Source organism: Pseudomonas sp. PAMC25584, assembly GCF_058135675.1.
The window spans coordinates 692,060-745,000 of sequence record NZ_CM176870.1; the positions used below are offsets into that span (position 1 = coordinate 692,060).

Here is a 52,941-nt window from a genome sequence, read left to right on the forward strand (position 1 = left end):
TGACTCCCGCCATTGGGGCGAGAATCAAGCCATTGTGCAATGTGTATGGGCCGATGCGTACCGCCGACATAGGACTTCCCTGTTGTGGGGCCGGATCATTAGAGTTCGAAAAAGGGTTGGCATGATACCCGCTCTCGATGACTGGATAAAGGCTGAATTGGATAAAATCTGAACAGTTATTTCTTTATCGCTGCTGGTTTGGTTGCCGGCGGTCCGGTCAATAATCTGCCGTCAAACCTCGGTGACCGAGCCGATTCACTCGGGCGAGTGGAAGCTCAGGCTGTAATTCACGGCTTTGTTGCCGGGGTCGAGGATGTCGAGGGAGATATGGATCGGCGTCTGCGACGGCATTTCGCTGACCCCGGCCAACTCACCGCTCAGGTATTCGGCGGGCTTGAAGCGACGACTGGCGATCAGGCTGCCGTTCAGGTCGGCAAACCGCAGTTCCAGCAGCGGAAACGGCTGGGAGAACGTCGCACGGTTATAGATGATGGCATCCACCACCAGCGCGCCGGCGAATTCCGGGTGGCTGCGCACCACCAGGTTGCTGCTCTTGATGTGCGCGATATCGACCCGTGATGGCACCGTGCAGCCCAGTGTCGGGCACAGTTGCTGGAACCACGGGCGATAGGCGTCCTGGCGCGCCAGGTCGTCGAATTGGTAGGCAATGTACTGGCCAGCGAGGCCGGCGGCGGCGATCAGCACCAGCAGCAGCCAGATCAGGCGACGGCCCCAGCTCGACGGGCGTTTGCCTGAGTACAAGTGCAGCGGGTCATCTTCGAGATCCTGCAGCAGGTCGTCGTGGGCGCTGGCGGCAGTGCGCGAGCGCTTGCGGCCGGACAGCGGGCGCTCGTCGGGTTCAGGTTCGTCGGCTTCGTCGCTGACAGCGCTCACGGGCGGGTCGAGTTGCTCGTGCTCATCGGCGGGCGTGGCGCGCAGTGGTGGCTCATCGTCGATGTCGTCGGTGTCGAGTGACATTGACGGCTCGGTGCGCTGTTTGGTCGCAGAGGGATTTGCCGGTTCAGGTTCGTCTTCGGGCGCCTTGGCGCGTTCTTCAGGCGGTTCGCTGAACAGGCTGGCGGCCCATTTTTCTTCCTCGGCCTTGATCGTGTCGCGGCTGGCGCTGAGGGCATCTTCCTTTTTGCGCCGGTCGGCGCCTTGACGGCGTTCCGCACCCTGCGGCTGGGTGTGCTGAATCTCGCGGCGTTCCAGCTTGGCCAGCTCTTCGTCCAGGTCCAGGTTGTCCAGGTCCAGCTCTTGGGCTGTCCACTGCTTCTGGCTGATTGCCCGGGGCGCCTCGGCGGCGTGTTCCGCTGTGGCCGGCTGTTCAGGCTTCGGCGCTTGCGCGTGGGCGCGCTGCTCCAGCAACTGGCGCGCAGCGTTGAACACTTGCAGGCACGAGCCGCAGCGCACGACACCGCGTGCCACGTTCAACTGAGCATGGCTGACGCGAAAGCGCGTTTGGCAATGTGGGCACTGGGTGACGAAACTGTCGGTCATGCGGCCATCCGATTCAGGCAAGCGCTCATTCTAGCGCCGACGCCCGCTGATGCGTACCCAGCCATCACGATTGGCGATCGGGTCGAGCTCGAAATCCTGTGCATAGGCGGCGGCAACGTCGTCACCCTGTTCGGCGAGGATGCCCGACAGTGCCAGACGGCCCCCCGGCTTGACCAGGCTCGACAACTGCGGCGCCAGGGCCACCAGCGGACCGGCGAGGATATTGGCCACCAGCACATCCGCCTGCACCTGGGGCAATTGCTCCGGCAGGTACAGTGGGAATTTGCTTTCAGCAATGTGGTTGCGCCCGGCGTTATCGCGGGAGGCTTCCAGGGCTTGTACGTCGATATCGGTGCCGACGGCTTCCTTGGCGCCCAGCAATAGGGCAGCAATCGCCAGAATCCCCGAGCCGCAGCCGAAGTCCAGCACGTGGCAATCGTTCAGGTCCTGGCCGTCCAGCCATTCCAGGCACAGCGCGGTGGTCGGGTGTGTGCCGGTGCCGAACGCCAGGCCCGGGTCCAGCAGCAGGTTCACCGCCTCTGGTTCAGGCGCGGCATGCCAGCTCGGGACGATCCACAGGCGCTGGCCGAAACGCATCGGCTGGAAATTGTCCATCCAGCTGCGTTCCCAGTCCTGGTCTTCGATGATTTCGCTGTGGTGCTCGGGCAGCGGGCCGCCGGTGAGCAGTTCCATATGGGCCAGGACGGCGGCGGCATCGGTGCCGTCTTCGAACAGGGCCAGCAAGTGGGTGTGGGACCACAGTGGGGTGGTGTTGAGTTCCGGCTCAAAGATCGGCTGGTCTTCGGCGTCCATGAAGGTCACCGAGACGGCGCCCACTTCAAGGAACGCGTCTTCGTAGGTTTCGGCTTGTTCTGGGCTGATGGCGAGACGGACTTGCAGCCAAGGCATGGCGGGCACCTTTGAAAAAATGAGTGTGCAGCGGGGAGGGGCTGCGAAAGCGCGCAAGTTTACGCGAGCGGCGGGCAGAAGACGACTGTGCTGACTGTACGCCGGTCAAATGTGGGAGGGGGCTTGCCCCCGATAGCGGTGGTTCAGTCTCAGATAAGTTGACTGACACACTGCTATCGGGAGCAAGCCCCCTCCCACATTTGGACTGTGTGCATCTTCAAAATAGAGCGCACAGAAACAACAAAGCCGCCCGAAGGCGGCTTTGTTGGGTGGAGCACTTACTGGTTGGCCAGCTTGTGTTCCAGGTAGTGAATGTTCACACCACCTTTGCAGAAGCCTTCATCACGGACCAGATCCCGATGCAGCGGGATGTTGGTATTGATGCCGTCGACCACGATTTCGTCCAGGGCGTTACGCATGCGGGCCATGGCCTCGTCACGGGTGGCGCCCCAGGTGATCAGCTTGCCGATCAGCGAGTCGTAGTTGGACGGAACCTTGTAGCCGCTGTACAGGTGCGAATCGACGCGAACGCCGTTGCCGCCTGGAGCATGGAAATGCTTGACCAGGCCTGGACTCGGGATAAAGGTTTTCGGGTCTTCGGCGTTGATCCGGCACTCCAGGGAGTGGCCGTGGATCTTCACGTCGTCCTGGGTGAAGGACAGCTCGTTACCGGCGGCGATGCTCAGCATCTCCTTGACGATATCGATACCGGTGACCATCTCCGAAACCGGGTGTTCTACCTGTACGCGAGTGTTCATCTCGATGAAGTAGAAACGACCGTTCTCGTAGAGGAACTCGAAGGTACCGGCGCCACGGTAGTTGATGTCGATGCATGCCTTGACGCAACGCGCGAGCACTTCCTCACGGGCTTTCTCGTCCAGGCCCGGTGCCGGTGCTTCTTCCAATACCTTCTGGTGACGACGTTGCAGCGAGCAATCGCGGTCGCCCAGGTGGATGGCGTGGCCCTGGCCGTCGGACAGCACCTGCACTTCCACGTGACGTGGGTTGGTCAGGTACTTTTCCAGGTAGACCATCGGGTTGCCGAACCAGGCAGCCGCTTCGGAGCGAGTCTGCTTGGCCGCTTCGATCAGGTCTTCTTCTTTATGCACCACGCGCATGCCGCGACCACCGCCGCCGCCTGCGGCCTTGATGATCACCGGGTAACCGACTTCGCGACCAATGCGCAGAGCGGTTGTCTCGTCTTCAGGCAGCGGGCCGTCGGAGCCGGGAACGGTTGGCACGCCGGCTTCGATCATGGCGTCCTTGGCCGAGACCTTGTCGCCCATCAGGCGAATGGTCTCGGCTTTCGGGCCGATGAAGGCAAACCCGGACTTTTCCACCTGTTCGGCGAAATCGGCGTTTTCCGCGAGGAAGCCGTAGCCCGGGTGAATGCCATCAGCGCCGGTCACTTCTGCGGCGGCGATGATGTTCGCGACTTTCAGGTACGAGTTCGCGGCCAGTGGCGGGCCGATGCAGATGCTTTCGTCCGCCAGTTTTACGTGCATCAGTTCGGTATCGGCCGTCGAGTAAACAGCGACGGTCTTGATGCCCTCTTCCTTACAGGCGCGCAGGATACGCAGCGCGATCTCGCCGCGGTTGGCGATCAGGACTTTTTGCAGTTTCTTCGCAGGTTTCAACATCGAAGGCGCTCCGCGGTTCAAACGATGGTGAACAGCGGCTGGTCGTATTCAACCGGCTGACCGTTTTCTACCAGGATGGATTCGATGACGCCGGCTTTTTCGGCCGTGATGTGGTTCATCATTTTCATCGCTTCCACGATGCAAATGGTGTCGCCCACTTTCACGGTCTTGCCGACTTCAACGAAGGCTGGCGAGGTCGGTGCCGGGGTGCGGTAGAACGTACCGACCATTGGCGACTTGACCACGAAGCCATTCAGCACAGGCGCGGCCGGGGCGGCAGGCGCGGCGGCAGCAGGTGCGGCAGCCGGAGCAGCGGGTGCCGGGGCTTGCATCTGTGGCGCGTAGAACTGCTGGGCCGGAGTCTTGCTGTGACGGCTGATCCGGACGGACTCTTCGCCTTCCTTGATTTCCAGCTCGTCGATACCGGACTCTTCCAGCAGTTCGATCAGTTTCTTAACTTTACGGATATCCATGAATCATCAACTCCCAAGGGTCGGTCAGGGGCGCTTGGCCGGTTGTTCAAGTTGTTCCAGGGCGGCCTCCAGGGCCAGTCGGTAACCGCTGGCGCCAAGGCCGCAGATCACTCCTACCGCAACGTCGGAGAAGTAAGAGTGATGGCGGAAAGGTTCGCGTTTGTACACGTTCGACAAATGCACTTCGATGAATGGGATGCTCACCGCCAGCAGCGCGTCACGTAATGCAACACTTGTGTGCGTAAAAGCGGCGGGATTGATCAGGATAAAGTCCACGCCTTCGCCGCGCGCGGCGTGGATGCGATCAATCAATTCGTACTCGGCGTTGCTTTGCAGGTACAGCAGATGGTGGCCGGCTTCACGAGCCCGTCGCTCCAGATCGAGGTTGATCTGTTCCAGGGTCACAGCCCCGTAGACGCCCGGTTCGCGGGTGCCGAGCAGGTTCAGGTTGGGTCCGTGAAGAACCAGTAAGGTCGCCATCGGCTGTTCCTTGTTATTGATGTGGGTACGGCAGAACCCGGCGACTATGCCGCAAAGTCTTTATGACTGTCCAGTTCTATGCAGTAGGCTGCACGATTAGCGAGGATTGCGCAAAATTTGTGACCAAGTTGCCCGGCCTGGTCATTGGCAACACGATTTTGAAAACACAGGAGGTCAAATGTGGGAGGGGGCTTGCCCCCGATAGCGGTGGATCAGTTACAGATATTGAGACTGGCACACCGCTATCGGGGGCAAGCCCCCTCCCACATTGGTTCTTCGCATGGCGCTAGATCGGGTCAGACGCGGAAGGCTTGGACGGCAGTGTTGAGTTGGCCGCCCAGCACCAACAGGTGTTCACCCTGGCTGCGGCCCTGGCCGATGCGTAGCAGGTTGTCCTCACCCAGCTGATGAATCCGTTCGCTGTTATCGCGGATCTCACTCACGGCACCGCTCTGCTGCGCGGTCACATCGGCGATGCGCACGGCGGTGTCGGAAATGGTCTGTATCGCTCCGACAATTTCATCCAGCGCGCCGTCGGCCGCTTGTGCTTGCTGGGCGGTGGCTTCGGCGTGTTCGACCTGCGCGCGCATGCCTTCCACCGACTGGCGGGCAGCGGTTTGCAGGCCGGCGATCAGGCCCTGGATTTCGGCGGTGGCGCCTGCGGTGCGTTGGGCCAGGGAGCGCACTTCGTCGGCGACCACGGCGAAACCGCGCCCGGCTTCCCCGGCGCGGGCGGCTTCAATGGCCGCGTTGAGCGCCAGCAGGTTGGTCTGGTCGGCTATCGAGCGAATCACCGTCAACACGCCGCCGATGGTCGCGGACTCTTCGGCGAGTTTCTCGATCATCTGTGCGTTTTGCTGCACTTCGCCGACCAGCGCATGCAGCCCGGTCAGGCTCAGGCCGATCACCCGCTGGCCTTGTTCCACCGCCTGGCCCGCGCTGCGGCTGGCGCCGGCGGCCTGGCTGGCGTCGCCGGCCACCTGCTGGATGGTTGCTTCGAGTTCGCCCAGCGAGTCGCGGATCTGCGCGGTGTCCCCGGCCTGACGCTCGGCGCCGTCGTGTAGGCCGCTGCTCAACTCGGCCAGGGCGCGACTGCTGCCCGCCACTTCCTCGGCATTGCCGCGAATGGTGCCCACCAAGTCCACCAGATAGGCGCGCAGGCGGTTGAGGGAGGCTTCGATGTCGCGCAGTTCGCGGTTGGTCTTGCCCAGGGCAATCGGCTGGCTGAAGTCGCCTTCGGCCCAGGTCGACAGGGCCGGTGCCAGGTTGGTCAGCACCCGCGCCAGGCGCCGTTGCAGGGTATCGATCAGCAGCGCGATCAGCAGGATCAGGCCGATCATCACCCCTTGCATCAGGCGCACTTCGCCCTGGATCGCGGCGTGTTGCCCACGCACGACCGGCTCCAGGCCCGCGATCGCCTGTTGCACGGCGGCGATTTTCAGTTGGGTGCTGGCGGCCAGGTTGGCGCGCTGCTGGATTTGCTCGCGGGTACGCTTGAGTTCGGCCGGGTAGCGGGTCAGCAGGCTGTTGAGTTCGCGCTTGAGGTCGACGCCGGTGTCTTGTGTTTCGGCTTTTTCGCTGTTTTCCAGGCCCATCAGTGCCGAAAAGTCATCGGTGTTCGAGCCGGCGCTGGCCTTGACCCCGAGTAAGGGCAGTTGCTCCAGCAGGTCGGCCTGGCCACGGATATTGCCGACTTCGCGCTCCACATCATCCGCCAGTTCCGCCCGCCCGCTACTCACCAGCTTGTCGCGGGCCAGGGACAGCTTGCCCAGGTGCTGCGAGGCCGCCAGCAGCGGCGGCAGGTAGCGCGCCGCGTCGGGCGAATTGGCCCCGCTGGCGTACTGGCTCAGTTGCTCCAGGTTCGCGCCCAATTCGCGCTCGGCTTGCAGCAGCAGCGCTTGCGGGTCGCCGGCCAGTTTGCCGGCGGCGAGCAGGTCGGTTTTGCTGAAGGTATCGAGTTCCATCAGACTGGGGCGCAGGCTTTGCGCGAGGTCGGCAGGCAATTCATCCAAGTGCTGCAGCAGGCTTTCCAGGCTTTGGCTGGCGCTGCTCAGGCGCAGGGCGTCGCCGCTGGCCAGGTAGTCGTCGATATTGCGTGCGGCCTGGTTCTGGAAGGTCTGCGACAACCCCAGGTAGCGTTCCATCAGCAAGTAAGGCCGTTCCAGCGCGCGTTGCGACCACCAGAGCGTCGCCCCGAGTGCCAAGCACACGGCCACTAGAAGGAGGGTGTTGAGATTGGTCAGCAGCTTCAGGCGCATGCGTGGTTTCAACCGACAGCAAAAGTTAAGTGCCTGAAGTTATTGCGTTTCCGTTACAAAGTTATGACGGAATCACTGGATTCCGGTGAAAAGATGGCACTTTGCTTTGATGTGCGCGCGGCTTGAACGCGATTGCGTCCGGCATCCTTGGCGCGGTACAGCGCTTCGTCGGCTAGGGTGGCCATCATCAGGCTGTCGGAGTCGTCGCACAACTCCACCAGCCCGGCGCTGAAGGTACACCACAGGTCATGCGGTTGGGCCGGGTAGTGAATTTCGGCAAAGCGCCCACGAATCTCATCCAGCACCTTGCAGGCCGATTCCAGGTCGGTATCGGGCATCACAATCGCAAACTCTTCACCGCCGTAGCGGCCGATGTAGTCGGTCTTGCGCAAGCGCTGTTTGAGAAACAGCGCCAGGCTCTTGATCACCCGGTCGCCCATGGGGTGGCCGTGGCTGTCGTTGACCCGCTTGAAGTGGTCGATGTCGAGCATGGCAAAGCTCAACGGCTTGTTCTCGCGGCGTGCGCGGAAGCTGCAGTCTTCGAGCAGTTGCAGGATATGGGTGTGGTTGTACAGGCCGGTCAGGCTGTCGCGCACCATCCGCGCCTTGAGGTTGCGCGCACGGGCCGCGCGGTTGCGCACGGTGGTGATCAGGTGGCGCGGCTTGATCGGCTTGGTGAGGAAGTCGTCGCCGCCTTCGCTCATGGCGTCCAGCTGTTTATCCAGGTCGTCCTCGGCCGACAGGTAGATGATCGGCACGCTGACGTAACGGTCGTTGTGACGAATCACCTTGGCCAGTTCGGTGCCGGTACAGGCGGGCATGTACATGTCGAGGATGATCAGGTCGGGCTGGAAATCCGCCAGCTCGGCCATGGCCTTGATCGGCTCGATCAGCGTGCGGGTGATGATGCCGGCACTGTTGAGCAGGCGCTCGGTGTGCAGCGCCTGCGCCCGTGAGTCGTCGATGATCAGCACTTTATAGGGGTCGTACTGCGCAACGCAGGTCAGCACTTCGATCTTTTCCAGCAGGCTCGAGGCTTCCAGCGTGCCGGTCAGGAACTCTTCGCCGCCGGCGCGCACGGCGGCGAGGCGGGTCGGGGTGTCGGTTTCATGCAGGCTGAAAAACAGCAACGGCAGCTTTTGCTCCAGGCCTTCCTGGGCCTCGGCGGCCAGTTGGAGGCCCAGACCCGGGCCGCAGAAGTCCACGTCCATCACAATCGCCGACGGCAGGCGCTCGGCCATCGCCACACGATACGCCGCCACGCTGTCCAGGGACTGGGCGCTCAAGCCAAAGAATTCCAGTTGCTTGGCCAGGCGCTCGGCGCGATCGTGATCGGCCAGCATCACGTAGATCGGCTTGCGCATCGGCGGCAGGAAGGTTTGCTCAAGCTGGTCGCCCTGGCGCAGGCCGGTGCGGGACAGGCGTTGCATCAGGCGGTTGATTTCGGTGATCAGTTGGCTGCTCAGGCGGCCGCGATTGGCGTCCACCGCTTTGAGCGACTCGCCGATATGCTGGGCCAACTGGTGGTGCTCGGGCTGTTCGAAGCGTTCGGCGAAGCGCAGCAGTCGCAGGTTGGCTTCGCTGAGTTCGGAGAAGTCGACGTCGGACCATTCGCTGCGCTGCAGGCGCTGCCAGATCTCAAGAATTTGACGTGCCTGATGAATTACCCGCTGGGCAAAGTGCTGCTTGAGACGCTCACGGCTGGGGTCTTCTGGCTCGGTCATATCTTGACTACTAGTGAAGGTGCGTACTGAGGTCGACTAATGGCTCTATGCTAGCACCTCTTTTCGGTTCGATGAGTGTCATACGTCAATTAACTGCGTATCCCTGGCATTCAGTTGCTGACTCATTGGTCGCACAGCGAAAAAAACCTGCATCCTTTATAGTCGGATGCCCCCAGGTACGCCCATTGGATGACGGCTGTGCGATGAAAAGCCCCGCATTGACGGGCACGATGGGGTAGGGTTGCTGTCGGAGTGTTTGAACGCACGCCGTCGATTGAAGTGCATGAACTCAAGTGATTGAAAGGATATCGCCATGCTGGACTGGAAAAACCGTGCAGGCAGTGCCAAAGGCCCCGCCCCTGAACCCAAGTCGGGCAACCGCAGCTATTTGCGTAGCATGCTGATGAGCCGAGCGGTGCTCAGCGTACTTGGCTTGTATCTGTTGGTTACCGGTGCTTTGGGTTGGTACTGGAGCGAAGAGCCGGCGCTGTTCCCGGTCCAGCAGAACGCCCAGCTTGCCGCCGAAAAGGAAGGCAAGCAGATGGTGGTGGGTTACACCACCGTGGAAACCCTCAAGACCGTGGCCGGCACCTTGCTGAACAAGCCCGGTGGCTATATTTCCAACGACCGTTTCCCGCCTGGCCTGTGGATGGACAACATGCCGAGCTGGGAATACGGCGTGCTGGTGCAGGTGCGCGACCTGACCCGTGCCTTGCGTAAGGATTTCGCCCGCTCCCAGTCGCAGTCGGCGGAAGACACCGACCTCGCCAAGGCTGAGCCGCGTTTCAACTTTGACAACAAGAGCTGGGTGCTGCCTTCCAGCGAGTCGGAGTACCAGGAAGGCATCAACTCCCTGAGCCGCTATGAAGCGCGCCTGTCCGACCCGAACCAGCGCGGCGCGTTGTTCTATGCGCGCGCCGACAACCTCAACAACTGGCTGGGCGATGTCGCCACGCGCCTGGGTTCGTTGTCGCAACGTCTGTCGGCGAGTGTCGGCCGGGTCAAGCTGAACACCTCACTGAAAACCGAAGCGCTGGCGCCGGGTCAAGTGCCGCAGCTCGATGAAGAAGTGGTGGAAACCCCATGGATGCAGATCGACAACGTGTTCTACGAAGCCCGTGGCCAGGCCTGGGCCTTGTCCCACTTGTTGCGCGCTATCGAAGTCGACTTTGCCGACGTGCTGGCCAAGAAAAACGCTACGGTCAGCGTGCGCCAGATCATTCGTGAGCTGGAGGCTTCGCAAGAGCCGGTCTGGAGCCCGATGATCCTCAACGGCAGCGGCTTTGGCATACTGGCCAACCACTCATTGGTGATGGCCAACTACATTTCCCGGGCCAACGCGGCCGTGATCGACTTGCGTCAACTCCTTAACCAAGGGTAATGATGGACGTGACTCAAAATGAGGCCGCGCACCGCGCGGCCTCCGATGCGGAACTGATCTGCTGGGTCGACGAGCACGACAACCTGCTCGGCGCCCTGGTCCGGTCCGACCTTCGCCAGCGCGGCCTGATCGGCCGTTGCACCTTTATCTTCCTGTTCAACTCGGCAGGTGAACTGTGCGTGCATCGCCGCACCCTGAGCAAAGCCCTGTACCCCGGATTCTGGGACACGGCCGCGGGCGGGATGGTGGCGGACGGCGAGAGTTATGCCGATTCGGCCGCCCGGGAGCTTGAAGAAGAACTCGGCGTAGGCGGGGTGGAACTGGTTGAACACGACCATTTCTACTTCGAGGACGGCGACAGCCGGCTCTGGTGCAAGTCCTACGCAGCCGTATGGGATGGCGCGCTGAGCCTGCAGCCTGAAGAAGTCATGGAAGCGCGCTTTTTACCCCTTGAAATAGTCCTACAGGAAGCTGAACAAAAGCCCTACTGCCCGGACGCGCAAGAGGGCTTGCGCCGCTATCTGGCCTCACGTCGCTAAAGTTGTATAAATTGGCGCCATTTGGCCCTTAGCAAGTGGGCCTTTTGTGGTTACACTGCGCGACTTTTCACCCGAACCGCCTTGGCGGGTCGGTAGCGCTGCCCCTGCCTGAGTGGGGCTTCGCGGTCGGCAACCTCCTGAGCGTGTGCCGATCAGTCTTTGTCCTCACAAGAGGATTGCCGGTGGCCAAAAAAGCCGCATCCTTCGCCGCCCTCGGCGGCCTGGTATTTTCCACCGACGCAGGTCGACACTGCCCGGATTGTCGTCAGCCCGTGGACGCCTGTACCTGCAAACAAACCCTGATCCCCGAAGGCGACGGCATTGCCCGCGTGCGACGCGAGAGCAAAGGCCGTGGCGGCAAAACGGTGACCACCATCACCGGCGCGCCGCTGGCCGAAGACGCCTTGAAGGAACTGGCTACCACGCTGAAAAAGCGCTGTGGCACCGGTGGCGCGTTGAAAGACGGGGTCATCGAGATCCAGGGCGATCACGTCGAGTTGCTGTTGGCCGAGTTGATCAAGCTCGGGTACAAGGCCAAGAAGTCCGGTGGCTGAAAGCCTCTTCCCAGCCTGTGTCTAAACTCTGTCCTGCGAGTGGGGTCTGACCTTGCTTACAGGCAAATCGTCATTTTCATTCTTTAGACTGCGCCAGCCTCGAACGAGGGGCGGCGCCTTCGACTTCATTTATAGGGGACTTCGATGTCCGTACGACGCACACGCAAAGACGATGGCAGCCAATGGACAGTTGCGGACAGCCGCAGTGTTTACGGGATTCGCCATTGGGGGGCCGGGTATTTCGCGATCAATGATGCCGGTCGCGTTGAAGTTCGTCCGAACGGCCCGAACAGCACGCCGGTCGACCTGTACGAGCAAGTCGACGCGCTGCGCAAAAGCGGCTTGTCCTTGCCGTTGCTGGTGCGTTTTCCCGACATCCTGCAAGACCGCGTGCGCCAGTTGACCGGCGCATTCGACTCGAACATCGAGCGCCTGGAATACCAGAGCAAATACACCGCGCTGTACCCGATCAAGGTGAACCAGCAGGAAGCGGTGATCGAAAACATCATCGCCACCCAGGACGTGTCCATCGGCCTGGAAGCCGGCTCCAAGCCGGAACTGCTGGCCGTGCTGGCGCTGGCGCCGAAAGGCGGGACCATCGTCTGTAACGGTTACAAGGACCGCGAATTCATCCGCCTGGCGCTGATGGGCCAGAAGCTGGGTCACAACGTGTTCATCGTGATCGAGAAAGAGTCCGAAGTTGGGCTGGTGATCGAAGAAGCCGCCAACCTCAAGGTCAAGCCTCAGATCGGCCTGCGCGTGCGCCTGTCGTCCCTGGCGTCGAGCAAGTGGGCTGACACCGGCGGCGAGAAGTCCAAGTTCGGGCTGTCGGCGGCGCAACTGTTGTCGGTGGTCGAGCGCTTCCGCGCCGCCAGCCTGGACCAGGGCATCCGCCTGCTGCACTTCCACATGGGCTCGCAGATCGCCAACCTGGCCGACTACCAGCACGGGTTCAAGGAAGCCATTCGTTACTACGGCGAACTGCGCAACCTCGGCCTGCCGGTGGATCACATCGACGTCGGCGGCGGCCTGGGCGTGGACTACGACGGCACCCACTCGCGTAACGCCAGCTCGATCAACTACGACATGGACGACTACGCCGGTGTGGTCGTGGGCATGCTCAAGGAATTCTGCGACGCGCAGAGCCTGCCGCACCCGAACATCTTCTCCGAGAGCGGCCGTTCCCTGACCGCCCACCACGCCATGCTGGTGGTGCAAGTCACCGACGTCGAGAAACACAACGACGAAATGCCGCAGATCGAGAACAAGGAGAACCTGCCGGAAACCGTGCAATGGCTGGTAGACCTGCTCGGCCCGACCGACATCGAGATGGTCACCGAAACCTACTGGCGCGCCACTCACTACATGAGCGACGTGGCCACTCAGTACGCCGACGGCAAACTGACCCTGGCGGAAAAAGCCCTGGCCGAGCAATGCTACTTCGCCGTGTGCCGCCGCCTGCATAACTCGCTGAAGGCGCGCCAGCGTTCGCACCGCCAGGTGCTCGACGAACTCAACGACAAGCTGGCGGATAAATACATCTGCAACTTCTCGGTGTTCCAGAGCCTGCCGGATACCTGGGCCATCGGCCAGGTACTGCCGATCCTGCCGCTGCACCGTCTCGACGAAGAGCCGATGCGCCGCGCGGTATTGCAGGACTTGACCTGCGACTCCGACGGCAAGATCAAGCAATACGTCGACGAGCAGAGTATCGAGACCAGCCTGCCGGTACACGCGTTGAAGGATGGCGAAGATTACCTGCTGGGTATCTTCCTGGTCGGCGCGTACCAGGAAATCCTCGGTGACATGCACAACCTGTTCGGTGACACCGACTCGGTGAACATCTACCAGCGTGCCGACGGTTCGGTGTACAGCGCCGGGATCGAGACCCACGACACCATCGAAGACATGCTGCGTTATGTTCACTTGTCGCCGGAAGAGTTGATGACGCATTACCGGGACAAGTGCGCGAGCGCGAAGATCAGCGCCAGCGAGCGCACGCAGTTTCTCGATGCGTTGCGTCTGGGCCTGACGCGTTCGTCTTACCTGTCCTCATAAGTGCAGCGACCCGGCTCCAATGTGGGAGCCGGGCTTGCCCGCGATGGCGGTGTGTGAGGCAGTGATTTAACTGCCGATACCCCGCCATCGTAGGCAATTCCGCCCTTCCTTCAATTCCCGCCCAACCAAAGCCCCCGCCGCTTGAGTCGCCAGGCAATCGCCCAGAGCGTCAGACTGCGCACCGCCATGAACAGCAGAAAGGTTATCCACAGCCCGTGGTTGCCCAAACCCTGCAACGCCCCGGCGAACGGCAGCGTAATCAGCACTGTCAGCAGCATGCCATTGCGCATTTCCCGCGCACGGGTGGCGCCGATAAACAGCCCGTCCAGCAGATAACTCCACACCGCAATCAACGGCAGTACCGCGAGGTAAGGCAGGTAGATGTCGGCGGTTTCGCGCACGCTGGGGATATCGGTCTGCATGGCGATAAACAGATGGCCGGCGAAGCTGAACAGCAAGGCAAAACCGACGCTGGCGATCAGCGACCAACCGCAGGCGACGACCAGTGAGCGGCGCAACGCGTGGCGGTCATGGGCGCCGATGGCGTGGCCGCACAGCGCTTCGACGGCGTGGGCCAAACCGTCCAGCGCATGGGCGGTCAGCAACAGGCCATTGAGCAGCAGCGCGTTGGCCGCCACCGTGGCATCGCCCAACCGGGCGCCTTGTACCGTGATCATGAAAAACACCGACTGCAACGCCAGGCTGCGGATAAAGATGTCGCGGTTCACCGCCAGCAGCGGGCGCCAGCTGTGCCACCGTTGCAAAGCGGCCCAGGCGATATGCCCGGGGTAGGCGCGCAGGGCTTTTTGCGTGAGGGCCAGGCCGAGCAGGGCGCCGGTCCATTCGGCGATCACCGACGCCCGCGCGGAACCGACCACGCCCCAGTCCAGGCCGAGTACAAACCACAGGTTCAGGGCGATGTTGACCAGGTTGGTGGTCAGCAGGATCGCCAGCGGTGCGCGGGCGTTTTGCGTGCCGAGGAACCAGCCGACCAGGGCGTAGCTGGCGAGGGCCGCGGGCAGGCCGAACAGGCGGGTGTGGAAAAATTCGCGGGTCAGTTGGTTCAGTTCGGGGGAGGGTTGCATCCACTCCAGGGCCAGGTGACTCAGGGGGATGCCCACCGTGCCAAGCAACATCGCCAGCCCCAGCGCGAGCAACAGACCTTGCAGCAGGATTTGCCGCAGCGCCGCGCCGTCATTGCGTCCGGCGGCTTGGGCGGCGAAGCCGGTGGAGCCCATGCGCAGAAACCCCATGGCCCAGGCGAGGAAGGTATACAGGCTGGCCCCGACGGCGACGGCGCCCAGTTGGTGGGCGTGGGGCAGGTGGCCGATGACTATGCTGTCGACCAGGGCAACCAGCGGTACCGAGATGTTCGACAGGATCATCGGCGCGGCCAGGGCCCAGACGCGGCGGTGGGTTGGGCGGTGGCGCCAGTCGCTGAGCAGTGAAGTCATTTGGGCTCCTTGGGGGAGTGGCATTGTAACCGTCCCCCAGCACGCCGCAGAACCAATGTGGAATGGGGGGTTAAATGTGGGAGGGGGCTTGCTCCCGATGGCGGTGAGTCAGTCAGCTTATTTGTAGCTGACCCACTGCAATCGGGGGCAAGCCCCCTCCCACATTTAGCCCTCATTCCACATTTAGCCCCTCATTCCACATTTTGATCTCCAGTGATTTTGATCTCCGGTGATGTTGATCTTCGGTGTTTGTGGGATTTGGCTTGGGTCGGGGGATGCGAAGAACCAAACCGCCCTCCGTCGGTCAATGTGACCGGCGCCACAGCGGCTTGGCCGGCGCTGATATATAGTTCACCCCTCGGTTTCCTCTGACTACGAGTGCCTCATGCTTAACAAAGGACTGTTCCTGGCTTGTGCGCTGGCCCTGCTGAGCGCCTGCGATTCCTCCGATAAACCGGCTGCCCCGCCCGCCCCAGCAGCGAGCAGCGTAGCGCCGAAGGCAGCCAAGGCGGCGGTGGATGTGGCGGCGTTGAAGCAGCGGTATGCCGGGCGTGAGCTGAGTGTGGTGGACGTGTCGGAGGTGCAGTTGGACGGCGCCAGCACGTTGTCGGTGAGTTTTTCCATCCCGTTGGACCCGGAGCAGAAATTCGCCGACAAGTTGCATCTGGTGGACAGCAAGTCGGGCAAGGTCGACGGCGCCTGGGAGCTGTCGGATAACTTGATGGAGCTGCGCCTGCGCCACCTGGAACCGCAGCGCAAGTTGGTGCTGACGGTCGACCCCGGCGTGCGCGCGGTGAATAACAACCTGTTGCCCGCCGAGTACATCGCCCGCCTGGAAACCCGCGACCTGCAAGCCACTGTCGGCTTCGCCAGCCGTGGCACGCTGTTGCCCACGCGCCTGGCCGAGGGGTTGCCGGTGATTGCGCTGAATGTCGACAAGATCGACGTCGAGTTCTTCCGGATCAAGGCCGAATCCCTGCCGTCGTTCCTCGCGCAGTGGGGGCGCAACACCAGCCTGCAAAGCTATGAATCGCGCGAACTGCTGCCGCTGGCCGATCTGGTCTACGGCGGCCGTTTCGACCTGAACCCGGCGCGCAATACCCGTGAAACCCTGTTGCTGCCGATCGCCGGCCTCAAGCAATTGCAGCAGCCGGGTGTGTACCTGGCGGTGATGCGTGCGTCGGGCACCTACAACTATTCGCAACCGGCCACGTTGTTCACCTTGAGTGATATCGGCGTGTCGGTTCACCGCTACGCCAATCGCCTGGACGTGTTTACTCAGGCGTTGGACGGCGGCAAGGCGCTGGATGGCGTCGACCTTGAAGTGCTCGACGCCGAGGGCCGGGTGGTGGGCCAGGGCAAGACCGAGAAGGGCGGTCACGCCGAACTGCCGTTGCCGAAAAAGGCCCAGGTGCTGCTGGCCAAGCAGGGCGAACAGACCAGCCTGTTGCGCCTGGACAGTGCTGCCCTCGATCTGGCGGAGTTCGATATCGGCGGGCAACCGTCGCACCCGCTGCAATTCTTTGTGTTCGGCCCGCGCGATCTGTATCGCCCTGGCGAAACCGTGCTGCTTAACGCCTTGTTGCGCGACAAGGACGGCAATGCAGTTAAACCGCAGCCGGTGAGCGTCGAAGTGCGTCGCCCGGATGAGCAGGTTAGCCGTAAATTCGTCTGGGATGCCGACGCGTCCGGCCTCTATCAATATCAACTGCAACTGGCCGGCGAAGCGCCGACCGGGCGTTGGCAGTTGGTGTTCGACCTGGGCGACGGCAAGCCACAGTTGTATGAATTCCTTGTCGAAGACTTCCTGCCCGAGCGCCTGGCGCTGGAGCTCAAGGGCAGCGACACGGCATTGAGCCCGGCGGAGAACCTGGTCATCCAGGTCAATGGCCGCTACCTCTACGGCGCGCCGGCGGCGGGCAACCGGGTCAGCGGGCAGGTGTATGTGCGCCCGCTGCGCGAGGCGGTGAAATCGCTGCCGGGTTACCAGTTCGGCTCCGTCACCGAAGAAGAGCTGAGCCAGGATTTTGAACTGGATGAAAGCGTACTCGACGCCAAGGGCCAGGAAGCCCTGAGCCTGGAAAGCAAATGGGCCGACGCCAAGTCGCCGCTGCAACTGATCGTGCAAGCCAGCCTGCACGAATCGGGCGGACGCCCGATCACCCGGCGCCTGGTGCAGCCGATCTGGCCGGCCGAGCAACTGCCGGGTCTGCGCGGGCTGTTTGACGGCAAGGAAACCAACGGCGACGGCCCGGCGGAATTTGAAGTGCTGCTGGCCAACCAGGCCGGGCAGAAACTCGCCGCGAAAAACCTCAAGGTGCGCCTGGTGCGCGAGCGCCGCGACTACTACTGGAATTACTCGGAGAGCGACGGCTGGAGCTATCACTACAACCAGAAATTCCTCAACCTTGACGAGCAGACCCTGAACATCAAGGCCGGCGACACCGCCAAGGTCAGCTTCCAGGTGGAGTGGGGCCCGTACCGCGTCGAGGTCGAAGACCCGCAGACCGGGCTGGTCAGCAGCCTGCGCTTCTGGGCCGGTTACCAGGCCCAGGACAACACCGAAGGCGGCGCCGTGCGGCCCGATCAGGTCAAGCTGGCGCTGGACAAGCCCGCCTATGGCGACGGCGATACCGCCAACGTCACCGTGACGCCGCCGGCGGCCGGTAAAGGCTACCTGCTGGTGGAGTCTGCCGAGGGGCCGCTGTGGTGGCAGGAAATCGACGTGCCAGCCGAGGGCAAACGTTTCGCCGTGAAGCTCGACCCGAAATGGGCGCGTCATGATCTCTACGTCAGCGCCCTGGTGATTCGCCCCGGCGAGCGCAAAGCCAACATCACCCCCAAACGGGCGGTGGGCCTGCTGCACCTGCCGTTGGATCGCACCCAGCGCAAACTTGCGCTGACCCTCACCGCCCCGGAAAAAATGCGCCCCAAACAAGCGCTGACGGTGAAAGTCGCCGCAAAAAATGCCGATGGCAGCGTGCCCAAACAGGTGCATGTGCTGGTGGCGGCGGTGGACGTGGGCATCCTCAATATCACCGAATACCCGACGCCCGATCCGTATTCCAGCTTGTTCGGCCGCAAGGCGTATGGCGTGGACCAGTTCGACATCTATGGCCAACTGATCGAGGCCGGCCAGGGGCGCCTGGCGAGCCTGGCCTTCGGTGGTGACGCTGCGTTGGCCAAAGGCGGCAAACGCCCGGACACCAGCGTGACCATCGTCGCCCTGCAAAGCGCGCCGGTGACGTTGAACGAGCAGGGCGAGGGCGAAATCAGCGTCAATATCCCGGATTTCAACGGTGAGCTGCGCCTGATGGCCCAGGCCTGGAGTGATGATCGCTACGGCATGGCTGAAGCCAAAACCGTGATCGCCGCACCGCTGATTGCCGAATTGTCTGCGCCGCGCTTCCTTGCGGGTGGCGACCAGACCACCTTGGCGCTGGACCTGTCCAACCTGTCGGGCAAGGCGCAAAAGCTCGATGTGCAACTGAGTGCCGAAGGGCAGTTGGAGCTGGTCAACGGTGGCGCGCAATCGGTTGAACTCAAACAAGGCCAGCGCACCACGCTGCGCATCCCGGTGAAAGCCTGGGGCGGCCTGGGGCAAGGCAAGTTCAAGGTCACGGTGAACGGCCTGGACCTGCCCGGTGAAAACCTGCCGCCGTTCAGCCGCGAATGGACCCTGGGCGTGCGCCCGGCCTACCCGGCCTTGCTCAAGCAGTATCGCGCGGTGCTCAAGGAGCAGCCGTGGAGCCTACCGGCGGGCGCGCTCGATCAGTTCGACAGCTCGGGGCGCGAGGCGTTGCTGAGCCTGTCGAGCCGGCCGCCGTTGAACCTCGGCGCGCAAATCACTGCGCTCAAGGCTTACCCCTACGGTTGCCTGGAGCAGACCGCCAGTGGCCTGTACCCGTCGCTGTATGCCGACGATGCCTTGCTCAAGCGCCTGGGCGTCAAGGGCGAGCCGGACGCCGAGCGCAAACGCAAGATCGAGCTGGGCATCGAACGCCTGCTGGGCATGCAGCGCTACAACGGCAGCTTTGGCTTGTGGGGCGCCGATGGCGAAGAGGAATACTGGCTGACCGCCTACGTCACCGACTTCCTGCTGCGCGCCCGCGACCAGGGCTTTGCCGTGCCGCCGGACGCCTTGAAAAAAGCCAGTGAGCGCCTGCTGCGTTATGTGCAGGAGCGCAACCTGATCGAAGTCGACTACAGCGACAACGCCGAGCACACCCGCTTTGCCGTGCAGGCCTACGCCGGCCTGGTACTGGCGCGCAGTCAGCAGGCGCCGTTGGGCGCGTTGCGCAGTCTGTTCGAGCGGCGCAGCGATGCGCGTTCCGGGTTGCCGTTGGTGCAACTGGCCATCGCCCTGCAGAAGATGGGCGACCAGCCGCGCGCCGATCAAGCCTTGCTCGCAGGGTTGGCGGCGCAACGCAATGCCAAGGAATGGCTGGCCGACTATGGCAGCCCGCTGCGGGACCAGGCGATGATCCTGGCGCTGCTCGAAGAAAATGACCTGGCCAAGGGCAAGCGTGAAGAGCGTTTGTTTACGCTGTCGGATCAATTGGCGGCCAGCCCGTACTTGTCGACCCAGGAACGTAATTCGCTGTTCCTCGCCGGGCGCCTCGGGTTCGCCCAGCCTGAGTCGAATTGGCAGGTGTCGCTCACCGGCAGTGGCGGCGTGCGCGAATTGAATAATCAACAGTCGACGTTGGCGTTGGCCGGCGCGCTGCTGTCCAGCGACCTGAGCCTGAGCAATCAGGGCGAGACGCCGGTGTACCAGCAGTTGACGATCTCGGGTTATCCACAGGTGCCACCGGTTGCCGGCGGCGACAACCTGAGCATCCGCCGCGAATACCTGGGCATGAACGGCCAGCCGCTGAACCTGCGTAGCCTCAACAGCGGCGATCTGGTGCTGGTGCATCTGGCGGTGAGCGCCAAGCAGCGCGTGCCGGACGCCCTGGTGGTGGACCTGTTGCCGGCGGGCCTGGAGTTGGAAAACCAGAACCTGGCGCAAAGCGCCGCAAGCCTGGAAAACGCCAGCAGCCAGGTGAAGGAATGGCGCGAGTCGATGCAGAACGCGTCACTCAAGCATCAGGAGTTTCGTGATGACCGCTATGTGGCGGCGATGAACCTGGATGGCTATGGCACCACGCACTTGTTGTATCTGGCGCGGGCGGTGACGCCGGGGACGTATCGGGTGCCGCCGCCGCAGGTGGAGTCGATGTATCGGCCGAACTGGCAGGCGGTGGGGGAGACTCCGGTGGATTTGGTGATCAAGGGGCGGTGATGGCGCGATGTGGGAGGGTGGCTAAGTCTGGGAGGGAGGCTAAATGTGCAGTGGAGGCTAAATCTGGGAATGGGGGCTAAATGTGGGAGGGGGCAAGCCCCCGATTGCGGTGTATCAGTATCAAATCTACTGACTGACCCACCGCTATCGGGGGCAAGCCCCCTCCCACAGGGATTTGTGGTGTTTTTTGGGGGGGGGTTAGTGGACGACCCAACTGAGCAGCCATAGGCCGAGCATCAGCCAGATGATGCCCATGATGATCGATGCGCGCATGAAGGCGCGAACGGCCGAGTACAGCAGCATCAGGCCGAGGATCAGGGTAATGATGCTGATGATGGACGTGTCCATGCCCAAGGTGCGCGACAGGCCATCGATAAAGTTGCCACCGGCGTGGGTCAAGGCACCGAAGATGCCGCTGAGGCCGTCGACGATAAAACGGATGACGGAGCCGAGCGCCTGGCCCAACCATTCGAAAAAGCTTTCTACCTGCATGTGCGTGTCCTGATGAGAAGGTGGGCGTGTCTGTGCCTTTGGTTGTTGATAACGCCGGCTAGTTCCCTGCAAGCATAGAGGTTTGCCCGTTTGAATTTGCGTTTAGTTGCTCGCTGGACCCTGGCGAGCCTGCTCCTGGTGATTGCGCTGTTGTGGGCGGCCGACCGCATCTGGCCGTTGCCGTTGCCTAAGGATGATTTGGCGCGGGTGGTGCTGGCCGAGGATGGCACGCCGTTGTGGCGATTTGCCGATGCCAATGGCGTGTGGCGTTACCCGGTGCAAACCGGTGAAGTGTCGCCGTATTACCTCGATGCGCTGCTCACCTACGAGGACCGTTGGTTCTACCAGCACCCCGGCGTGAATCCGTTGGCGTTGGCGCGGGCGACGTGGCAGAACCTGACCGGCGCGCGGGTGGTGTCGGGTGGCAGTACCTTGTCGATGCAGGTCGCCCGTTTGCTCGATCCCCATTCGCGCACGTTCCACGGCAAGCTGCGCCAACTGTGGCGCACCGCGCAGTTGGAATGGCACTTGTCCAAGGCCGAGATTCTCAATCTGTACCTGAACCGCGCGCCGTTTGGCGGCACGTTGCAAGGGGTGGCGGCGGCCAGTTGGGCCTATCTGGGCAAGTCGCCGGCGCAACTGACCCATGCCGAAGCCGCCTTGCTCGCCGTGTTGCCCCAGGCGCCAAGCCGCCTGCGCCCCGACCGCCACCCCCAGCGCGCCCAGGAAGCCCGGGACAAGGTGCTGCGCCGCCTCGGCGAGTTCCAGGTATGGCCGCCATCGGCGGTAGCCGAGGCCCTGGAAGAACCCTTGCTGCTCGCGCCGCGCCTGGAGCCCAGCCTGGCGCCCTTGCTTGCCCGTCGCCTGAACCGCGCCGACAGCCCGCCGCTGATCCGCACCACCCTGGACGCCACCCTGCAGCGCCGCCTCGAAGACCTGCTGCTGGGCTGGCGCGCGCGTTTGCCGGAATACACCTCGGCGGCGATCCTGGTGGTGGAGGAAGACAGCATGGCCGTGCGCGCCTACTTAGGCTCGGTGGATATCAATGACGCCAAGCGCTTCGGCCATGTGGACATGATCAGCGCGTTGCGTTCGCCGGGCTCGACCCTCAAGCCCTTCCTGTATGGCATGGCCCTGGACGAAGGGCTGATTCACTCCGAATCGCTGTTGCAGGATGTGCCCAGGCGTTATGGCGATTACCGGCCGGGTAACTTCTCCCTGGGATTTAGTGGCGCGGTGCCGGCGAGCACGGCGTTGTCCAGTTCGCTCAACCTGCCGGCGGTGCAGTTGCTGGAAGCCTACGGGCCGAAGCGCTTTGCCGCGCAGATGCGTATCGGCGGGGTGCCGTTGGCGTTGCCGGCGTTGGCCGAGCCGAACCTGGCGTTGATCCTGGGCGGCGCGGGCAGTCGCCTGGAAGATCTGGTGAGCGGCTACAGCGCCTTCGCCCGTGACGGCAGGAGCGCCACGATTCGATTACAGCCGGACGATACGCTTAAAGAGCGGCCATTACTGTCGCCAGGGTCCGCCTGGATTGTGCGGCGTATCCTCAGCGGTCAGGCGCGGCCCGACCGCGACCCGCGTGCCGAACTGGTGCAGCGCCCGGCGCTGGCCTGGAAAACCGGCACCAGCTACGGTTTCCGGGATGCCTGGGCGATCGGCGTGGGGCCGCGCTATTTGATCGGTGTGTGGATTGGTCGCCCCGATGGCACGCCGGTACCGGGGCAGTTTGGCCTGGCCTCGGCCGCGCCGTTGATGTTGCAGGTGCATGACGTGTTGACCAACCGCGACAGTCAGCGCGGCATCAGCGCGCCGGTCAAACCGGTGCCGACGAATGTCGGTGTGGCGGCGATCTGTTGGCCGCTGGGCCAGCCCATGAGCCGCAGCGATCCCAATTGTCGCCGCCAGCGCTTCGCCTGGACGCTGGACAACACCACGCCGCCGACCTTGCAGGCACTGGATCAGCCGTTGAGTGTGGGCTTGATGGAAAGCGTCTGGGTCAGCAGCAAGGGCTTGAGGGTGGACGCCCATTGCCCCGGCGCCGTGTTGAAAAACATCGCCCTGTGGCCCGCGCCGTTGGAGCCCTGGTTGCCCAGGGCTGAGCGTCGTGATGCGCGCCTGCCGGCCGCTGACCCCGATTGCCCGCCGCCGGCACTGGCCGCGTCGTCGCCGTTGTCGATCGTCGGCGTGCGCGAGGGCGATCAACTGCGCCTGCCCGCCGCCAGCCAACAGACGCTGCGCCTCAACCTCTCCGCCCTGGGCGGCAGTGGCCGGCGCTGGTGGTTCCTCAACGGCGCGCCGTTGGGCGACAGCGCCAACCAGGACAGCATCAGCGCCAGTTTCGAGCAATTGGGCCGCTACCAGCTCAGCGTTCTCGATGAAGCCGGCCAAACCGCCCGAATCGAATTCAGCGTCGTCGACTAAACCCCATCACTGCCAAGCCAGCCCCCACATTCTGATGTGTGAATCCATTCAAATGTGGGAGCAGGCTTGCCTGCGATAGCGCCCTAAAGTCCATCACCCGGATTCACTTGCCTTCATCCCTGATCCCCCCGAAGCTATACGCCTTCAGGAGCCCCCCATGAACCTCGAACACCTCACCGAACGCCTGCATCGCATCCGCGATACTAACAACTGGAAACAATTCCATAGCCCGAAAAACCTGGCCATGGCCGCCAGTGTGGAAATGGCCGAGTTGGTCGAAATCTTCCAATGGCTCACCGAAGACCAGTCGCGCCAGTTGTCCGCCGACACACTCGCCCACGCTGGCCAGGAAGTCGGCGATATCGTGCTGTACCTGCTGTTGCTGTGCAGCGAGTTGGGCCTGGACATGAACGAGGTGGTGCGCGCCAAGCTGGCCGACAGCGAACGGCGGTTTGCCCATGAGTGATCGTCACTTCGACCAACTGGCCACGCGCTTTGCCGAGAAAATCTACGGCGGTGCCAAAGGCGCAATTCGCCTGGCAGTGTTGCAGGCCGACCTCACCGAAGCCTTGCCACAGCGGCCGCTGCGCGTGCTGGATATCGGCGCGGGCCTGGGGCATATGTCGCTGTGGCTGGCCGAGCGTGGGCATCAGGTGACCCTGGCCGAACCCGCCGAGCCGATGCTTAGCGGTGCGCGCCAACGCTTCGCCGAGGCCGGGCAGACCGCGACCTTTATCCACGCGCCCTGGCAAGACCTGCTCGGCCAACTCACCGAGCCCTACGATGTGGTGCTGTGTCACGCCGTTCTCGAATGGCTGGCCGAACCCCACGCGATCCTGCCCGTGCTGCACCAGTTGACGGTGCCCGGTGGCTGGTTGTCGCTGGCGTTCTACAACCGCGATGCACTGATTTACCGCAACCTGCTCAAAGGCCACTTCCGCAAAATGCGCAAGAACGACATGGCCGGCGAAAAGCAAAGCCTGACTCCGCAACAGCCGCTCGACCCGCGAGAGTTGGCGGCGCAACTCGATGGGCTTTGGCAGGTCGAAAGCCACAGCGGCGTGCGGGTGTTCCATGACTATATGCCGGTGGAATTCCAGGCCCGCGTGGATTTGAAGGAGGTGTTGGAGATGGAGCTCGCTCATCGTCGTCACCCAAGTTTTGCCGGGCTTGGGCGGTATTTGCACTGGATCTGCCGTCCGGTTTAAGCGGCCCAGTCAGTGGAGGTCGAAATGCGTCGTATCGGGTTAATCCTGTTGTCCCTGGGGCTGGGCGCCTGCTCCAGCCCCAATCCTTACGTGGCCGCCTCGGCGCCGATCCCGCCGGCGCCGGCCCAGGCGGCCCAGACCTTTGATGCCAGCGCGTATCCCGCGCCGGTGCGTGACTATGGGGCCTATCGCATTTGGGCCTGGCGCAACGGCCAGTTGCCGGCGGGCACGGCCTGGGCGGACTCGGCGCAAGTGGCCGAAGCGGTCAGCGGCGCCCTCGACCAGCGTGGCTTGCGCCCCCTGCACGACAACCGCGCGCCCGACCTGCTGGTGAGCGCCGACGTGCATCTGGAGAAGCGCCTCAAGCAGGTCCAGGATGACTACGGCTATGGGTACGGCGGCTACAATCGTTATGGCAACGGCTACGGCATGTACAACTCGGCGCCGATCGTGCGCACCTATGAAGTTCAGGTCGTCGTCGTGCGGGTCAATCTGTTCGATGCGCGCAGCGGTCAGCCGGTGTGGAGTGCCAGTGCTGAAACCGGCAGCCAGGGCAGCCTCAGTGAGCGGGCGGATGCGTTGCGCCAGGCGGTGCAAAAGGCAATGACGGCGTATCCTCCCAGTTAACAGCTATTCTCATTTAATGCCCGGATCGCTCGTTGGAGAACCACCATGTTTCGACGTATCGCAACGCTCGCTTTTGTCGCGCTGTTGGGCGGTTGCCAGACCAGCCAGGTCAACCACGACTTCGATGCCAGCCGAGACTTCGGTGCCTACCGCAGTTGGGCGTGGAAAGACCCGGCTGTGCAATACCGTCCCGATGATCCGCGGATCAAGAGCGACCTCACCGAGCAACGTATCCGCCAGGCCGTCGGCGAACAACTCGACCAACGCGGCCTGCGCCCCGCATCGGTGGGCACCAGGGCGGACCTGACTGCACAGGCCTACCTGATCGTCGAAGACCGCCAGCAACAAGTCAGCACCAACTACGGTGGCGCCTGGGGCGGGCCGTGGAATGGCTACTGGGGCGCGCCGATGTACAACGAAACGCGCAGCATCAGCTACAAGGTGGCGACCCTCCAGATCGACCTGCTCGACGGCAAGGACGGCAAACTCGTCTGGCGCGGTAGCGACGAGCAAATCATGGTCAACTCGCCCGACCCGCAGGATCGTAGCAACGCCATCCGCAAGACGGTCAGCCGAATCCTTTCCAGCTATCCACCGCACTGAAACTGCGTTGCCCGAGCGAGATCACCGGCCGGTTTCAGCCAATCGGCCGCCATCTACCCACCATGTGTTCAATATCCCCCGAGCCTTTTAACCACAACTCGCCACTGGAACCAGCGCCGCTGGCGTGCAGGGCGACCGCGCTGGGCAGGCGTACCGGTTTCTTGAACTCGACGTCTATGTCGATATTCGCCACGGGCAGGTGCTCACCCAGGGCGGCGAGGGTCCGCGCCTTGTTCCACAGGCCGTGGGCAATGGCTTGGGGGAAACCGAATAATTTGGCAGTCAGGGCGCTTAAATGGATCGGGTTGTAATCGCCGGACACCCAGGCGTAGTGACGGCCGATATCGGCGGGGGCTTTCCAGTGGGTCAATTCGCTGAGCTGGGAGGGCGTGGGCAAGGCGTCGTCCGCCGCCGCGCCGTCGAGCTTCACGCCACGGCAGAGCATGCGGCTCTGCGCTTCCCACAGCAGGCCGAGGGCATCTTCGACGGTGGTCACCACCTCAAACGTCGCGCCCTTGGCGTGGGGCTGGAGGTTTTCTGCGTGTACGGCGATGGTCAGGTCACTCACCGCACCCAAGGGCCGGTGAACACGGATGCGATTGCTGAGGTGGACCAGCCCCAACAGCGGGAACGGAAACGATGGGGCCGTCAGTAGTTGCAACTGCAGGCCGAATGCCAGGATGTGTGGATAAGTTACCGGCAGCATCGGGCTGTCGGCAAAGCCGCACACCTTGCGATACGCCGCCACATGCTGTGGGTTGACGCTCACGCGGCAGCGAAACCCCTGCTCGGGCAAGTGGCTGCCGGTGATTTTGCGCTTGAGCACCGCGTGCCAGTACAACGGCGCAAGCATCGGTGGGCGGTCGAGGGTTTTCCATTCCATGCTTACGCTCCCAGCACACTTTGCCCACACACCCGCAGCGCTTGGCCGCTGACCGCGCCGGAGCCCGGTTGACCGAGCCAGGCCACCGCTTCGGCGACATCCTGCGGCAAGCCGCCCTGGCCCAGCGAGCTCATGCGGCGCCCGGCCTCACGCAGCGCGAACGGGATATGCGCGGTCATCTGGGTTTCGATAAAACCGGGGGCTACGGCGTTGATGCTGATCCCCCGCGCCTTCAACCGTGGTGCCCAGGCCTGGGCCAGCCCGATCAGCCCGGCCTTGCTCGCGGCATAGTTGGTTTGCCCGCGGTTGCCGGCAATCCCGCTGATGGAGGCCAGCAGCACCACGCGCGCGTTGTCGTGCAGGGTGCCGCTGTCGAGCAGGGCCTTGGTCAGCACTTGTGGCGCGTTGAGGTTGACCGCCAGCACGGCGTCCCAGTATTCCGGGGTCATGTTGGCCAGGGTTTTGTCGCGGGTGATGCCGGCGTTATGGACCAGAATGTCGAGGCCATCGGGTAGTTGTTCGATCAACTGGCGGGCGGCGTCTTCGGCGCAGATATCCAGCACGACGGTGCGCCCTCCCAGGCGCGCGGCCAGGGCTTCGAGGTCGGCCTTGGCTTGGGGCACATCCAGCAGAATGACCTCGGCGCCGTCACGGGCGAGGGTTTCGGCGATGGCGGCGCCAATGCCCCGCGCCGCGCCGGTGACCAGCGCTTTGCGCCCGGCAAGCGGGCGCGTCCAGTCTTCGACGGGGGTGGTGCAGGCTTCCAGACGAATCACCTGACCCGAGATATAGGCACTTTTGGGCGAGAGGAAAAACCGTAGCGCCCCTTCCAACTGGTCCTCGGCACCTTGGCCGACCGACAGCAATTGCAACACGCCACCGTTGCGCAGTTCCTTGGCCAGGGAGCGACTGAACCCTTCGAGGGCGCGCTGGGCGCTGGCGGCGAACGGGTCGCTGAGACTTTCCGGGGCGCGGCCGAGGATCACCAGGTGCGCGCTGTGATCGAGATTTTTCAGCAGTGGCTGAAAGAACTCACGCAGTTGCTTGAGTTGGTCGGTGTGTTGCAAGTCGCTGGCGTCGAACACCAGCGCCTTGAGTTTGGGGCCGTGCCCGGGAATCCAGGCCGGTGCTTCCAGTGCCCCGGCGCCGTAGCTATAAATGGCCTCGGTGAGTTTGTGCGCAAACGCCAGCACCTTGGCCGCCAGCGCGCCGCCGCCGAGCAGCAGTGCGCCATCGACCGGGCGCAGGCGCCCGGCTTGCCAGCGTTCCAGGCGTACCGGTGACGGCAGGCCAATGGCGGCGACCAGGCGATGGCCGAGGCTTGAGTTGGCGAAGTCAATATAACGGTCAGACATGGAACGCTCTCCGAAGGCTGGGGTTCAAAGGGTTGACCACCCCGGGGCGGCAGTCGTTCGATTGAGCCTAGGCTAGTCTGAAGGACTTACCCCACAACCGACAGGGAGCTTTCCATGACTCAATTGCGCCGTGTAGCGATCATTGGCGGTAATCGGATTCCGTTCGCCCGCTCCAATGGCCCGTATGCCACAGCGAGCAATCAGGCGATGCTGACGGCCACCCTGGAGGGCCTGATCGAGCGCTACAACCTGCACGGCCTGCGCCTGGGCGAGGTGGCCGCCGGCGCGGTGCTCAAGCATTCACGCGACTTCAACCTGACTCGCGAATGCGTGCTGGGCTCGCGCCTGTCGCCGCAAACCCCGGCCTATGACATTCAGCAGGCTTGCGGCACCGGGCTGGAAGCAGCGTTGCTGGTGGCCAACAAGATTGCCCTGGGCCAGATCGAATGCGGGATTGCCGGTGGGGTCGACACCACGTCCGACGCACCGATCGGGGTGAATGAAGGGCTGCGCAAGATTTTGCTACAGGCCAATCGCAGCCGGTCTATGCCGGACAAACTAAAAGTCTTGTTACAACTTCGTCCGCATCACCTCAAGCCGGAACTGCCGCGCAATGGCGAACCGCGCACCGGTTTATCCATGGGCCAGCACTGTGAACTGATGGCGCAGACCTGGCAGATCCCCCGTGCCGAGCAGGACCAGTTGGCCCTGGAAAGTCACCAGAAAATGGCCGCGTCCTACGCCGAAGGCTGGCACAACGATTTGCTCACCCCGTTTCTGGGCCTCACCCGTGACAACAACCTGCGCCCCGACCTGACCCTGGAAAAACTTGCCGGCCTCAAGCCCGCCTTCGAGCGCAGCGCCAAAGGCACGCTCACCGCCGGCAACTCCACGCCGCTGACGGACGGTGCTTCCCTGGTGTTACTCGGCAGCGAAGCCTGGGCCAGGGAGCGCGGCTTGCCGATCCTGGCTTACCTGCGCGACGGCGAAGCGGCCGCGGTGGATTTCGTCAACGGTGCCGAAGGCCTGTTGATGGCGCCGGTGTACGCCGTGCCGCGTTTGCTGGCGAGGAATGGCCTGACACTGCAGGACTTTGATTACTACGAGATCCACGAAGCATTCGCTGCCCAAGTGTTGTGCACGCTCAAGGCATGGGAAGATGCGGATTACTGCAAGACCCACCTGGGGCTCGACGCGGCGCTGGGTTCGATTGACCGCAGCCGCCTCAACGTCAAGGGCAGTTCCCTGGCCGCCGGGCATCCGTTTGCCGCGACGGGCGGGCGTATCATCGCCAACCTGGCCAAGCTGTTGGACGTCGCGGGCAAGGGGCGCGGGCTGATTTCGATCTGTGCCGCCGGAGGGCAGGGCGTGACGGCGATCATTGAGCGTTGAATTGCGTGGAAAATTGGCATATTGGATGCATTCTTCGGTGGTCAAAGCTCGCTAGCCCCTCCCCGAGGCGAGCCGATTGCCGTATAACGAGTGCCATACGCGTGTTTGGTAATAAAGGACCCACAATAAAAGCTGATGAAGACTCCTAAACGCATTGAACCCCTGATCGAAGACGGTCTGGTCGACGAAGTGCTGCGCCCACTTATGAGTGGTAAAGAAGCAGCTGTTTATGTGGTGCGCTGCGGCAATGAATTGCGTTGCGCCAAGGTTTACAAGGAGGCGAACAAACGAAGTTTTCGTCAAGCGTCCGAGTACCAGGAGGGCCGTAAGGTCCGTAACAGCCGGCAGGCCCGGGCCATGGCCAAGGGCTCCAAATTCGGCAAGAAAGAAACCGAAGATGCCTGGCAGAACGCCGAAGTTGCGGCGTTGTTCCGCCTGGCCGGTGCGGGCGTTCGCGTGCCCCAGCCGTATGACTTCCTGGAAGGCGTGCTGTTGATGGAACTGGTGGCCGATGAGTACGGCGATGCGGCGCCGCGTCTGAACGACGTGACGCTGGAACCGGACCAGGCGCGCGAGTACCACGCGTTCCTGATCTCCCAGATCGTGCTGATGCTGTGTACCGGCCTGGTGCACGGTGACCTGTCCGAGTTCAACGTACTGCTCACGCCGACGGGCCCGGTGATCATCGACCTGCCCCAGGCGGTGGATGCGGCGGGCAACAACCACGCGTTCAGCATGCTGGAGCGGGATGTGGGCAACATGGCTTCCTACTTCGGGCGTTTTGCCCCGGAGTTGAGGACTACCAAGTACGCCAAGGAAATGTGGGCGCTGTACGAAGCCGGCACCTTGCACCCTGGCAGCATCTTGACCGGCGAGTTCGACGAACCGGAAGAACTGGCGGATGTCGGTGGCGTGATCCGCGAGATCGAAGCGGCGCGACTGGATGACGAACGGCGCCAGGCGATCCGCGCGGCGGATGATGCCCCCGCGAGCAAGACAGCGGAAGAACCGCCGCCGCCTTGGATGCAGTGATCTCCAAACCGTTGGAGATCTAAAAATGTGGAAATGATCTTCAGGTAATTGAAGATCTAAAAATGTGGGAATGATCTTCAGGCAATTGGAGATCTAAAAATGTGGGAATGATCTTCAGGTAATTGGAGATCTAAATGTGGGAGGGGGCTTGCCCCCGATAGCGCCGTGTCAGTCGATACTTATATTGACTGGTCCACTGCTATCGGGGGCAAGCCCCCTCCCACATGGGTTTTGTGTGCACCACTTACCCCTTCAGGCGCAGCAACCACCCGACGCCAACTCCTTGAGAATCGGACAATCCGGCCGATGATCGCCGTGGCAGTGTTCCACCAGGTCCTGCAACGTATCGCGCAACTGCCCCAGTTCGCGAATCTTCTGATTCAGCTCTTCAATATGCTGGCGCGCCAAGGCTTTCACATCGGCGCTGGCCCGTTGTCGGTCCTGCCACAACGTCAGCAACTTGCCGACCTCTTCCAGGGAAAACCCCAGGTCCCGCGAACGCTTGATAAACGCCAGGGTGTGCAAGTCGTCGGGGCCGTACACGCGGTAGCCGCTGTCGGTGCGGTGGGCGGCTTTCAACAGGCCGGTGGATTCGTAGTAGCGAATCATCTTGGCGCTCAAACCGCTTGAACGCGCCGCCTGGCCGATGTTCATGTTCATGCTCATGGGTGCGGGTCCTCCAGATCCTTGGGTTTCCAGGTTTTCAACAACAGCGCATTGCTCACCACGCTGACGCTCGACAGCGCCATCGCCGCACCGGCCAACACCGGGTTGAGCAGGCCGAACGCCGCCAGGGGAATGCCGATCAAGTTATACACAAAGGCCCAGAACAGGTTCTGGCGGATCTTTGCGTAGGTCTTGCGGCTGATCTCCAGCGCCGCCGGCACCAGGCGTGGATCACCGCGCATCAGGGTGATGCCAGCGGCGTGCATGGCCACGTCGGTGCCGCCGCCCATAGCGATGCCGATATCGGCGGCGGCCAGGGCTGGAGCGTCGTTGATGCCGTCGCCGACCATCGCCACCACGCCGGTTTTTTTCAGTTCGGCGACGGTGGCGGCTTTATCGGCCGGGAGCACTTCGGCGTGGACATCGTCGATGCCCAGTGCCTCGGCGACGACCCGCGCACTGCCGCGATTATCGCCGGTGAGCAAGTGGCTGCTGATGTGCCGCGCCTTGAGTTGGGCCACGGCTTCCAGCGCGCCGGGCTTGAGCGTGTCGCCGAAGGCGAACAGCCCGAGTACGCGCGGTTGCGCGCCTTGTTCGATCAGCCAGGACAAGGTGCGGCCTTCGGCTTCCCAAGCCTTGGCCGAAGGGCTCAGTGCGCCCGCGTCCAGCCCGTTGTCTTCCAGCAGGCGGCGGTTGCCCAGGGCCAGTGGCCGACCGTCGAGGGTGCCGGCAATGCCGCGCCCGGTCAGGGACTGGCTGGCGCTCACATCGGCGACGTTCAGCCCTTGTTCGCGGCAGGCATCCAGCACCGCCTTGGCCAGCGGGTGTTCGCTGCCGCGTTGCAAGGCGCCGGCCTGTTGCAGCAGTAGCGGCTCGTTGCCGTCTACCGCCGCCAGGTGGGCGATTTTCGGCGTGCCGGAGGTGAGCGTGCCGGTCTTGTCGAAGACCACCGCGCTCACGGCATGGGCGCGCTCCAGCGCTTCGGCATCCTTGATCAGAATGCCGTGGCGTGCGGCGACGCCGGTGCCGGCCATGATTGCGGTCGGTGTGGCCAGGCCCAGGGCGCACGGGCAGGCGATCACCAGCACGGCGACCGCATTGATGATCGCGATCTCCAGCGAGGCGCCGTACAGCCACCAGCCCAGCAGCGTGAGCAAGGCCAGCACCAGCACCGTCGGCACGAAGACCTGGCTGACTTTATCCACCAGTTTCTGGATCGGTGCCTTGGCCGCCTGGGCGTCTTCCACCAGGCGGATGATTCGCGCCAGCACGCTTTCCGCGCCGAGGGCCACGGTGCGCACCAGCAAGCGCCCTTCGCCGTTGATGGCGCCGCCGGTGACCTTGTCGCCCGGTTGTTTCGGCACCGGCAGGCTTTCGCCGCTGATCAGCGCTTCGTCGGCATGGCTTTGGCCGTCGACCACTTCGCCGTCCACCGGGAAGCGCTCGCCGGGTTTGACCAGCACTTGGTCGCCGAGCTTCAGCGCGCTGATGGCGACGTCTTCTTCGCGGCCGTCAACCACCCGAATCGCGTGCTCCGGGCGTAAGGCTTCCAGGGCCCGGATCGCGCTGGCGGTCTGGCGTTTGGCGCGGCTTTCCAGGTATTTGCCGAGCAGCACCAGGGCGATCACCACCGCCGAGGCTTCGAAATACAGGTGCGGCATGCTGCCGGCGGGTGCGGTGAGCCATTCATACAGGCTCAGGCCGTAACCGGCGCTGGTGCCGATTGCCACCAGCAGGTCCATATTGCCTGCACCGGCGCGCACGGCTTTCCATGCGGCAATATAAAAGCGCGCACCGAAGATGAACTGTACCGGCGTGGCCAGGGCGAACTGCACCCAGGCCGGGAGCATCCAGTGCAGGCCGAAGGGCTGTGCCAGCATCGGCAGCACCAGCGGCAATGCGAGCACAATCGCCAGCAGCAGCGCCCAGCGTTCGTGGTGCAGGCGTTGGGCTTGATCGGCCTCGGTCTTGGTTTCGCTTTGGGGCAGGGACGCGCTGTAGCCGGCCTTGTCGACGGCGGCGATCAGTACGGCGGGGTCCATTTGGCCGAGCACCTCGATATGGGCGCGCTCGTTGGCCAGGTTCACGCTGACACGTTGCACCCCCGGCACCTTACCCAGCGCGCGCTCGACACGCCCGGCGCAGCTGGCGCAGGTCATGCCGCCGATGGGCAGGTCAAACGTGGTGGTTCCATTCATGGGGCAGTCCTCCTGAAGAAGTTGCCCCTAGGATCAACCTTGACCTGTGGGGAAGGTCAAGCGTCTTTAGTATTCCAATGCCGCCGGCTTGAGGTACATGCCTTCCGGGCCTTGGGCGATGCGTAATTTGCGCACATCACCGGCTTTCAGCGTGATGTTCTGCGCGGGTGGCGCCAGCAGGCTCGGCAGGCAGCCAGGCGATTGGCCCGGCAGCAGCTTCAGGCGCAGCGATACGTTGCCGGCCGGCAGGTTGAACGAGGTGGACTGTTCCTGGAACAGGCGCCCGGCCAACTGGTCCTGGATGTACAGGCCGATCTCGCAGTTGGTCGGTACTTCCAGGCGTTCGCGGGAAATGATCAGCACCGCATAGTCTTCGGCGGCGCTGGCCATGGGCGCAGCGGCAGACAAGCTCATCAGGCCGACAAGGGCAAAAAACGACCAGCGCATGGCGCGTGCTCCGTGGTTCACATCAAAGATGGGTGAAGCTTGGCCGACTGCGTCACCGAATACCAGCCCGGCGGATATTTTTGCCGCTTGACCTTGCCATCGTGGCAAGGTCGATACTGCGTCCACCCTCATTCAAGGAGTCATGTCATGCAAGTATTCAACGTTGAAGGAATGACCTGCGGCCATTGCGTCCGGGCGGTGACCCAGGCAGTGCAGAATCAGGACCCGGCAGCCGAAGTGAACGTGGACCTGGCGGCAAAGCAAGTCAGCGTGCAGAGCCAGTTGAGCCGCGACGTGATCGCCGGCTTGATCCGGGAAGAAGGCTACAGCGTCGCCTGATTTAATAGTTAGCGAGCTATCGTAATGTTCAACGCACCCAAGCGCGGCTAGACTGTCGGGCTGCCGACATACTTGGGTGCCTGATGAACCTGCGCATACTCCTGATTTTGGGCGCCTTGAGCGCCTTCGCGCCGCTGGCGATTGACTTTTACCTGCCGGGCTTCCCGGCAATGGCCACGGCTTTTGCCACCGATGAAAAACATATCCAGTTGACCTTGGCGGTGTACTTCGCTGGCCTGGCCATCGGTCAATTGATCTACGGTCCGCTGGCGGATCGCTTTGGTCGCCGTGTGCCGCTGCTCAGCGGTGTCACGTTGTTTACGCTGGCATCCTTCGCATGCGCCTACGCGCCGTCCCTGGAATGGCTGATCGGCGCACGCTTCGTGCAGGCCCTCGGCGGTTGCGCGGGTATGGTGATTTCCCGCGCGGTGGTCAGCGACAAGTGTGATGTGGTGACCTCGGCCAAGGTGTATTCGCAACTGATGCTGGTGACCGGCCTGGCGCCGATCCTCGCGCCATTGGCGGGCGGGTTGATGGTCGGTGTGTGGGGCTGGCAGTCGATCTTCCTGGCCCTGACGGTGTTCAGCGTGATGGCCGCGATCGCGGTGGCGGTCGGCTTGCCGGAAACCTTTCCGGCCCATCAGCCTCGGCAACCGTTGTCCGGGTCGCTGCGCCGCTATATCGACCTGTTGTCAGACCGGGTCTACCTCGGTTACGCCCTGACCGGGGGTATTTCGATTGCCGGGATGTTTGCCTACATCGCCGGTTCGCCGTTCGTGTTCATCAAACTCTATGGCGTGCCCGCCGAGCATTACGGCTGGGTATTCGGCTCCAACGCCGCCGGCTTTATCCTGATGGCCCAAGTCAATGCGCGCTTGCTCGCCAGGCGCGGGCCGGCGTTCTTGCTGTCGCGCACGGTGTGGCTCTACATGCTGGCGGCGTTGGCGCTGCTCGGCGTTGCGGCCTTGCGCACCGATGCGTTGTGGCCGTTGCTGGTGCCGCTGTTTATCTGCATTGCCAGCCTGGGCTGCATTTTGCCCAACACCTCGGCCTGCGCCATGAGCGGGCAGGGCGCACGGGCCGGTAGCGCCTCGGCAATGCTCGGCTGCATTCAGTTCGGCGTGGCGGCGGGAGCGGCTTCGTTGGTGGGCGTGTTGCACGACGGCACGGCAATGCCGATGGCCATGGTCATCAGCGTGTGCGGGGTCTTGGCGGTGACGATTGGGATGTCGACCCAGCGCCTGCAACGGGCACGAGCCCTGCAGGCGCAGGTCTGAAAAAGTGTCGGTCAGCCAGCGGCGGAACGTTGCTGGCCGAGTGGGAACCGGTGGGGCGCCTGGATGCGCGCTTGCAGCGTCTCGGCGAAGGCGCGGGCCTCGGCCTCACTGCGGAAGGTGATGGCGTCGCCGTCGAGACGGACCTGCCATTTGTTGCCCGGGGATTTTGCTAACGCTTTTATCAGGATCTTCATTGCTGACTTCCTCACGTAAAAAAATCGTTGCAAAGGCCGCCAATATAAACCCGAATACGCTCACAAATATGACAAAGGTCAATTCTCTGACTAGTGGCGGCGTCCATCACTCACACGAATGACGGACGACACCGACAGACCTTTTTCAGAACCCTTCCAGCACGATCTTGCCCTTGGCCTTGCCGCTTTCCAACAGCGTATGGGCGCGGCGCAGGTTCTCGGCGTTGATCACCCCGAAGTGTTCGCCCAGCGTGGTTTTCAGGGTGCCGGCATCGATCAGTTCGGCCACGCGATTGAGCAGGTTGTGTTGCTCGATCATGTCCGGGGTCTCGAACATCGAACGGGTGTACATGAACTCCCAGTGCAGCGACAGGCTCTTGCGCTTGAGTGTGCTCACGTCCAGGGCCTTGGGATCGTCGATCAGCGCCAGCTTGCCCTGGGGCTGCAGGGCTTCGACCAGTTGATCCAAATGTTGGTCGGTATGGGTCAGGCTGGCGACGTGGGTCACGTGGGCCACACCGGCGTGTTTCAGGGCTTCGCTCAGCGGCTGGCGATGGTCGATCACCAGGTCGGCACCAAGGGCCTTGGCCCAGGCCTGGGTCTCGGGGCGCGACGCGGTGCCGATGACCTTCAGTGCGGTGAGCCGGCTGGCCAGTTGGGTCAGGATCGAACCCACGCCGCCGGCGGCGCCGACGATCAGCAGGCTCTGGCCTTCATCCGCTTGACCCTCGCGCACTTGCAGGCGTTCGAACAACAGTTCCCAGGCGGTGATGGCGGTCAGCGGCAAGGCGGCCGCTTCGGCAAAACCCAGGCTCTTGGGCATATGGCCGACGATGCGCTCGTCCACGGTGTGCCGTTCGCTGTTGCCGCCGGGGCGTACCAGGGACCCTGCGTAGAACACCTTGTCACCGGCCTTGAACAGCGTCACTTCACTGCCGACGGCCTTGACCACACCGGCCACGTCCCAGCCGAGCACCTTGGCGGCGCCGTTTTCCGGGGCGACGTTCTGGCGGACCTTGGTGTCCACCGGGTTGACCGAGATGGCTTTGACTTCCACCAACAGGTCGCGCGGGCCGGCGATCGGTTCCGGCAGTTCGATGTCTTGCAGGGATTTCGGATCGTTGATCGGCAGTGAGGCGTAGTAGGCAATGGCTTTCATGGGGGCTCCGGAAAAAGGGCGGTGATCAGGCAAGAAACTTCAGGCGCTTGAGTTCGAAGTGCGCGAGCACGTCGGCGGCCTTGGCGCGGAAACTCTGGATGTGTGCGCTCTGGTCGTGGTCGGCCAGGGCGGCGTCGTCGCGCCAGCGTTCGAGCAGGTAGAACGTCTCGGGGTGTTGCAGGTCCTGATGCAGGTCGTACTGCTCGCAACCGGCTTCCTGGCGGGTCGGTTCCAGCAGGCCGCGCAGCAGGGGCTCGAGGATGTCTTGTTGGCCAGGTTTGGCGATCAGCGTGGCGATGACGTTAAAGGCAGAGGACATATTCAACTCCTGACGCGGGATGTACGGGATGGGCAGATGATTGGCTATTTCCCGTGCAGATAAAAGCGGCTAAAACAGCAGGCTGTTTCAACAATATATTGATAATGGGTGGGATTGGATGCTGCGCTTTGATGATTTGCAGTTGTTCGTGCGCGCGGCGGACCTGGGTAGTTTGTCGGCCGCAGCGCGGGTCATGGACCTGTCGCCGGCGGTGGCCAGCGCGGCGTTGAAGCGCATCGAACAGCAACTCGGCACACGCTTACTGGCGCGCTCCACCCGCAGCCTGCGCCTCACCGCTGAAGGTGAAGGCTTTCTCGAATATGCGCGCGCGGCGCTAAGTTCGCTGGATGAGGGGCGACGCTTATTGGCCAGTGCCCAGGACCGTGTCAGCGGCGTGTTGCAACTGTCGGCGCCCTCGGATTTTGGCCGCAACCAGCTGTTGCCCTGGCTTGACGAGTTCCAGCGTGAATACCCGCAACTGACCGTGCGCCTGCTGCTGGGTGACCGCATTGCCGACCTGTTCCGCCAGCCGGTGGATATCGCCCTGCGCTATGGCGAACCGGAAGATTCCAGCCTGGTCGCGCTGCCTGTCGCGCCGGATAACGTGCGCGTGCTGTGCGCGGCGCCCAGCTATCTCGCACGCCACGGCGAACCGCGCTATCTGGAGCAACTCGCCCAGCACAATTGCCTGCTGTATATGCTCGGCAGTCGCGTGCATGACCACTGGACGTTTCATGACGGCAAACGCGAAGTCAGCCTGACTGTCGGCGGCGACCGCTTCAGTGACGATGCTGACGTTGTACGTCGATGGGCTGTGGCAGGGGTGGGCATCGCCTACAAGTCCTGGTTGGATGTGAGCAGCGATGTCCTCGCCGGGCGCTTACGCGTGATTCTGCCTGAGCTGCGCGGCGAGCGCACGCCGCTCAACCTGTTATGCGCCCATCGTGCGCAGTTGAGTAAGCCCATTAATCTGCTGCGGGAAATGCTCGTGTCCCGCTGTGCGACATTGACCGCGCAACGGTCGGAACAATTCACCAGTGGGTAATAGCCTCCACGAAAGCAGGAAATTTCACTCAGATCCTGTCCCTATCCGCGCTGTCAGACGCCGGGGAACTGGTTGCTCGCGCACCTATACTTTGGCGCCAACCACAGCAGACAAATGATCTAACAAGGAGTGAACCGATGGAACAGGCACCTTGCATCAGTCAGATTGCCAGCTTGCTCGCCGAGCCAAAACGCACCGCTATGCTCTGGGCCTTGATGGACGGCTCGGCCAAGTCTTCGCACGAACTGGCGACGCTCGTCGGGCTGTCGCCGGCCTCGGCGAACGCGCATCTGGCGCGGCTTACCGGGGGCGGTTTGCTGCGCGTCGAGGCCCGTCGCGGCAAGCGCCTGTTTCGTGTGGCGGCGGCTGATGTCAGCACCGCGATCGATGCGTTGGCCAGCACCACCATGGCCAGTGCCGCGCGCAGCACACCGCAGGCTTCACCGATGACGCTTGCGGCTCCGGCCCTGCTGCGCCATGCGCGGTTATGCCATGGCCACCTGGGTGGCGAGCTGGCGGCGCAGCTGTATCAGCGGATGATCGCGGCTGGGTGGATCGAGCGCTGCGAGCACCGCACCCTGGTCACGGTCAAAGGCGCGCAGCACCTGGCCGGCTTCGGCATCTTTACCCAGGCGCTGGCGTTACCGCTGGTGTGTGACTGTTTCGATTGGAGCCAGCAGCAACCGCATCTGGGTGGCGCGCTGGGGGCCGGGCTGTTGCAGCTATTTTTGCAGTCGAACTGGATCAGTGCGATCAACGAGTCCCGCGCCTTGCTGGTCAGCGACACCGGGCTCGCGGAAATCACGCGGTTGGCCGGGCCCGACGCGCTCTGATGCCGGATGGCGTCGTTCAGAGTTGCGATCAGGTCGCACCCAGCAATAACCCGGAAAAACGATGCCCCACACTCCCAATAGGGATTTTTCACACGGGGGATGGGGCATGGGTACGCACGGCTATAGCGCAGCAGAACGGCTGGAACGGTTGCCCATCAGCGGTTACCACCGAGTCATTTTTATCATCATCGCCCTGGCGTTTTTCTTCGACTCCATGGATCTGGCGATGATGACCTTCCTGCTCGGCTCGATCAAAACCGAGTTCGGCCTGAGCACGGCCCAGGCGGGCTTGCTGGCCAGTTCGAGTTTTTTCGGCATGGTGGTGGGCGCGTCGTTGTCCGGGATGCTCGCGGATCGATTCGGGCGCAAGCCGGTGTTCCAGTGGAGCATCGTATTGTGGGGGATCGCCAGCTACTTATGTTCCACGGCGCAGACGGTGGAGACGCTGACGCTGTTTCGCATCCTGCTCGGCATTGGCATGGGCATGGAGTTTCCCATTGCGCAGTCGATGCTTTCGGAGCTGATTCCGGCCAAGAAGCGCGGGCGCTATATCGCGTTGATGGATGGCTTCTGGCCGTTGGGTTTTGTGGCTGCGGGGGTGCTGTCGTACTTTTTGCTGCTGGTGATCGGCTGGCGCGACATCTTCCTGGTGCTGGCGGTGCCGGCGGTGTTTGTGTTGGCGATTCGGTTTTTTATCCCGGAGTCGCCGCGCTGGCTGGAGCAGGCCGGGCGACATGCGGCGGCAGATAAGGTGTTGCTGGGGATCGAGCAGAAAGTGCGCGACTCCCTGGGCCGCGCCGACTTGCCGGAGCCCATTCGCCTGCCACGGGTGGAGAGTGTGCCGGGTAACTTCTTCTCGGCGTTCCAGCAGTTATGGTCGGCGCAGTATCGCCAACGCACGATGATGATCTGGAGTGTGTGGTTCTTCGCCTTGCTCGGGTTTTACGGGCTGACGTCGTGGTTGAGTGCGTTGTTGCAGCAGTCGGGGTTTGCGGTGACCCAGTCGGTGTATTACACCGTGATCATTTCCCTGGGCGGGATTCCCGGCTTCCTGATGGCGGCCTGGCTGGTGGAGCGTTGGGGGCGCAAGCCGGTGTGCGTCGTGACGTTGCTCGGCGGTGGGGTGATGGCGTTTCTGTATGGGCAAAGCGCGGTGGTCGGCGGCAATGTGGGCCTGCTGATTACCTCGGGGCTGTTGATGCAGTTCTTTCTGTTTGGCATGTGGGCGGTGCTGTACACCTACACGCCGGAGTTGTACCCCACCTCGGCGCGGGCGACGGGGGCCGGGTTTGCGTCGGCGATCGGGCGGGTCGGGTCGTTGCTCGGGCCGCTGGTGACCGGGCTGGTGTTCCCGATCACCGGGCAGGGCGGGGTGTTCGCCTTGGGCGCATTGTGCTTTGCGGTGGCGGCGTTGGTGGTGTGGGTGTTTGGGATGGAGACGAAGGGGAAGACGCTGGAAGAGTTGAGCGAAATTTAACTGGTAATACACAACGCATGTGGGAGCGGGCCTGCTCCCACATGGTGAGTCGGTGTTTATTCAGTTATGGCTTCACCAACCGCGCATCCAGGCTGTTTTGCGCCAGGCGTTTGGCCTGGTCCTGGGTCATGCCCAGGGCGGTGTGCAGCGCATAGAAGTTCTCGGTGACATAACCGCCGAAGTACGCCGGATCGTCCGAGTTTACCGTCACCTTCACCCCACGCTCGAGCATGTCGAGGATGTTGTGCTGGGCCATGTCGTCGAACACGCGCAACTTGGTGTTGGACAGCGGGCACACGGTCAGCGGGATCTGTTCGTCGATGATCCGTTGCATCAGGCGCTCGTCTTCGATGGCGCGCACGCCATGGTCGATACGCTGGATTTTCAGCAGGTCGATGGCTTCCCAGATGTACTCGGGCGGGCCTTCTTCGCCGGCGTGGGCCACGGTGAGGAAGCCTTCGTGGCGGGCACGGTCGAACACGCGCTGGAACTTGCTCGGCGGGTGGCCCATTTCCGAACTGTCCAGGCCCACGGCCACGAACGCGTCACGGAACGGCAGCGCCTGGTCGAGGGTTTTCTCGGCTTCGGCTTCGCTCAAGTGGCGCAGGAAGCTGAGGATCAAACCGCTGGTGATGCCCAGTTGCTGCTCGCCATCTTTGAGCGCGGCGGCGATGCCGTTGAGCACCACTTCGAACGGCACGCCACGGTCGGTGTGGGTTTGCGGGTCGAAGAAGGGCTCGGTGTGGATCACGTTCTGCGCTTTGCAGCGCAGCAGGTAGGCCCAGGTCAGGTCGTAGAAGTCCTGGGAGGTGCGCAGCACATCGGCGCCCTTGTAATACAGGTCGAGAAACTCTTGCAGGTTGTTGAAGGCGTAGGCCTTGCGCAGGGTGTCGACGTCGTTCCAGGGCAGCGCAATCTTGTTGCGCTCGGCCAGGGCGAACAGCAGCTCAGGCTCCAGCGAGCCTTCCAGGTGCAGGTGCAGTTCAGCCTTGGGCAGGGCGTTGAGCCAATCGTACATGTCTAAAATCTCATCAGGTGCAATGGCGGCATTCTACAGGCGATGACTGAAATAATCGGCAAAACCTGACCAGGAGGAGAGTATCGGTCCTATTCGCACAAGGGCGGTGCGAACTAAGCTGTAACGAAACGTTAGCGGTGTAGTGCAGTCTGTACCTCATCCACGACTGATTTGCCGCACAAAAGGCCCGCAATGCTCACATTCCTCAAGCAAGAAAAATTCATGCTGCTGGCGCTGATTGCCGCCATCGCCGCATACCCGCTGGAGCACTGGATGCTCCATAACGGGCAAATGGTCGCGCTGCTGGCCGGCATGGCGCTGATCGGCTTTATCGTGGTCGCGTCGATGCGCGTCGCCCACCATGCCGAGCAACTCGCGGAAAAGGTTGGCGACCCCTACGGCACCATGATCCTGACCCTGGCCGCCGTGCTGGTGGAAGTGGTGATCCTGGCGATCATGATGAGCAACGAACCGTCACCGACGCTGGTGCGCGACACCATCTACTCGGCGGTCATGCTCGATATCAACGGCATCCTCGGCCTGGCCGCGCTGATGGGCGGCATCAAGCATGGTGAACAGTCCTACAATGATGATTCGGCGCGGACCTACAGCGTAATGATCCTCACCGCCATGGGCGTGTCGATGGTAGTGCCGGAATTCATCCCCGAAGCGGACTGGAAGATTTACTCGGCCTTCACCATCGGCGCGATGGTGGTGCTCTACACCCTGTTCCTGCGCATGCAGGTGGGCCCGCACAGTTATTTCTTCAGCTACAGCTACCCGGATAAACGCCGCAAGACGTTGCCGGAAGAACAGGCGCCGCCGGTGAACCTGGCACTTTCCATCGGTACGCTGGTGTTCGGGGTGATTGTGATCGGGGCGCTGGCCGAGGTGATGTCCAAGACCCTCGACCTGGGCCTGGAAGGCACGGGCGCACCGCCGGTGGTGACGGCGATTGTGGTCGCGGCCATCTCGGCGGCGCCGGAGATTCTGACCGCCTTGCGCGCCGCCCTGGCCAACCGCATGCAGTCGGTGGTCAACATTGCACTGGGCGCATCGTTGTCGACGGTGATCCTGACGGTGCCGGTGATGGAAGCGATGGCGCTCTACACCGGCCAGCCGTTCCAGATGGCGATGACGCCGGTGCAAAGCGTGATGGTGTTGATCACGCTGATCGTCAGTGCGATCAACCTCAACGATGGCGAAACCAACGCCATCGAAGGGATGACCCACTTTGTGCTGTTTGCGACCTTTATCATGTTGTCGCTGTTGGGGGTGTAACCGGTTCTTCCGCGTCCCGCAGAACGGTGTTTGACTCAGGTTCCAGCGATGAGCTGGCGGGCGGCCTGGCTGTGATCGGCGATCAAGCTTTTCAAGTCCAGGCCTTCAACCTGGCCGTCGATCACCCGCCACTTCCCGCCGATCATCACCCGGTCCGCCCGGTCGGCGCCGCACAACAGCAGCGCCGAAATCGGATCGTGACTGCCGGAAAAGCGCAGCTCATCCAGTTTGAACAGCGCCAGATCGGCCTGCTTTCCTACGGCTAACTCACCGATATCCGAACGGCCAAGCAACTGCGCCGAGCCTTTGGTCGCCCAACCCAGCACGCCTTGCGGGGTGATCTTTTCCGCACCATAACGCAGGCGCTGGATGTACAGGGCCTGGCGGGCTTCGAGGATCATGTTCGACGCATCGTTGGACGCCGAGCCGTCCACGCCCAGGCCGATCGGGGCCCCGGCGGCGAGCAGGTCCAGGGTCGGGCAGATGCCGGAGGCCAGGCGCATGTTCGAGCTTGGGCAATGGCAGATACCGGTGCCGGCGGCGCCCAGGCGGGCGATCTCATCCGGGTTGAAGTGAATGCCATGGGCCAGCCAGGTGCGCGGGCCGAGCCAGCCGACGCTGTCGAGGTAGTCCACGGTGCGCAGGCCGAAGCGTTGTAGGCAGAAGTCTTCCTCGTCGAGGGTTTCCGCCAGGTGCGTGTGTAGGCGCACGTCGAGGCTCTCGGCCAGTTCGGCGCTGGCTTGCATGATTTCTGGGGTGACGGAAAACGGTGAGCAGGGCGCCAGGGCGATCTGGATTTGCGCGCCGTCGCCGCGTTCGTGGTACTGGCGGATCAGGCGTTCGCTATCGTCCAGAATCACCGCGCCCTGTTGCACGGTTTGTTGCGGCGGCAAGCCGCCGTCGGCTTCGCCCAGGCTCATGGACCCGCGAGTGAGCATGGCGCGCATGCCCAGTTCGCGCACCGTGTCGACTTGCACGTCGATGGCATGTTCCAGGCCGTCCGGGAACAGGTAGTGGTGGTCTGCCGCCGTGGTGCAGCCCGAGAGCAGCAATTCCGCCAGCGCGACTTTGCTGGCCAGCGCGAGTTTTTCCGGGGTCAGCCGCGCCCACACCGGGTACAGGGTTTTCAACCAGGGAAACAGCGGCTGATTGACCACCGGCGCCCAGGCGCGGGTCAGGGTCTGGTAGAAGTGGTGGTGAGTGTTGATCAGCCCCGGGAGGACCACATGCTCGCGGGCGTCGAACACTTGTGTGCAGGGCAGTGCAGGCGCTTGCCCGATGGCCAGCAGTTCGGTGATCACACCGTCTTGCAGCACCAGGCCGCCACGGGCATCGAGGCCGTTGGCAGTGAAAATCGCGAGGGGGTTTTTTAACCAGATACGGGTCGCAGGCATGGGCCGGCTCCTCTGAATGATGGGTTCAGGTTTGCCAGCTCAGTGTTGCCCTGTCTGCTGATCCAGGGTCGCCGGTGAGGGCGAGGTGGCTAGATTACGTGTAGTTCTAGATCCGGTCTACCTGTAGGAGCGTGCTGCTCTCGAGCTCATCGCACGCCAGCTCGCTCCCACATTTGATTGCGGCTTACCAGGGAACGGTGTTGCCTCTGTAGTCCACAAAGTGATGGCCGCCTTTGCCGGTGTAGGCATTCACCTGATCGACCAGGCCGCGCACGCTGGTCTCGACATCAATGTGCGCGTTTTCGCCGCCCATGTCGGTCTTGACCCAACCTGGATGCAGCGACAGCACGGTCATTTTTTGCTCACCGAGCTGGGTGATAAAGCTGTTGGTCATCGAGTTGAGGGCGGCCTTGCTCGCCTTATAGAGCGCCAGGTCGGAGCCGTCGGGGATGGTCACGCTACCCAGGACTGAACTCATGAACGCCAGCACGCCGGAGTCCTTGCGGATCTGCCCGGCAAAGCGCTGGGCCAGGTTGATCGGCGCCACGGCGTTGGTGAAAAACAACTGGCCGACTTCCGCCAGGGTGGCGTGGCCTGGCTCCTGGTTCGCCGGGCCCTTGATGCCGGCGTTGACGAACAGCAGGTCGAATGTGCGGTCCTTGAGACGCTGGCTCAGGGCGATCACGGCTTGCTGATCGTCCATGTCGAGTTTCTCGATCTGTACCGGGCCCACGGCTTTCAGGGCGTCGGCCTTGTTCGGGTCACGCACGGTGGCGGTCACGTCCCAGCCATCTTTGAGCAACTGCTTGACCAGGCCAAGGCCCAGCCCGCGTGAGGCGCCGATGATCAGTGCGGTTTTTGGCGTAGACATGGAGGGCTTCCTTTGGCGTCGCGGTTCAGGGAGTTCAGCGGATAACCTTAGCAGTTTCAGCGTTGCAGCAGGATTCGCCCTCGGCTCAGGTCGGCAAGCTGGCTTTGCAGGGTATCGATGTGTGCTTCGCCCAGGGCCAGTTGCAGCTCCACGCCGTTGGCGGTGAAGTGTTCCTCCACCACCAGCCCGCCGAGTTCGGCGACCCGCAACTTGACCAGGTTCAGCTCGGAAAACCCGCAGGCGCAGCTCAACGGCACGCGGCTGATCAGCTCAATGCGCTCGGCGGTTTGCAGGCATTTGTTGGCGCCGCCGCCATACGCCCGCGCCAGCCCGCCCGTACCCAGTTGAGTGCCGCCGTACCAGCGAATCACCAGCACCACCACCTGATCGAAGCCCTGGGCCTCAATGGCGGCGAGGATCGGTCGCCCGGCGGTGCCGCCAGGTTCGCCGTCGTCGTTGCTGCGGTACTGGTCGGCGAGCTTCCAGGCCCAGCAGTTGTGCGTGGCGTTCAGGTCGCTGTGCTGCTCGATGAACGCCTGCGCTTCTTGCGCACTGGTGATCGGTGCGGCGAGGGTAATAAAGCGGCTTTTGCGTATTTCTTCGCGAAACTCGCAAAGGCCGATGAGCGTGAAAGGCATAAGAGGCGTCGTCTAGAGGACAGGCTTGATGCCACAGCCTTTGAGAATGATATGGATCAGGTTGGTGCCGGCGTCTTCCATATCTTGCTTGGTCAGCTTGGTGCGCCCGGTGACGCGGCAGATCTGGGTGGCGAAGTCGGCATAGTGCTGGGTGCTGCCCCACAGCAGGAAGATCAGGTGGACGGGGTCGACGGGGTCCATCTTGCCGGCGTCGATCCAGGCCTGGAACACCGCCGCCCGGCCACTGAACCAGGCGCGGTAGTCCTGCCCGAAGTATTCGGTGAGGCATTCGCCGCCGCTGATGATCTCCATGGCGAAGATCCGCGAGGCCTGGGGCTGGCGTCGGGAAAATTCCATTTTGGTGCGGATGTAGCGGGTGAGGGCCACGGCCGGGTCGTCCTCTGCGGTCAGCGCGTTGAAGGTGCTGTCCCACAGTTCGAGGATATTGCTGAGCACCGCGATGTACAGGCCCAGCTTGTTGGTGAAGTAGTAATGCAGGTTGGCCTTGGGCAGCCCGGCGCTGGCAGCGATGGTGTTCATGCTGGTGCCCTTGTAGCCGTGACGCGCGAACTCGTCTTCGGCGGCTTGAAGAATCGCTTGCTCGTTCTTTTGTCGAATGCGGCTGGCGGGCTTCCCAGCGAGGGTGTTGTGGGCAGGAACTTCGAGGCTCATGGAGGTTTCCGTGCTGATCGATAGAGGCGACGTGTGCACAGATAACCCACCCTCAAGCCTCAGACAAGTCCTGAAGCAATAAAACCATTAAAGCGGTTCCAGCGTATCGCCTTGCAGCGCGCTGTTTGTGGCGGCGCTCGCTTTGGCTTCCGGCAGTAACAGGCACAACGCGATGGCGGTCAGCCCGCCGCTGGTGATGGCCGAGTCGAACAGGTTTTGTACCAGCGTCGGCATCAAGTGCAGCAGGTTCGGTTGGGCGGCAATGCCCAGGCCGACGCCAAACGAGGTGGCGATGATCAGCATGCTGCGTCGGTCCAGCGGCGCCTGGGCGAGAATACGCACGCCGGCGGCCGCCACGCTGCCGAACATCACCAGGGTCGCGCCGCCCAATACCGGCTTGGGGATTTGCTGCAGCACCGCGCCGATCGACGGAAACAAACCGAGGCAAAACAGCACCACGCCGATGTACAGGCCGACATAACGGCTTGCCACGCCAGTGAGTTGGATCACGCCATTGTTCTGGGCGAACGTGGTGTTGGGGAACGCGCTGAAGGTGGCGGCGATCATGCAACTCACCCCGTCGCCGAGTACGCCGCCCTTGAGTCGGCTTATATAAGAAGGGCCGCTGATGGGCTGGCGGGCAATCATGCAGTTGGCGGTAAGGTCGCCCACGGTTTCGATGCTGCTGATCAGATATATCAGCGCGATCGGTAGGAAGGCGCTCCAGTCGAAGTTGAAACCATAACGAAACGGGATCGGCAGGCTGATCAACGGCAGGTCGGGCAGGGCCTGGGGCACCAGTTTTCCGCTGAACCAGGCCGCGAGGCTGCCGAGGGCCAGGCCGATGATGATCGCCGAGAGACGTACCCAGGGTGTGTTCGAACGGTTGAGCAAGATGATCGTCAACACCACGAACAGGCCCAAGGCCAGGTTGATGGGCGCGCCGAAGTCGGGGGCATTAAAACCACCGCCGAGGTCGGTGATACCCACTTTGATCAGGCTGATGCCGATCAGGGTAATCACGATGCCGGTGACCAGCGGTGTGATTACCCGGCGCAGTTGCCCGATAAACCGGCTCAGGACGATTTGTACGGCGGCGCCGAAAAAGCACACACCGAAGATCATCGCCATGATGTCTTCCGGGCTGCCGCCGCGTTGCTTCACCAGGAAGCCCGCCGACAGTACGGCGCCGAGAAACGCAAAGCTGGTGCCTTGCAGGCAGATCATGCCGGCGCCGATGCCAAACGGCCTGCGCGCCTGGATGAACGTGCCGACACCGGAGACCATCAGCGCCATGCTGATCAGGTAGGGCAGGTGAGCAGCCAGGCCCAGGGTGGAGCCGATGATCAACGGCGGCGTGATGATGCCGACGAAGGCGGCCAATACATGTTGCAGGGCGGCCAGTAGGGCGGGCAGGGGTTTTGGGCGGTCGTTGAGGCCGTAGATCAGATCGCTGGGGCTGGACGTTTCTGGTGGCATGGCGGGCAAACTCGAGGCGGACGGTTCTAGGTCCTGGTGTCCTTGCAAAAAGCTGTCCACTTGCTCAGCTTTTTGTGCGAGGCCCGAATTAGCGGGTTGCCGCGAGGCTCTCGAGGAAACTTTCCAGCACCAAATGAGGGCGGCGCCCCTTGCGCGTGACCGATGCCAGGCTCAAATCGTAAAAACGTGTAGCCGGTTTCAGCGCGCGTAGTCGGCCTTGTTGCACCCACAGGCTGGCGTAGTGATCGGGCAGGTAGCCGATGTAGCGGCCGGTGAGGATCAAGAACGCCATGCCTTCGCGGTCCGAAGCGCTGGCGGTGCAGTTGAGTGCCTGGTAGTGGGCCTGGATATCGGCGGGCAGGCGAAAGGTCGGGGCGATCGCATCCTGGCTGTCGATCCGTATATCGTCCAACTGCTTGTCGTCGGCGTAGAACAGCGGATGGCCGACGGCGCAGTAGAGCAGCGAGCGTTCGCTGTACAGCGCCTGGTATTCCAGGCCGGACAGCGCGCTGGCCTGGGGCACCACGCCAACATGCAGGCGGCCGTCGAGTACGCCCTGTTCCACTTCATTGGGGGCGATCATGCGGATCTGAATCTGCACGTCCGGGCCGCGTTCCTTCAACTGCGCCAGGGCGTGGGTGATGCGCATATGGGGCAGGGTGACGAGGTTGTCGGTGAGGCCGATGGTCAGTTCGCCGCGCAAATGCTGGTGCAGGCCGTTGACCTCGGTGCGAAAGCTTTCCAGGGCACTCAATAGTTGCAGCGCCGACTGATAGACCTCGCGGCCTTCTTCGGTCAGGGAGAATCCGGCGCGCCCGCGCTGGCACAGGCGTAATCCAAGGCGTTGTTCCAGATCGTTCATCTGCTGGCTGATGGCCGAGCGCCCAATGCCGAGCACGCTTTCCGCCGCCGAGAAGCCGCCACACTCCACCACACTGCGAAATATGCGCAGTAGGCGAATATCGAAGTCGCTGACTTGGGCCAGCGGATCGGGTCGACGGATGCTCATAGTTTAGTGAGAGCCTGACTGAAGGTTAGAAGAGTTGGGTTTCATCGACTTTATCCTCATGGCAATTTAGCTGCAAGAACGCTTTTCAATCCCGACGCTGCCTTTTGCCTTGCGAGGTTTTGCTGATGAACATGCCCGAAAACGCCCCTTCGTCCCTGGCCAGCCAACTGAAGTTGGACGCTCACTGGATGCCGTACACCGCCAACCGTAACTTCCAGCGTGACCCGCGCCTGATCGTGGCCGCCGAAGGCAGTTGGTTGACCGATGACAAGGGCCGCAAGATCTACGATTCGTTGTCGGGCCTGTGGACGTGCGGCGCCGGGCACACCCGCAAGGAAATCCAGGAAGCGGTCGCCAAGCAACTGGGTACGTTGGACTACTCGCCGGCCTTCCAATACGGTCATCCGTTGTCGTTTCAACTGGCGGAAAAAATCACCGACCTGACCCCGGGCAACCTCAACCATGTGTTCTTCACAAACTCCGGCTCCGAGTGCGCCGATACGGCGGTGAAGATGGTGCGTGCGTACTGGCGCCTAAAAGGTCAGGCCACCAAGACCAAGATGATTGGCCGTGCCCGTGGCTATCACGGGGTGAACATCGCTGGCACCAGCCTGGGCGGTGTCAATGGCAACCGTAAGATGTTTGGTCAGGCGATGATGGACGTTGACCATCTGCCTCACACCTTGCTGGCGAGCAATGCATTCTCGCGCGGCATGCCGGAGCAGGGCGGTATTGCGTTGGCCGATGAACTGCTCAAGTTGATCGAGTTGCACGACGCATCGAACATCGCCGCCGTGTTTGTCGAGCCGATGGCTGGCTCCGCTGGCGTGCTGGTGCCGCCGCAGGGCTACCTCAAGCGTCTGCGTGAGATTTGCGATCAGCACAACATCCTGTTGGTGTTCGACGAAGTGATCACCGGTTTCGGTCGTACCGGCTCGATGTTCGGTGCCGACAGTTTCGGCGTGACCCCGGACCTGATGTGCATCGCCAAGCAAGTCACCAACGGCGCGATCCCGATGGGCGCGGTGATTGCCAGCAGCGAGATCTATCAGACGTTCATGAACCAACCGACGCCTGAGTACGCGGTGGAATTCCCCCACGGCTACACCTACTCGGCGCATCCGGTCGCTTGCGCGGCTGGGCTGGCGGCATTGGACCTGCTGCAGAAGGAAAACCTGGTGCAGAGCGTAGCCGAAGTCGCCCCGCACTTTGAGAATTCGCTGCACGGTTTGAAGGGCAGCAAGAACGTGATCGATATCCGCAATTACGGCCTGGCCGGCGCGATCCAGATTGCCCCGCGTGACGGTGATGCCATCGTGCGTCCATTCGAGGCCGGCATGGCCTTGTGGAAAGCCGGCTTCTACGTGCGTTTTGGCGGCGACACCCTGCAGTTCGGGCCGACCTTCAACAGCAAGCCGCAGGACCTGGATCGCTTGTTCGATGCGGTCGGCGAAGTGCTGAACAAGATCGACTGATTTCTCCTTCTATATAGAACAACTTTTCAGGAGCCCTGCATGAGCCTTATCCAGCATTTGATCAACGGCCAGTTGGTCAGCGAGTCCGGTCGCACTGCCGACGTGTACAACCCGTCCACCGGCCAAGTGATTCACCAGGTGCCGCTGGCCAGTCGCGAAACCATCCAAAGCGCGATCGACTCGGCCAAGGCGGCATTCCCGGCCTGGCGCAATACGCCGGCGGCCAGGCGTGCCCAGGTGATGTACCGTTTCAAGCAGTTGCTGGAGCAGAACGAAGCGCGTATCTCGCAGTTGATCAGCGAGGAGCACGGCAAGACCCTGGAAGACGCGGCAGGGGAATTGAAGCGTGGGATCGAGAACGTGGAGTACGCGTGCTCGGCGCCGGAAATTCTCAAGGGCGAGTACAGCCGCAATGTGGGGCCGAATATCGATGCCTGGTCGGATTTCCAGCCATTGGGCGTGGTGGCCGGGATTACTCCGTTCAACTTCCCGGCGATGGTGCCGTTGTGGATGTACCCGCTGGCGATCGTCTGCGGCAACTGCTTTATCCTCAAACCGTCGGAGCGTGATCCGAGTTCGACGCTGTTGATCGCGCAATTGCTGCAGGAGGCCGGTCTGCCTAAAGGCGTGCTGAGCGTGGTGCATGGCGACAAAGGCGCGGTGGATGCGTTGATCGAGGCACCGGAGGTCAAGGCCTTGAGCTTTGTGGGCTCGACGCCGATTGCCGAGTACATCTACGCCGAAGCGACCAAGCGCGGCAAACGCGTGCAAGCGCTGGGCGGTGCGAAGAACCATGCGGTGCTGATGCCGGATGCGGATCTGGATAACGCGGTCAGTGCCTTGATGGGCGCGGCGTATGGTTCTTGTGGTGAGCGTTGCATGGCGATCTCGGTGGCCGTCTGCGTGGGTGACCAGGTGGCGGATGCATTGATCGCCAAGTTGGTGCCGCAGGTCAAGGCGCTGAAGATTGGTGCGGGCACGTCGTGCGGTCTGGATATGGGGCCACTGGTCACTGGCCAGGCGCGGGATAAGGTCAGTGGCTATATAGAAGACGGCGTGGCTGCGGGGGCTGAGCTGGTGGTCGATGGCCGTGGCTTGAGCGTTGCAGGGCATGAGCAGGGTTTCTTCCTTGGCGGCAGTTTGTTTGATCGCGTGACGCCGCAGATGCGTATCTATAAAGAAGAAATCTTCGGGCCGGTGCTGTGCGTGGTACGGGTCAATAGCCTGGAAGCGGCGATGCAGTTGATCAACGATCACGAATACGGCAACGGCACGTGCATCTTCACCCGTGATGGTGAAGCGGCGCGTCTGTTCTGTGACGAGATTGAAGTGGGCATGGTCGGCGTGAACGTTCCACTGCCGGTGCCGGTGGCCTACCACAGCTTTGGTGGCTGGAAGCGCTCGTTGTTTGGTGACTTGCATGCTTATGGACCGGATGGGGTGCGCTTCTATACCCGGCGCAAGGCAATTACCCAGCGCTGGCCGCAACGGGCCAGTCATGAAGCGTCACAGTTTGCCTTCCCTAGCTTGTAAGGCGTGTTGAAAGCCGGCCCTTTGGGGCCGGCTTTCGCGTTTCTGGGGCCTTTTTGACCTATATGACAGAATTGTGAAGAAAGGTGTTGACGGCAAATCCTGGACGTCTATAATTCGCCCCACTTCCGGCGCAGTCGAAACGGAAAACTCCTTGGTAAACAAAGAGTTATACGAGATTCGACAGCGGCCTGCTTCAGTTCATCGAAGCCTGGAAGGAGTTGGTAGAGCGGTGTTGTTAGGCTCTATTAACGTTTCGATCTTCTCGGTCGAAAGCGGAGAAAAAGAGGTGTTGACAGCAGCGTGTAACGCTGTAGAATTCGCCTCCCGCTAACGAGAGATCGGAAGCGCAAGTGGTTGAAGTTACAAAGGAAACTTTGAAAACTTCTGAAAATAATCACTTGACAGCAAATGAGGCTGCTGTAGAATGCGCGCCTCGGTTGAGACGAAAGATCTTAACCAACCGCTCTTTAACAACTGAATCAAGCAATTCGTGTGGGTGCTTGTGGAGTCAGACTGATAGTCAACAAGATTATCAGCATCACAAGTTACTCCGCGAGAAATCAAAGATGTAACCAACGATTGCTGAGCCAAGTTTAGGGTTTCTTAAAAACCCAAAGATGTTTGAACTGAAGAGTTTGATCATGGCTCAGATTGAACGCTGGCGGCAGGCCTAACACATGCAAGTCGAGCGGTAGAGAGAAGCTTGCTTCTCTTGAGAGCGGCGGACGGGTGAGTAATGCCTAGGAATCTGCCTGGTAGTGGGGGATAACGTTCGGAAACGGACGCTAATACCGCATACGTCCTACGGGAGAAAGCAGGGGACCTTCGGGCCTTGCGCTATCAGATGAGCCTAGGTCGGATTAGCTAGTTGGTGAGGTAATGGCTCACCAAGGCAACGATCCGTAACTGGTCTGAGAGGATGATCAGTCACACTGGAACTGAGACACGGTCCAGACTCCTACGGGAGGCAGCAGTGGGGAATATTGGACAATGGGCGAAAGCCTGATCCAGCCATGCCGCGTGTGTGAAGAAGGTCTTCGGATTGTAAAGCACTTTAAGTTGGGAGGAAGAGCAGTTACCTAATACGTGATTGTTTTGACGTTACCGACAGAATAAGCACCGGCTAACTCTGTGCCAGCAGCCGCGGTAATACAGAGGGTGCAAGCGTTAATCGGAATTACTGGGCGTAAAGCGCGCGTAGGTGGTTAGTTAAGTTGGATGTGAAATCCCCGGGCTCAACCTGGGAACTGCATTCAAAACTGACTGACTAGAGTATGGTAGAGGGTGGTGGAATTTCCTGTGTAGCGGTGAAATGCGTAGATATAGGAAGGAACACCAGTGGCGAAGGCG

45 protein-coding genes and 1 rRNA gene (2 of these 46 only partly in view) are annotated in these 52,941 nt (G+C 62.3%); 21 read left to right on the forward strand and 25 right to left on the reverse strand.

What is annotated here, in order from left to right; genetic code table 11:
* The 8 genes from dusB to ACS5Q8_RS03070 all read right to left on the reverse strand — a co-directional run.
* On the reverse strand, nucleotides 1-70 hold the 5' end (the start) of the coding sequence (dusB, locus tag ACS5Q8_RS03035) for a tRNA dihydrouridine synthase DusB (RefSeq protein WP_247398770.1). Its footprint begins 944 nt before the window's first position; 70 of the gene's 1,014 nt are visible here — the first part of the coding sequence; the start codon lies at nucleotides 68-70; the stop codon falls past the left edge of the window.
* Between the two features lie 185 nt (nucleotides 71-255).
* On the reverse strand, nucleotides 256-1,500 hold the full coding sequence (locus ACS5Q8_RS03040; protein ID WP_276196320.1) for a DUF3426 domain-containing protein: 1,245 nt from the start codon (nucleotides 1,498-1,500) through the stop codon (nucleotides 256-258).
* Nucleotides 1,501-1,530: 30 nt separating this feature from the next.
* Nucleotides 1,531-2,409: a 50S ribosomal protein L11 methyltransferase gene (gene prmA / locus ACS5Q8_RS03045; RefSeq protein ID WP_276196321.1), complete on the reverse strand. Its 879-nt coding sequence runs from the start codon at nucleotides 2,407-2,409 to the stop codon at nucleotides 1,531-1,533.
* Between the two features lie 278 nt (nucleotides 2,410-2,687).
* Nucleotides 2,688-4,049 (reverse strand): acetyl-CoA carboxylase biotin carboxylase subunit, encoded by a 1,362-nt coding sequence (gene accC, locus ACS5Q8_RS03050; RefSeq protein WP_276196322.1) that lies wholly within the window; start codon nucleotides 4,047-4,049, stop codon nucleotides 2,688-2,690.
* Nucleotides 4,050-4,066: 17 nt separating this feature from the next.
* Nucleotides 4,067-4,522, reverse strand: coding sequence for an acetyl-CoA carboxylase biotin carboxyl carrier protein (accB, locus tag ACS5Q8_RS03055; protein WP_276196323.1), 456 nt, complete (start codon nucleotides 4,520-4,522; stop codon nucleotides 4,067-4,069).
* Nucleotides 4,523-4,546: 24 nt separating this feature from the next.
* On the reverse strand, nucleotides 4,547-5,002 hold the full coding sequence (gene aroQ, locus ACS5Q8_RS03060; RefSeq protein WP_017849665.1) for a type II 3-dehydroquinate dehydratase: 456 nt from the start codon (nucleotides 5,000-5,002) through the stop codon (nucleotides 4,547-4,549).
* Nucleotides 5,003-5,298: 296 nt separating this feature from the next.
* A complete protein-coding gene (locus ACS5Q8_RS03065) occupies nucleotides 5,299-7,260 on the reverse strand; it encodes a methyl-accepting chemotaxis protein (RefSeq protein WP_465159818.1) in 1,962 nt (653 codons plus the stop codon).
* A 53-nt stretch (nucleotides 7,261-7,313) separates the two neighbouring features.
* Nucleotides 7,314-8,984, reverse strand: coding sequence for a diguanylate cyclase (locus ACS5Q8_RS03070; protein ID WP_276196325.1), 1,671 nt, complete (start codon nucleotides 8,982-8,984; stop codon nucleotides 7,314-7,316).
* A gap of 397 nt (nucleotides 8,985-9,381) precedes the next feature.
* On the opposite strand from ACS5Q8_RS03070, the gene ACS5Q8_RS03075 reads away from it, so the two are divergent.
* The 4 genes from ACS5Q8_RS03075 to speA all read left to right on the forward strand — a co-directional run bounded on the left by ACS5Q8_RS03075 (nucleotide 9,382) and on the right by speA (nucleotide 13,516).
* Complete coding sequence (locus ACS5Q8_RS03075; RefSeq protein WP_443693597.1) at nucleotides 9,382-10,365, forward strand: DUF2333 family protein; 984 nt, start codon at nucleotides 9,382-9,384, stop codon at nucleotides 10,363-10,365.
* A gap of 2 nt (nucleotides 10,366-10,367) precedes the next feature.
* Nucleotides 10,368-10,904 (forward strand): NUDIX hydrolase, encoded by a 537-nt coding sequence (locus tag ACS5Q8_RS03080; RefSeq protein ID WP_465159819.1) that lies wholly within the window; start codon nucleotides 10,368-10,370, stop codon nucleotides 10,902-10,904.
* Between the two features lie 182 nt (nucleotides 10,905-11,086).
* Entirely contained in the window at nucleotides 11,087-11,458 is a 372-nt protein-coding gene (locus tag ACS5Q8_RS03085; RefSeq protein WP_247400115.1) for a translation initiation factor Sui1, read from the forward strand.
* A gap of 144 nt (nucleotides 11,459-11,602) precedes the next feature.
* Nucleotides 11,603-13,516, forward strand: coding sequence for an arginine decarboxylase (gene speA / locus ACS5Q8_RS03090; RefSeq protein ID WP_276196327.1), 1,914 nt, complete (start codon nucleotides 11,603-11,605; stop codon nucleotides 13,514-13,516).
* Between the two features lie 110 nt (nucleotides 13,517-13,626).
* Here speA and ACS5Q8_RS03095 read toward each other — a convergent pair whose 3' ends face one another.
* Nucleotides 13,627-14,970: an MATE family efflux transporter gene (locus tag ACS5Q8_RS03095; protein WP_276196328.1), complete on the reverse strand. Its 1,344-nt coding sequence runs from the start codon at nucleotides 14,968-14,970 to the stop codon at nucleotides 13,627-13,629.
* 385 nt (nucleotides 14,971-15,355) lie between these two features.
* Here ACS5Q8_RS03095 and ACS5Q8_RS03100 point away from each other — a divergent pair, with 385 nt between their 5' ends.
* Nucleotides 15,356-20,254, forward strand: coding sequence for an alpha-2-macroglobulin family protein (locus tag ACS5Q8_RS03100; protein ID WP_465159820.1), 4,899 nt, complete (start codon nucleotides 15,356-15,358; stop codon nucleotides 20,252-20,254).
* A 198-nt stretch (nucleotides 20,255-20,452) separates the two neighbouring features.
* Here ACS5Q8_RS03100 and ACS5Q8_RS03105 read toward each other — a convergent pair whose 3' ends face one another.
* Nucleotides 20,453-20,746, reverse strand: coding sequence for a hypothetical protein (locus ACS5Q8_RS03105; RefSeq protein WP_017849656.1), 294 nt, complete (start codon nucleotides 20,744-20,746; stop codon nucleotides 20,453-20,455).
* Nucleotides 20,747-20,836: 90 nt separating this feature from the next.
* Here ACS5Q8_RS03105 and pbpC point away from each other — a divergent pair, with 90 nt between their 5' ends.
* The 5 genes from pbpC to ACS5Q8_RS03130 all read left to right on the forward strand — a co-directional run bounded on the left by pbpC (nucleotide 20,837) and on the right by ACS5Q8_RS03130 (nucleotide 25,605).
* Nucleotides 20,837-23,167 (forward strand): peptidoglycan glycosyltransferase PbpC, encoded by a 2,331-nt coding sequence (gene pbpC, locus ACS5Q8_RS03110; RefSeq protein ID WP_465159821.1) that lies wholly within the window; start codon nucleotides 20,837-20,839, stop codon nucleotides 23,165-23,167.
* 157 nt (nucleotides 23,168-23,324) lie between these two features.
* The gene (locus tag ACS5Q8_RS03115) at nucleotides 23,325-23,633 is read left to right on the forward strand and encodes a MazG-like family protein (protein ID WP_276196331.1); all 309 of its coding nucleotides are present in this window, start codon (nucleotides 23,325-23,327) and stop codon (nucleotides 23,631-23,633) included.
* Complete coding sequence (locus ACS5Q8_RS03120; protein ID WP_276196332.1) at nucleotides 23,626-24,375, forward strand: methyltransferase; 750 nt, start codon at nucleotides 23,626-23,628, stop codon at nucleotides 24,373-24,375. Before ACS5Q8_RS03115 ends, ACS5Q8_RS03120 begins: the two co-directional genes overlap by 8 nt.
* A gap of 24 nt (nucleotides 24,376-24,399) precedes the next feature.
* A complete protein-coding gene (locus tag ACS5Q8_RS03125; protein ID WP_465159822.1) occupies nucleotides 24,400-25,002 on the forward strand; it encodes a DUF4136 domain-containing protein in 603 nt (200 codons plus the stop codon).
* Between the two features lie 45 nt (nucleotides 25,003-25,047).
* Complete coding sequence (locus ACS5Q8_RS03130) at nucleotides 25,048-25,605, forward strand: DUF4136 domain-containing protein (RefSeq protein WP_465159823.1); 558 nt, start codon at nucleotides 25,048-25,050, stop codon at nucleotides 25,603-25,605.
* Between the two features lie 34 nt (nucleotides 25,606-25,639).
* Here ACS5Q8_RS03130 and ACS5Q8_RS03135 read toward each other — a convergent pair whose 3' ends face one another.
* Both ACS5Q8_RS03135 and ACS5Q8_RS03140 read right to left on the reverse strand, forming a co-directional pair.
* On the reverse strand, nucleotides 25,640-26,488 hold the full coding sequence (locus ACS5Q8_RS03135; RefSeq protein ID WP_465159824.1) for a MaoC family dehydratase: 849 nt from the start codon (nucleotides 26,486-26,488) through the stop codon (nucleotides 25,640-25,642).
* Nucleotides 26,489-26,490: 2 nt separating this feature from the next.
* Nucleotides 26,491-27,843, reverse strand: coding sequence for a 3-oxoacyl-ACP reductase (locus ACS5Q8_RS03140; protein ID WP_426100313.1), 1,353 nt, complete (start codon nucleotides 27,841-27,843; stop codon nucleotides 26,491-26,493).
* A 114-nt stretch (nucleotides 27,844-27,957) separates the two neighbouring features.
* Here ACS5Q8_RS03140 and ACS5Q8_RS03145 point away from each other — a divergent pair, with 114 nt between their 5' ends.
* A complete protein-coding gene (locus ACS5Q8_RS03145) occupies nucleotides 27,958-29,235 on the forward strand; it encodes an acetyl-CoA C-acetyltransferase (protein WP_443697134.1) in 1,278 nt (425 codons plus the stop codon).
* 135 nt (nucleotides 29,236-29,370) lie between these two features.
* Nucleotides 29,371-30,267: a PA4780 family RIO1-like protein kinase gene (locus ACS5Q8_RS03150; RefSeq protein ID WP_276196338.1), complete on the forward strand. Its 897-nt coding sequence runs from the start codon at nucleotides 29,371-29,373 to the stop codon at nucleotides 30,265-30,267.
* 252 nt (nucleotides 30,268-30,519) lie between these two features.
* Here the strand turns inward: ACS5Q8_RS03150 and cueR are convergent, their stop codons facing one another.
* From cueR to ACS5Q8_RS03165, 3 genes are all read right to left on the reverse strand, one after another.
* Nucleotides 30,520-30,921 (reverse strand): Cu(I)-responsive transcriptional regulator, encoded by a 402-nt coding sequence (gene cueR / locus ACS5Q8_RS03155; RefSeq protein WP_465160347.1) that lies wholly within the window; start codon nucleotides 30,919-30,921, stop codon nucleotides 30,520-30,522.
* 8 nt (nucleotides 30,922-30,929) lie between these two features.
* Nucleotides 30,930-33,131 carry a heavy metal translocating P-type ATPase gene (locus ACS5Q8_RS03160; protein WP_443700234.1) on the reverse strand — a complete coding sequence of 734 codons (2,202 nt, stop codon included), beginning with the start codon at nucleotides 33,129-33,131 and terminating at the stop codon, nucleotides 30,930-30,932.
* A gap of 66 nt (nucleotides 33,132-33,197) precedes the next feature.
* Nucleotides 33,198-33,578: a hypothetical protein gene (locus tag ACS5Q8_RS03165; RefSeq protein ID WP_276196340.1), complete on the reverse strand. Its 381-nt coding sequence runs from the start codon at nucleotides 33,576-33,578 to the stop codon at nucleotides 33,198-33,200.
* Between the two features lie 147 nt (nucleotides 33,579-33,725).
* On the opposite strand from ACS5Q8_RS03165, the gene ACS5Q8_RS03170 reads away from it, so the two are divergent.
* Together ACS5Q8_RS03170 and ACS5Q8_RS03175 are read left to right on the forward strand one after the other, a co-directional pair.
* Complete coding sequence (locus tag ACS5Q8_RS03170; RefSeq protein WP_276196341.1) at nucleotides 33,726-33,917, forward strand: heavy-metal-associated domain-containing protein; 192 nt, start codon at nucleotides 33,726-33,728, stop codon at nucleotides 33,915-33,917.
* A gap of 83 nt (nucleotides 33,918-34,000) precedes the next feature.
* Nucleotides 34,001-35,194, forward strand: a complete 1,194-nt coding sequence (locus tag ACS5Q8_RS03175; protein WP_276196342.1) for a multidrug effflux MFS transporter — start codon at nucleotides 34,001-34,003, stop codon at nucleotides 35,192-35,194.
* Between the two features lie 11 nt (nucleotides 35,195-35,205).
* Here ACS5Q8_RS03175 and ACS5Q8_RS03180 read toward each other — a convergent pair whose 3' ends face one another.
* The 3 genes from ACS5Q8_RS03180 to ACS5Q8_RS03190 all read right to left on the reverse strand — a co-directional run bounded on the left by ACS5Q8_RS03180 (nucleotide 35,206) and on the right by ACS5Q8_RS03190 (nucleotide 36,866).
* Nucleotides 35,206-35,388, reverse strand: a complete 183-nt coding sequence (locus tag ACS5Q8_RS03180; RefSeq protein WP_253393220.1) for a hypothetical protein — start codon at nucleotides 35,386-35,388, stop codon at nucleotides 35,206-35,208.
* A gap of 145 nt (nucleotides 35,389-35,533) precedes the next feature.
* Complete coding sequence (locus ACS5Q8_RS03185) at nucleotides 35,534-36,547, reverse strand: zinc-binding alcohol dehydrogenase family protein (RefSeq protein ID WP_443695817.1); 1,014 nt, start codon at nucleotides 36,545-36,547, stop codon at nucleotides 35,534-35,536.
* Between the two features lie 25 nt (nucleotides 36,548-36,572).
* Nucleotides 36,573-36,866, reverse strand: coding sequence for a putative quinol monooxygenase (locus ACS5Q8_RS03190; RefSeq protein ID WP_426100305.1), 294 nt, complete (start codon nucleotides 36,864-36,866; stop codon nucleotides 36,573-36,575).
* 118 nt (nucleotides 36,867-36,984) lie between these two features.
* On the opposite strand from ACS5Q8_RS03190, the gene ACS5Q8_RS03195 reads away from it, so the two are divergent.
* The 3 genes from ACS5Q8_RS03195 to ACS5Q8_RS03205 all read left to right on the forward strand — a co-directional run bounded on the left by ACS5Q8_RS03195 (nucleotide 36,985) and on the right by ACS5Q8_RS03205 (nucleotide 40,221).
* Entirely contained in the window at nucleotides 36,985-37,911 is a 927-nt protein-coding gene (locus tag ACS5Q8_RS03195) for a LysR family transcriptional regulator (RefSeq protein ID WP_276196344.1), read from the forward strand.
* 137 nt (nucleotides 37,912-38,048) lie between these two features.
* On the forward strand, nucleotides 38,049-38,744 hold the full coding sequence (locus ACS5Q8_RS03200; protein ID WP_276196345.1) for an ArsR/SmtB family transcription factor: 696 nt from the start codon (nucleotides 38,049-38,051) through the stop codon (nucleotides 38,742-38,744).
* A gap of 106 nt (nucleotides 38,745-38,850) precedes the next feature.
* On the forward strand, nucleotides 38,851-40,221 hold the full coding sequence (locus ACS5Q8_RS03205; RefSeq protein ID WP_276196346.1) for an MFS transporter: 1,371 nt from the start codon (nucleotides 38,851-38,853) through the stop codon (nucleotides 40,219-40,221).
* Between the two features lie 64 nt (nucleotides 40,222-40,285).
* Here ACS5Q8_RS03205 and ACS5Q8_RS03210 read toward each other — a convergent pair whose 3' ends face one another.
* Nucleotides 40,286-41,239 carry an adenosine deaminase gene (locus ACS5Q8_RS03210; protein ID WP_247402074.1) on the reverse strand — a complete coding sequence of 318 codons (954 nt, stop codon included), beginning with the start codon at nucleotides 41,237-41,239 and terminating at the stop codon, nucleotides 40,286-40,288.
* Nucleotides 41,240-41,431: 192 nt separating this feature from the next.
* Between ACS5Q8_RS03210 and ACS5Q8_RS03215 the strand changes: the two genes are divergently transcribed.
* Nucleotides 41,432-42,520: a calcium:cation antiporter gene (locus ACS5Q8_RS03215; RefSeq protein ID WP_276196347.1), complete on the forward strand. Its 1,089-nt coding sequence runs from the start codon at nucleotides 41,432-41,434 to the stop codon at nucleotides 42,518-42,520.
* 35 nt (nucleotides 42,521-42,555) lie between these two features.
* On the opposite strand, the gene ACS5Q8_RS03220 is transcribed toward ACS5Q8_RS03215, so the two are convergent.
* From ACS5Q8_RS03220 to ACS5Q8_RS03245, 6 genes are all read right to left on the reverse strand, one after another.
* Nucleotides 42,556-43,914 carry an 8-oxoguanine deaminase gene (locus tag ACS5Q8_RS03220; RefSeq protein ID WP_276196348.1) on the reverse strand — a complete coding sequence of 453 codons (1,359 nt, stop codon included), beginning with the start codon at nucleotides 43,912-43,914 and terminating at the stop codon, nucleotides 42,556-42,558.
* A 184-nt stretch (nucleotides 43,915-44,098) separates the two neighbouring features.
* A complete protein-coding gene (locus ACS5Q8_RS03225) occupies nucleotides 44,099-44,785 on the reverse strand; it encodes an SDR family oxidoreductase (protein WP_276196349.1) in 687 nt (228 codons plus the stop codon).
* A gap of 56 nt (nucleotides 44,786-44,841) precedes the next feature.
* Nucleotides 44,842-45,423 carry an IMPACT family protein gene (locus ACS5Q8_RS03230; protein ID WP_276196350.1) on the reverse strand — a complete coding sequence of 194 codons (582 nt, stop codon included), beginning with the start codon at nucleotides 45,421-45,423 and terminating at the stop codon, nucleotides 44,842-44,844.
* A gap of 12 nt (nucleotides 45,424-45,435) precedes the next feature.
* The gene (locus ACS5Q8_RS03235; protein ID WP_443697296.1) at nucleotides 45,436-46,095 is read right to left on the reverse strand and encodes a TetR/AcrR family transcriptional regulator; all 660 of its coding nucleotides are present in this window, start codon (nucleotides 46,093-46,095) and stop codon (nucleotides 45,436-45,438) included.
* A gap of 87 nt (nucleotides 46,096-46,182) precedes the next feature.
* Entirely contained in the window at nucleotides 46,183-47,574 is a 1,392-nt protein-coding gene (locus tag ACS5Q8_RS03240) for a uracil-xanthine permease family protein (protein ID WP_276196352.1), read from the reverse strand.
* 88 nt (nucleotides 47,575-47,662) lie between these two features.
* Nucleotides 47,663-48,583, reverse strand: a complete 921-nt coding sequence (locus ACS5Q8_RS03245; RefSeq protein ID WP_276196353.1) for a LysR family transcriptional regulator — start codon at nucleotides 48,581-48,583, stop codon at nucleotides 47,663-47,665.
* A gap of 125 nt (nucleotides 48,584-48,708) precedes the next feature.
* On the opposite strand from ACS5Q8_RS03245, the gene aptA reads away from it, so the two are divergent.
* From aptA to ACS5Q8_RS03260, 3 genes are all read left to right on the forward strand, one after another.
* Entirely contained in the window at nucleotides 48,709-50,058 is a 1,350-nt protein-coding gene (gene aptA, locus ACS5Q8_RS03250; RefSeq protein WP_465159825.1) for an omega-aminotransferase AptA, read from the forward strand.
* 39 nt (nucleotides 50,059-50,097) lie between these two features.
* Nucleotides 50,098-51,591: a CoA-acylating methylmalonate-semialdehyde dehydrogenase gene (locus tag ACS5Q8_RS03255; RefSeq protein WP_247402094.1), complete on the forward strand. Its 1,494-nt coding sequence runs from the start codon at nucleotides 50,098-50,100 to the stop codon at nucleotides 51,589-51,591.
* Nucleotides 51,592-52,214: 623 nt separating this feature from the next.
* Nucleotides 52,215-52,941, forward strand: a 16S ribosomal RNA gene (locus ACS5Q8_RS03260) (it continues 810 nt past the right edge of the window).

Coding starts and splice junctions, on each gene's coding strand:
- ACS5Q8_RS03040 (WP_276196320.1), bottom strand. CDS start 1,500: ATGACCGACAGTTTCGTCACCCAGTGCCCACATTGCCAAACGCGCTTT.
- prmA (WP_276196321.1), bottom strand. CDS start 2,409: ATGCCTTGGCTGCAAGTCCGTCTCGCCATCAGCCCAGAACAAGCCGAA.
- accC (WP_276196322.1), bottom strand. CDS start 4,049: ATGTTGAAACCTGCGAAGAAACTGCAAAAAGTCCTGATCGCCAACCGC.
- accB (WP_276196323.1), bottom strand. CDS start 4,522: ATGGATATCCGTAAAGTTAAGAAACTGATCGAACTGCTGGAAGAGTCC.
- aroQ (WP_017849665.1), bottom strand. CDS start 5,002: ATGGCGACCTTACTGGTTCTTCACGGACCCAACCTGAACCTGCTCGGC.
- ACS5Q8_RS03065 (WP_465159818.1), bottom strand. CDS start 7,260: ATGCGCCTGAAGCTGCTGACCAATCTCAACACCCTCCTTCTAGTGGCC.
- ACS5Q8_RS03070 (WP_276196325.1), bottom strand. CDS start 8,984: ATGACCGAGCCAGAAGACCCCAGCCGTGAGCGTCTCAAGCAGCACTTT.
- ACS5Q8_RS03075 (WP_443693597.1), top strand. CDS start 9,382: ATGCTGATGAGCCGAGCGGTGCTCAGCGTACTTGGCTTGTATCTGTTG.
- ACS5Q8_RS03080 (WP_465159819.1), top strand. CDS start 10,368: ATGGACGTGACTCAAAATGAGGCCGCGCACCGCGCGGCCTCCGATGCG.
- speA (WP_276196327.1), top strand. CDS start 11,603: ATGTCCGTACGACGCACACGCAAAGACGATGGCAGCCAATGGACAGTT.
- ACS5Q8_RS03095 (WP_276196328.1), bottom strand. CDS start 14,970: ATGACTTCACTGCTCAGCGACTGGCGCCACCGCCCAACCCACCGCCGC.
- ACS5Q8_RS03100 (WP_465159820.1), top strand. CDS start 15,356: ATGCTTAACAAAGGACTGTTCCTGGCTTGTGCGCTGGCCCTGCTGAGC.
- ACS5Q8_RS03105 (WP_017849656.1), bottom strand. CDS start 20,746: ATGCAGGTAGAAAGCTTTTTCGAATGGTTGGGCCAGGCGCTCGGCTCC.
- ACS5Q8_RS03115 (WP_276196331.1), top strand. CDS start 23,325: ATGAACCTCGAACACCTCACCGAACGCCTGCATCGCATCCGCGATACT.
- ACS5Q8_RS03120 (WP_276196332.1), top strand. CDS start 23,626: ATGAGTGATCGTCACTTCGACCAACTGGCCACGCGCTTTGCCGAGAAA.
- ACS5Q8_RS03125 (WP_465159822.1), top strand. CDS start 24,400: ATGCGTCGTATCGGGTTAATCCTGTTGTCCCTGGGGCTGGGCGCCTGC.
- ACS5Q8_RS03130 (WP_465159823.1), top strand. CDS start 25,048: ATGTTTCGACGTATCGCAACGCTCGCTTTTGTCGCGCTGTTGGGCGGT.
- ACS5Q8_RS03135 (WP_465159824.1), bottom strand. CDS start 26,488: ATGGAATGGAAAACCCTCGACCGCCCACCGATGCTTGCGCCGTTGTAC.
- ACS5Q8_RS03140 (WP_426100313.1), bottom strand. CDS start 27,843: ATGTCTGACCGTTATATTGACTTCGCCAACTCAAGCCTCGGCCATCGC.
- ACS5Q8_RS03145 (WP_443697134.1), top strand. CDS start 27,958: ATGACTCAATTGCGCCGTGTAGCGATCATTGGCGGTAATCGGATTCCG.
- ACS5Q8_RS03150 (WP_276196338.1), top strand. CDS start 29,371: ATGAAGACTCCTAAACGCATTGAACCCCTGATCGAAGACGGTCTGGTC.
- cueR (WP_465160347.1), bottom strand. CDS start 30,921: ATGAACATCGGCCAGGCGGCGCGTTCAAGCGGTTTGAGCGCCAAGATG.
- ACS5Q8_RS03160 (WP_443700234.1), bottom strand. CDS start 33,131: ATGAATGGAACCACCACGTTTGACCTGCCCATCGGCGGCATGACCTGC.
- ACS5Q8_RS03165 (WP_276196340.1), bottom strand. CDS start 33,578: ATGCGCTGGTCGTTTTTTGCCCTTGTCGGCCTGATGAGCTTGTCTGCC.
- ACS5Q8_RS03170 (WP_276196341.1), top strand. CDS start 33,726: ATGCAAGTATTCAACGTTGAAGGAATGACCTGCGGCCATTGCGTCCGG.
- ACS5Q8_RS03175 (WP_276196342.1), top strand. CDS start 34,001: ATGAACCTGCGCATACTCCTGATTTTGGGCGCCTTGAGCGCCTTCGCG.
- ACS5Q8_RS03180 (WP_253393220.1), bottom strand. CDS start 35,388: ATGAAGATCCTGATAAAAGCGTTAGCAAAATCCCCGGGCAACAAATGG.
- ACS5Q8_RS03185 (WP_443695817.1), bottom strand. CDS start 36,547: ATGAAAGCCATTGCCTACTACGCCTCACTGCCGATCAACGATCCGAAA.
- ACS5Q8_RS03190 (WP_426100305.1), bottom strand. CDS start 36,866: ATGTCCTCTGCCTTTAACGTCATCGCCACGCTGATCGCCAAACCTGGC.
- ACS5Q8_RS03195 (WP_276196344.1), top strand. CDS start 36,985: ATGCTGCGCTTTGATGATTTGCAGTTGTTCGTGCGCGCGGCGGACCTG.
- ACS5Q8_RS03200 (WP_276196345.1), top strand. CDS start 38,049: ATGGAACAGGCACCTTGCATCAGTCAGATTGCCAGCTTGCTCGCCGAG.
- ACS5Q8_RS03205 (WP_276196346.1), top strand. CDS start 38,851: ATGGGTACGCACGGCTATAGCGCAGCAGAACGGCTGGAACGGTTGCCC.
- ACS5Q8_RS03210 (WP_247402074.1), bottom strand. CDS start 41,239: ATGTACGATTGGCTCAACGCCCTGCCCAAGGCTGAACTGCACCTGCAC.
- ACS5Q8_RS03215 (WP_276196347.1), top strand. CDS start 41,432: ATGCTCACATTCCTCAAGCAAGAAAAATTCATGCTGCTGGCGCTGATT.
- ACS5Q8_RS03220 (WP_276196348.1), bottom strand. CDS start 43,914: ATGCCTGCGACCCGTATCTGGTTAAAAAACCCCCTCGCGATTTTCACT.
- ACS5Q8_RS03225 (WP_276196349.1), bottom strand. CDS start 44,785: ATGTCTACGCCAAAAACCGCACTGATCATCGGCGCCTCACGCGGGCTG.
- ACS5Q8_RS03230 (WP_276196350.1), bottom strand. CDS start 45,423: ATGCCTTTCACGCTCATCGGCCTTTGCGAGTTTCGCGAAGAAATACGC.
- ACS5Q8_RS03235 (WP_443697296.1), bottom strand. CDS start 46,095: ATGAGCCTCGAAGTTCCTGCCCACAACACCCTCGCTGGGAAGCCCGCC.
- ACS5Q8_RS03240 (WP_276196352.1), bottom strand. CDS start 47,574: ATGCCACCAGAAACGTCCAGCCCCAGCGATCTGATCTACGGCCTCAAC.
- ACS5Q8_RS03245 (WP_276196353.1), bottom strand. CDS start 48,583: ATGAGCATCCGTCGACCCGATCCGCTGGCCCAAGTCAGCGACTTCGAT.
- aptA (WP_465159825.1), top strand. CDS start 48,709: ATGAACATGCCCGAAAACGCCCCTTCGTCCCTGGCCAGCCAACTGAAG.
- ACS5Q8_RS03255 (WP_247402094.1), top strand. CDS start 50,098: ATGAGCCTTATCCAGCATTTGATCAACGGCCAGTTGGTCAGCGAGTCC.